The following is a 57,671-nucleotide window of genomic DNA, read 5'->3' as shown; positions in this document are numbered from 1 at the left end:
CGTCTGACTTCTGCTTAAAGTACTGCTTCATTTGTTCCTCTAGAACAAGGGCTTCAAACTCTTTGGGTGTAAGTACTAATGGATATTTTGTATTTACAGATCCTATTTTCTCGGTGTAAATGTAGCGGTCCAGAACAGGATCGTATTCGTATTTTGAAACGATACTCGAGGGGTTCGGCATGTCTATTGAACCCAATGATGGTCCTTGAGGTATAGAGTCTTGCTCCTCTTGAGCGTAAGTTCCTGAAAGGGAGAACAAGAAGATTACTGAAGCGAATAAAGTCTTATGGAATGAATTAAAATTCTTTAAGTAAAGATTCAAGAGTTTTATAGATTTTTTAAGGCGAGTTTGATTATCTCTTCAACGCTTGCATTTGGATTATTATTACAAATTTTGGATATTATTTTTCCAGATTGTTTTCTCGTATATCCTAAAGTTTCTAGAGCAGACAAGGCTTCCTCCTTATGAGCGTTGCTTGATGAGGATACGATCTCAGTTAGAGCTTCCGTTTTTTGAATCTTATCTTTTAGATCTAAAATGACACGCTGGGCTGTTTTTTTACCAATCCCTTTCACGCTTTGAATAGTGTCGGTATCTTCTATAGAAATCGCTTCAATAACCTGTTCTGGGGTTAATGAAGAGAGCATTATTCTAGCGGTGCTTGCCCCAATTCCAGAAACTGAAAGTAGTTGGCGGAACACTAGCCGTTCTTCCTTATCCTTAAATCCATATAAGGTATGAGAATCCTCTTTTACCTGAAGATGAGTAAAAACAGTAACAAGCTCCTCATCTTTTAAACGAGAAAAGGTATGAAGTGAAATGTTTACTTCATACCCTATCCCATTACAATCTATGACAATATGAGTTGGATTTTTTTCTAAAAGTCTTCCTCGAAGCTGAGTAATCATCTTAACTTAAATTTAGCAACCAAATGTAATAAAATTAAGTTAAGAATCTATTTCAAACCTTCTATTTATAAGCGTTTGATAATGAAGCTGTTTCAGAGTTTACGTTTGCTTTTTTGCTGTGCATCTACTACAGCTACTGCAGACATATTTACCATTTCATCCACGCTTGCTCCTAGCTGAAACACATGTGCGGGCTTGTTGAGTCCCATCAATATAGGACCAATCGATCCCGCACTGTTCATCTCCTTCATGAGTTTATAGGTGCTGTTGGCAGAATCTAGATTTGGATAAATGAGCGTATTGACTTTCTTACCATTCAATTTTGAAAACGGAAATTTATCCATTCGCATTTGTTTGTTGAGTGCAAAATCGATTTGCAATTCACCATCCACAGCTATATCAGGAAAATTCTTGTGAAGATAATCCACCGCATCCTTTACTTTGGAAGCATTAGGGTTTTTTGAAGATCCAAAATTGGAATAAGAGGCCATGGCCATAACAGGCTCTATACCGAACATCTTAACCGTCTTAGCCGTCATCTGTGCGATTTTAGCCAATACATCTGCATCTGGATTGATGTTTATTGACGTATCGCTAATAAAAATTGGGCCTCGCTTGGAATTCATCAAATTGGTAGCAGCCACGTTAGTAACACCGCTCTCTTTGCCAATCAACTCCAATATAGGCTTAAGCACTGCAGGATAAGCGCGTGAATACCCAGACAACATCGCATCCGCATCCCCATTTTCTACCATCATCGCTGCAAAATAATTTCGCTCTCGAATCATTTTTTTAGCATCGTAAAAGGTCACTCCTTTTCGGCTCCTTTTTTTCCAAAGGGCTTCTGCGTATTTATGCCTTTGCTCTTTTTCTTCATCCGATTTGGGATCGATGATCGTAATGTCTTCTACGTCAAATTCAATCTCAGACATCAATTCCAATATGACATCGCGTCTTCCCAGTAAAATTGGAGTCGCTATTTTTTCATCGTATACGATTTGTGCCGCTTTTAGCACATCCAAGTGATCAGCTTCAGCATATACGATTCGTTTGGGATCCTGTTTAGCTCGGTTCATGAGCAAGCGAGTGATTTTATCTTCGCTACCCATGCGCTCCAGTAATTCCTCTCTGTAAGCCTCCCAATCAGTTATTGGATTTTGAGCGACTCCTGAGTCCATGGCAGCTTTAGCTACAGCTGGTGGTATTTCAGAAATAAGTCTGGGATCAAAAGGTTTAGGAATAATATAATCTCTACCGTAATTTAGACGTGTTTCTGCATAAGCAATATTGACCTGTTCTGGAACTGGCTCTTTGGCTAATCTGGCTAAAGCCTTTACAGCCGCCATTTTCATTTCTTCGTTAATTTGGGTGGCCCTCACATCTAAGGAACCCCTAAAAATATAAGGAAAGCCTAGCACGTTATTAACCTGGTTGGGATAATCTGTTCTCCCCGTAGCCATAATAACGTCTTCACGTGTCTTTTTAGCGACATCGTAGTCAATTTCAGGATCTGGATTAGCCATCGCAAAGACTATTGGGTTATCTGCCATTTTAGACAGCATTTCTGGTTTCAGGACTCCTCCAACAGAAAGCCCAAGAAAGACATCTGCATTTTCTATGCCTTCATTCATGTCTTTGATTTTTCGGGAGGTGGCGAATTCGATCTGTTTGGTAGATAAGTCCTTTCTATTCACATCTACAACTCCTTCACTATCAAACATCAAAATGTTTTCTTTTTTCACCCCTAGCAAGACATATAACTTTGTGCAGGCTATGGCTGCTGAACCTGCGCCGGAAACTACAATCTGTACATCCTCAATGTTTTTTTCTGCCAGCTCGAGTGCATTCAATAAAGCTGCTGCTGAAATAATAGCTGTCCCATGCTGGTCATCATGCATCACAGGGATCGGCAATTCTACTTTTAGTCGCTCTTCAATTTCGAAAGCTTCTGGCGCCTTGATATCTTCAAGATTTATACCTCCAAAAGTAGGGGCAATATTTTTAACGGTTTCAATAAATTTATCGACATCCTTAGTATCCACTTCAATATCAAAGACATCTATATCTGCAAAGATTTTAAACAACAAGGCTTTACCTTCCATCACTGGCTTGGAGGCTTCTGCTCCAATGTCACCTAAACCCAAAACGGCAGTTCCATTAGAAATGACTGCGACAAGATTACCTTTATTGGTATACCTGTAGGCGTTTTGAACATCTTTTTCGATTTCCTTACAAGGTTCGGCTACTCCTGGAGAATAAGCTAATCCAAGATCTCGTTGTGAAGCGTGTTTTTTGGTAGGAACGACTTCAATTTTTCCTGGCCTTGGTTTAGCGTGATATACCAAAGCTTCTCTTCGTTTTCTTGATGTACTCATAAAATAATTACTAATGATTACGGCCTTAAACGTAATTTTCTGAATTTACAAATGTAATCCTTATTAATAGTTTGAAGAATGTTAAGCCTTATTATTGAGATTGTAAATCTATATAGATATTCAAAATAAATGTAATTGTATAATCAATATACCGTCCTCTAGCTCTCTTGAATATATTTCATATTGCGCTTTAAGCCTTCAAACTTGGTCCGTTTTACGGCAGACTTTCTAAAAATATCATTAAATACATCTTTGGTAATCTCTTCCCAGTCTCGTTTATCATAGCTAAGCAAATCTGGATGTGGATTAAAAAGGGGTTCATTGTGAGGTTTACTGAAGCGGTTCCAGGGACAGACGTCCTGGCAAATATCACAGCCAAACATCCAGTCCTCAAACTGATTTTCATAGCCTTTGGGAATTTCATTTTTGAGCTCAATCGTAAAATAGGATATGCATTTGCTACCATCGACTTTATAGGGCTCATAAATCGCATCGGTTGGGCAAGCGTCAATACATTTAGTACAGGAGCCACAATGGTCTGTGACGGGTGTATCGTACTCCAAATCGATATCTAAAATCAATTCTGCAATAAAGTAAAAGGACCCTGTTTGTTTGGACAGCAAGTTAGAATGTTTTCCTACCCAGCCTAAACCGCTTTTAGCAGCCCAGGCTTTTTCTAAAACTGGTGCAGAATCTACAAATGCTCTCCCGTGTAGGTCTCCAATTTGATCCTGAAGCGTGTACATCAGCTCTTTCAGTTTTCCTTTGATCACATGATGATAATCTCTCCCGTAGGCATATTTACTTACCTTATAAGTATTTTCTTTTTGTGTTTCTTCAGGATAATAATTATACAGTAACGAAATGACGCTCTTAGAGCCCTCTACCAATTTGGTGGGATCTAAACGCTTGTCAAAATGATTTTCCATATAGCGCATTTCTCCATGCGCATTTTCTTTTAACCAATTTTCCAAACGAGGAGCTTCTTCTTCAAGAAATTCAGCTTTAGAAATCCCACAGGATAAAAAACCAAGTCGGCTGGCTTCGTTTTTTATAATCTCAGAGTAAGTTGCTTTAGAAGAAATATTACTGTCGTTTTGAAAATTTCACAAAGGCGTTTTTAGGTTTTAGACTGATCAATGGCTGTATTTCAATCTCAGGTTTAGCCTCTTCAATCTTAAACTTCTTCAGCAATTGCTGTATGGCTAAAGTAATTTCATACACCGCAAAATTATTGCCAATACATTTACGCGGTCCAGCTCCAAAGGGAAAGTAAAAATCACTTACGCTTCTATCTTCAGCGAACCGATGAGGATTAAAAAGCGCTGGATCTTTCCAGTTTTTTTTATTTCTATGAATTTGATGAATTGAAAATAATAAGGTTGTATTTTCTGGAATTTCAAAGCCTTTAAATTCATCAGCTTTGATGTTCTGTCGATCGATAAAATACACCGGTGGAAATAGACGCATCGACTCTTCGATAACATGCTGAGTAAACTCACTCTCTTTAAGGACCTCAAAATACGATTTACCTTTAAGTTTTTGAATTTCAGAATACAAGTCATCCTGAACGTTTTGGTTTTGCCCTATTAATTGAACAGTGAAGGAGAGAGCATTCGAAGTTGTTTCATGACCCGCAATAAACAATATCAATATCTCATCTATTAACTGCTCTTCATTCATCTTGGACCCTTCCTTATCTGTAAGAGCCATCAACATATCTAAAAGGTCGTTTCCTTTAGATGTTGATTGTTGTCTTCTTTTTATAATTCCAGATAGAAGCTCTCTGGCATCCTGACTTAGTTGTAGATTTCGTTTGAGTTCTCCACTTAATAAAAACCACCATTTTTTGTAAGGCTGGCGAAGTTCTTTCACCAACATTTTTTGAGTTTCTTCTGTAATATGTTGTAATCTGGAAATCTCTTTAGAATTTATAGCATCTCCAAAAAGACTTTTTACAACGACCTTAAACGCCAAATCGTTAAAAATTGGAAAGATATCTATGGTCTTATCCACCTCAATGCGCTGCAGCTCTTTATCAATAGCTTCAACCATCAGGTTTAAAAGGGTGTACAAGTTTTTTCTGTGAAAAGCAGGCTGAATCAGTTTACGTTGAGCTTTCCAGCTATCTCCCTCTGAAGTCAATAATCCGTGACCAACATATTTAGCGAGATCTTTGGTCTGTATTTCGGTTTTCCTGAAGTTCTTCTGATTATCTCTAAGGGCATAAATAGCAAAGTCAGGATCTCTGGAAAAAACCACAGAATTTCCGAAGCCCAAGTTTAGGCGAAAAGTATCCCCGAGCTTCTCAAAGTTTTTCCTATGAAAAGGTAGTGGATTTTTTAAAATCCCTCCCGCATGAATAAAGAAATCTATGGAAGGAACTTCTGGAAATTGTTTTAAGCTAGGCATAAAATGTTTTTAAAATAAACCCCCTTGTTTACTTTCTCTAAGCTTACCAAGGTGTTTGTAAGCAGACTCTGTGACTTCTCTACCTCGAGGGGTACGATTGATAAAACCCTTCTGTATTAGAAAAGGTTCGTAAACCTCTTCGATGGTTTCAGCATTTTCACTAACTGCTGTAGCCAGAGTTGTTAACCCCACAGGACCTCCTTTAAATTTATCAATGATGGTTAGCAGTATTTTATTATCCATATCGTCTAATCCAAAGGCATCCACATTTAAGGCTTTAAGACTATACTTAGAAATTTCAATGTCAATTTTACCATTACCTTTGATTTGGGCAAAGTCTCTAACTCGTCTTAGAAGCGCATTAGCTATACGGGGAGTTCCTCGACTTCTTCCTGCGATTTCAATAGCAGCTTCATTCGTGATAGGAACGTCTAAAATTGATGCACTTCTTAGAATAATATCGCTCAACAACTCAGTAGTATAGTATTCCAATCGGCTGGAAATACCGAAACGGGCACGCATGGGAGCGGTTAATAAACCTGATCGGGTTGTTGCTCCAACAAGAGTAAAAGGATTAAGATTGATTTCCACACTTCTGGCATTTGGACCAGTCTCGATCATGATATCGATCTTAAAATCTTCCATGGCAGAATACAAGTATTCTTCGACAACTGAACTCAACCTATGGATTTCATCGATAAAAAGCACGTCTCTTGGTTCGAGATTCGTTAATAAGCCTGCCAGATCACCTGGTTTGTCGATGACAGGTCCAGAGGTAATTTTAATTCCCGTTTCCAATTCATTAGCAAGAATATGAGCCAATGTGGTTTTACCTAAACCAGGTGGACCATGAAATAAAGTATGGTCCAGGGCTTCTCCCCTTAAATTTGCTGCTTTCACAAAGACCTGTAGGTTCTCTAAAACATGAGACTGACCCGCAAAATCATCAAAAGATAAAGGCCTAAGCGCCCTCTCTACTTCTTGATCTTGATGAGATAACTGATCTCTGGAAGCATCTAAGTTTTCATTCATGATAACAAATATAAATAAAAAAGCCCCCAAGAAATCAATACATGGAGGCTTCTGGTATTAGAGTGACGAATTATTCATTCATCTCTTCTTCATTCTCTTGAATAGGTACGTTTTGTGGAACGTAATCCTGACCTGGAATAATATAATCTGTATCTTCTTTATTCATTTTACTGTAGTCATAAGACCATCTGTAAACTTTCGGAATCTCACCTGGCCAGTTACCATGAATATGCTCCACAGGTGTTGTCCATTCTAATGTTGTAGATCTCCATGGGTTTCTTTCAGCTTTCTTTCCGTAGAAAATCGAGTGAATAAAGTTATAGACAAAGAACAATTGGGCTCCTGCTGTGATGAAAGCGAATACGGAAATCAAAATGTTTGTATCTGCTAAGTCATCAAAATATGGAAATTCTGTAAACTTATAGTAACGTCTTGGCAAGCCTGCCATACCGATAAAGTGCATTGGGAAGAATATACCATAAGCACCAATAGCAGTAATCCAAAAGTGAACGTAACCAAGGTTCTTATTCATCATTCGTCCAAACATCTTAGGGAACCAGTGGTAAATACCTGCAAATAATCCGTATAAGGCTGAAATACCCATCACCAAGTGGAAGTGAGCAATAACAAAATATGTGTCATGAACATTAATATCTAATGTACTATCTCCTAATATAATCCCCGTTAGTCCACCAGTAACAAAAGTAGAGACTAATCCTATAGAAAATAACATCCCAGGGTTAAGCTGAAGATTACCTTTCCAAAGTGTGGTAATATAGTTAAATGCTTTTACGCCAGATGGTATTGCAATCAATAATGTTGTAAATGTAAACACAGAACCCAAGAATGGATTCATACCAGAGACAAACATATGGTGACCCCAAACTACTGTAGATAAGAAAGCAATAGCTAAAATAGAAGCGATCATCGCTCTATAACCAAAAATTGGTTTTCTGGAGTTCGTGGCAATGATTTCTGAAGTGATTCCCAGAGCAGGTAGTAATACAATATATACCTCTGGGTGACCTAGGAACCAGAATAAGTGTTCATATAAAACAGGAGACCCACCTTGGTAAGAAAGTACCTCTCCCTGAATGTAAATATCACTTAAGAAGAAAGAAGTTCCAAAACTTCTGTCCATCAATAATAACAAACCAGCTGCAAGCAATACTGGAAATGAAACCACTCCAATAATAGCAGTCACAAAAAATGCCCAAATGGTAAGTGGTAATCTAGTCATGGTCATTCCCTGAGTTCTAAGGTTAAGAACAGTTACAATATAGTTTAGGGAACCAAGAAGTGATGATGCAACAAAGATAGTTATGGCTACTAACCATAATGTCATTCCTAATCCAGAACCACCAATTGCTTGTGGAAGAGCACTCAATGGTGGATAAACCGTCCATCCTGAGGATGCAGGTCCTGCTTCAACAAAAAAGGATGAAACAATAACGACACATGAGATGGCGAACAACCAATATGAAAGCATGTTCATAAATCCGGATGCCATATCTCGCGCTCCAATTTGAAGCGGAATAAGCAGGTTACTGAAAGTACCACTCAATCCAGCTGTCAATACATAAAAGATCATAATGGTACCATGAATGGTAGAAAGTGCTAAGTAAATGCTTGGATCCATAACACCATCTTCTCCAAACTTACCTAAAAGAACTTCGTAAATCCAAAAGGTTTCATTAGGCCAAGCTAATTGAAGTCTCATAAGCATCGACATGGCAATACCTATAAAGCCCATAATAAGGCCTGTTATGAGGTACTGTTTAGCGATCATTTTATGATCTGTACTGAATATGTACTTCTCTATGAAAGTTGGCTCGTGGTGACCTTCCTCGTGTGCATGATCGTTAGCAAGTGGTTGTGCAGCTACTGACATATATATTTCTATTTATTTAATATTAATTTTGTGATTGAGCAGTTAATTCTCCAAAGGTTTGCTGCTCATTAATCCATTTTTGATATTCTTCTTCAGTTTCAACTACTATTTTCATTTGCATATTGTAGTGCGAAACTCCACATATCTTGTTACAAAGTAAATAATACTCAAACTCATAACTTTTCTCGTCAGGACCTAAATTATCGTTGTTTTTACGAATTTCGTTGATATTACGAACTTTTTCAACCATGTATTCGCTATTTCGGATTTCTTTAGAAGTTGTTGTAGGTGTGAACCCGAACTGAGTGGTCATACCTGGTACAACATTCATCTGAGACCTGAAAAATGGAAAATAAGCTGAATGAAGTACATCCTGAGATCTAAACTTGAATAACACAGGTCTATCTACAGGAAGATGTAACTCTGAGGTAATAATATCATCCTGAGCGTAAGGATCTGACTCGTTAAGGCCCAGTTGATTAACCCCTTCTATGAATCTAACATTAGCTTCTCCTAAAGTCTTATCTGAACCAGAATATCGTGCTCTCCAGTCAAACTGGTAAGCGTAAATTTCTACTACCAAAGTATCCTCCGTTTCTTCTACATTCATAATTTCAGACCAGCTAAATAATCCGTAAATGATTAAGGCGGCAAGGGTAATAACAGGAATAATTGTCCAAATGAATTCTAACTTATCATTATCGGCATAGAAAAGCGCCTTTTGACCTTCTTTTCCTCTGTATTTGTAAGCAAACCAGTGAATCAGGAATTGGATAATTACCTGAACAAACATGATTAAACCGAGGGAAATAAAGAACAATTGATCGTAATCTTCAGAATGAGCTGATGCTCCTGGTGCATAGAATTTACTAAGTTCCCAAAAGGAATAAATCATCAATCCATATAAAAAGACAGTGAAAACGAGAAACATTTTTCCCTGCTTTTGGTTGTCTTTATTGTTCGCAATTTGAGAATCATCACTTTCAATAGGCTGTGATAATTTGAAGATTTTTGAGATCTGCCAAATCGTGATTCCAAGTAGAGCTGCGACTAATATTATAAGTAATGCGGTCATCTTCTATCTTTCTTTTAAATATTTAGTAGTGAAAATGTTTGCTTTCTTCTAAGAAAGCGTTGTTTTTTACTGTCAATGGAGCTTTCGCTAGAGCATTGAACACTGTATATATAAACAAACCAGCGATTAACATAAGTGAACTTATTTCTGGTATTCCAATGAACCAGGACTCGCCAACTGTACCAGGCATAATCATAACAAAGAAATTGAGGTAATGTCCTAGTAAGATTATAATTCCTGCAAATACAACAATCCAGTTGATTCTTTTAAAATCTGAATTTATTAAAATCAACATTGGTAAAACCCAGTTTAGGATCACTGTTCCAAAAAATAACAATGGGTAGTCCTCCAGTCTTGAAGCATAATATGTGACCTCCTCTGGTATATTTGAATACCAAATCAATAGGAACTGAGAGAACCATAGGTAAGCCCAAAATATTGAGAATCCCATCATGAATTTTGCTAGATCATGAATGTGACTGTTATTGACGATTTCAAGGTAGCCTTTACCTTTAAGGTAAATAGTAACTAAAGCTATAGTAGTAACCGCAGACACAAGGATACTTGCCAATACAAACCATCCAAATAATGTACTAAACCAGTGTGTATCTATACTCATGATCCAGTCCCAAGACATCATAGATTCTGTAACGATGAAAAAGACCAAAAACATTGCGGACAACTTGAAATTACGCTTATGTAACTTTAAGTCAAAACCATCATCCATTTTACGAGAGTTCTTGATAATGAACTTTGAAAATAAAATCCACCCAACGATATAAATGGCTGCTCTAATTAAGAAAAACGGTGTATTGAGATAGGCTGTTTTATTCTGTATAATTTCATCATGTGCTACAACTTCAGGATCCATCCAAACAAAGAGGTGATTAAGGTGAAGACTAGAGAGTATTAAAAGTAAATACACAATAATTCCTCCTGGAACAAGGTAGGAGGCTATGCCTTCCATGACTCTGAACAATACAGGGGACCATCCAGCCTGAGCAGCATTCTGCAAAGCATAGAATACAAAAACACCTAATGAAATTAGGAATATAAACAGAGCTGGCACATAGATGGCAGCCCAAGGTTTATTGTGTAATTGATGATAAAGATGCTCAGCGTGTTCATCGCCGTGTGCTTCCTCAGAAGCGTGGCCTGACTCCATAGCTACGCTTTCTCCGCCGTGAGAGGCATGGTCATTATGAAGCATTTCTTTAACTTCTTCAACTGAAGATGGCGCATCTATAAATCCGTAAACCAAACCAATAGCCCCTACAATAATAAGGATTAAAGAGAATAATTTTATTTTACTTGACATTGTGTACATAATATCTCAGCTATGTATTATACTTGTTCTTACTCTGATTCTGTTCCTTTTTCTGACTCAAATGCTCTAGGCTCTTTACCTTCAAGCTCATCTTTAAGTTGCATCACGTAATGGTCTACCAGCCATAATTCTTCACTATTCATTTGTGATGCGTAAGAGCCCATGGTATTAATACCATGCCACATGACATGATAAACACTACCTTCTGTAATGGCTCTTCCTTGGTCATCGTAACTAGGAACCCCCAAAATTTTTTCACGCTCTACCAAATAACCCTTTCCATTACCTTTATCGCCATGACAAGTTGCACAGTAGATGGTGTACAATTGTCTTCCTTCTGCAAGATTGGCTTCTGTGTATGGAAGAGGATTTTTTAATTCTTCTTTAGCTTTATCATATCCTTCGGCGCTATCTTCATAGTCATACGGCATAAAGCCTCTTGGAATAGTTCCTTCGTCCACCTGAAGCGCTTCTTGCTCTTCAGGAAAAATTTCATATTCTCCATAAGTATCGTATGGAACAGACTCATACATATTAGGAAAATACTGATAGTTTCTTTGCGTCTCATCGTTACAGGAGATGAGCGTTAAAGCTATAAGTAATATGGTCAACAAACTTTTCATAAACTTATTTATTATCTATTAATTTGATTTCAGCTGCACCGTTCTCATGAAGTACTTCTGCAATAGCTTGAACATTGGCTTCATTGACTGAAATCTCCATTAAAAATTTATCATCGGTGGTTCTAACATCTGGATTTTCTGCTTTTTTAAAAGGCCATAGTTTACTTCTCATGTAGAAAGTAATCACCATAAGGTGGGCAGCAAAAAACACTGTCATCTCGAACATGATCGGGACAAATGCTGGCATATTTTCCAGATAACTGAAACTTGGCTTACCACCAATATTTTGTGGCCAGTCCTCAATCATGATAAAATTCATCATCCAGGTAGCGACAGCTAAACCAACCAATCCATAAAGAAAAGATGTAATAGCTAAACGCGTATGTGGCATACCCATAGCCTTGTCAAGACCGTGTACTGGGAATGGACAAAACACTTCGTTTATTGTATATTTTTTTTCTCGCAATGCTTTGACAGCCTGCATCAATATATCATCATCTGTAAAAATCGCATGTAAAACTTTTGATGCCATTATGAGTTTGATTTAGAATTAAACTGTGCTGAAAAATCTGGTAAAGGCTCTTGTTCAGGTTCATCGTACAACTTTGCATCATCGCCTTTTTCAGCTCTTATGTTCTTATATTTTTCACCTGATGATTTCAAGATAGACTTAACTTCAGCTTGAGCAATTACAGGGAAGGTTCTTGAATATAAAAGGAACAATACAAAGAAAAATCCTATAGTTCCTACAAATATCCCAATATCTACAAAAGTTGGTGAGAACATTGTCCAGGCAGATGGCATATAATCCCTATGCAGTGAGGTTACGATAATGACAAAACGTTCAAACCACATCCCAATGTTTACAACAATCGAAATAAAGAAGGAGAACATAATGCTTCGTCTCAGCTTAGGAAACCACATAAACTGTGGAGAGAATACATTACAAGTCATCATTGCCCAATAAGCCCAGGCATAAGGTCCTGTAGCTCTATTTAAAAAGGCATATTGTTCGTATTCAACACCAGAATACCAAGCCATGAATAACTCAGTGATATAAGCTACACCTACAATAGAACCTGTGATCATAATAACGATGTTCATCAATTCTATATGCTGTATTGTAATATAGTTTTCTAAATTAGAAACCTTTCTCATTACAATAAGGAGTGTATTTACCATGGCGAAACCAGAAAATACAGCACCTGCAACAAAATATGGTGGGAAAATTGTGGTGTGCCATCCTGGAATCACAGAAGTCGCAAAGTCAAAAGATACAATCGTGTGTACAGAAAGTACCAAAGGCGTCGCAAGTCCAGCTAAAACCAGAGAAACTTCTTCAAAACGTTGCCAGTCTTTTGCTCTTCCACTCCATCCAAAAGAAAGGATCCCATAGATATGCTTTTGAAAAGGCTTTACTGCTCTGTCTCTTATCATGGCAAAGTCAGGGAGTAGACCTGTCCACCAAAACACTAGAGAAACAGACAAATAAGTAGATATCGCAAAAACATCCCAGAGTAAAGGAGAGTTAAAATTGACCCACAAAGATCCGAATTGGTTTGGAATAGGCAAAACCCAATACGCTAACCATGGACGACCCATGTGAATGATTGGAAATAAACCTGCCTGAACGACCGAGAAAATGGTCATTGCTTCTGCAGAACGGTTGATGGCCATTCTCCATTTTTGTCTAAACAATAAAAGTACGGCAGAAATCAAAGTACCGGCGTGACCAATACCTACCCACCATACAAAGTTAGTAATATCCCAGGCCCAACCAATAGTTTTGTTAAGACCCCAGGTACCTATACCTTCAGAGACAGTATAGACAATACAGCCTAAACCCCATAAAAAGGCGATGAGTGCTATCGAAAAAACAACCCACCATGATTTATTTGCCTTTCCCTCTACAGGTCTTACCACATCCACAGTAACATCGTGATATGATTTATCTCCTGTAACTAAGGGTTTTCTAATAGGCGATTCGTAATGAGACATAATTTAGTATAAATTTATTCCTAGTTAGTTGATTATGCTTCTGTTGTATTTCGGATTTTGGTGTGATACATCACATTTGGCTTAGTCCCTAAGTACTCAAGCAAGTGATACATTCTATCCTCTTGTGTTTTCTCATATACAACGCTTTCTTTATCGTTGATGTCACCAAATACCATGGCACCGTTGTCACAGGCATTAGAACAGGCCGTTTGAAACTCACCATCTTCTATAACTCTGCCTTCACGTTTGGCATCAAGAATTGTTTTTTGTGTCATTTGGATACACATAGAACATTTTTCCATTACACCTCGAGATCTCACAGTCACATCTGGATTTAAGACCATTCTGCCTAAATCATTATTCATGTGATAATCGAATTCATCGTTTTGGTTGTATAAGAACCAGTTGAATCGTCTTACTTTATAAGGACAGTTGTTGGCACAGTAACGCGTTCCTACACAACGGTTGTACGTCATGTGGTTTTGTCCTTGACGTCCGTGAGCAGATGCCGCAACTGGACAAACAGTTTCACAAGGAGCGTGATTACAATGCTGACACATCACAGGCTGGAAAATAACCTGTACATCTTCTGCTGAAGCTACCTCTAGTTCGCCGTAGGTTCCAATAGCACTACCTAATCCAGAAATATCATTTTTCTTTTCGTAATCTTCTTCTATCGTATCTTCTGAAGAGTAATAACGGTCAATTCTCAACCAGTGCATATCCCTACTCTTACGAATCTCATTTTTTCCTACTACAGGCACGTTGTTTTCACTATGACAAGCAATAACACAAGCTCCACAACCTGTACAGGCGTTTAAATCTATAGATAAATTGAAGTGATGACCGATAGATCTGTCAAACTCATCCCATAAATCTACATCTGGATTGGTCACTTCAACCTCTTGGTGGTTTAAAGAGACTTCTGGTGTAGGGTTCCAGTGATGTTTGTCTTTTGTATTAAAGATTTCGAGAGAGGTTTCTTTTACGATATCTTTTCTCCCCATCATTGTGTGATGTAGTTGAACACAAGCAAACTCATGAACTCCATCAACAGCTTCTACACTAACCACTTGGTTAACATCAAAATTTTGATATAAAGGATAAGCATTAACTCCAACTTGCATTTCTGCCTGGATAGACTCCTTTTTACCGTAACCAAGGGCTAAACCAATGGATCCAGGGGCCTGACCAGGCTGTATGATGACCGGTAACTTTTCAAGCTTCTTATCTCCAAGTGAAACCACAACGTAGTTACCATTAAGAGCACCGTTAGCGACATTCGTGTTTTCTAGTCCAAGTGCTTCTGCATCTCTTCTGGACATCGTAACATAATTATCCCAGGAGGTTCTGGTAACCGGGTCTGGCATTTCCTGCAACCAAGGGTTATTGGCATGCTCACCATCACCAAGAGAGGTCTTAGTATATAAGGTAAGTTCTAAACCTTCTGCGTCTTTTCCAGACACAAGCTTTCTAGCTCCAGCAGAAATATTGATCGGAGTGGTCTCCACAGGGGCCGGCAAACTTAAATCATATTCAAAACTACCGTCATGTAAAGAAGTATTCCAAGACATACCTTCAAAAGTTGACTTAAAATTATCCTTCACATACTCATAATATTTAGTTGAATTACCATTCAGCTTTAATAAACAATCTTCAAATTGCTTTGTATTAAAGAGAGGCTTTATTGTAGGCTGAATGAGGCTGAAATCTTTTTTAGTAAATCTCACATCTCCCCATGACTCTAGATAATGAGGAGTGGCGGCTATGTATTTACAAAGTTTAGCCGTTTCATCTTTCTTCATTGAAAAGCTAACAGTTGTATTTACCTTCTCCATGGCAGACACAAAAGCATCAGCACTCGGGAGTGAATATGCAGGATTAGCGCCTGCAATCATCAAAGCTCCAACATTGCCAGCATTCATTTCAGAAATCAAAGTGTTGATCTTAGAATTCTGACCCTGACGAATAAGCCTAGGATTATCAGTATCTAAAACAGCACTTGAAAGTTTTTCATTGATTTCCAATGCCATGGCCTGAGCCTCGACAGATTGTAATCCTGTGACAAATACTGATCCTGTTGAATTCGATTTTAATTGAGCTACTGCTTTATCTACCTGAGCCTGTACAGCATCACTTAAATTTGTAGAAGCTACTCTTCCTACAATTTGGTTATAAAATTCAACTACAATTTGATTTTGTACCGAAGGTTTTACAGGAATTCTTTTATCGGAATTTGCTCCACTCAGAGTCATATTGGCTTCAAACTGAACGTGGCGAGACATTTTTCCATTTTTAGGAACTCTGCTCTTACTGTAGCCAGAATCAAATGCACCACCTTGCCAGTCTCCAAGAAAATCTGCGCCAACAGATACAATCATTTTTGACTTAGAAAAATCGTAGTTAGGAAGCGCTCTGAATCCATACTTAGCTTCAAAAGCGTCTAAAGCAGGCTCTTCTGAAATTGAATCATAAACCACGTGAACCACGTTAGGGTATTTTTCCTGAAACTCCTTAATCAGCTTATCTGTAGATGGAGAAGCGAAAGTCTGAGTTAACAAATAAGTTCTTTTATCCGAATTAGCTTTTAAGTCTGATTCTAGAGAAGAGAAAAACTCTGTCCAGGTGACATCTCTATTTTCAATCTGAGGGTTTTGAAGACGCTTAATATCGTATAAATCCAATACAGAAGCGTGAACTCTAGCTTTACCAGCAGACAATCCTTTAGATTCCTTATTAGTTTCAATTTTTATTGGACGTCCTTCTCTGGTTTTTACCAGAATACTAGCAAAATCAAAACCATTAGCAATGGTAGTTGCATAATAATCTGAAACTCCAGGAATAATACGTTCCGGCTGGACGACATAAGGAATGGATTTCACAACCGGACCTTCACAGGCCGCTAAAGAGGCTGCAGCAGTACTAAACCCAACGTATTTTAAGAAATCCCTACGGGTTGTCTGAGAGCTCTCCAATTTATCCTTATCACCTAAAAACTCATCTGCAGGAATATGTTCTGCAAATTCATTTTGTTCAAGTGCTTCAACTAAAGGACTATCATCCTTAAGTTGCTCAGCACTTTTCCAATATTTCTTTTCTGATGACATATTGAACTTTAATTTTCTGTATTAATATTAATAATGACACTTTCCACATTCCAATCCACCCATCTCAGCTGCAGTTAGCTCCTCGACATTGTATTTTTTGGAAAGTTCTTCATGTATTTTTTCGTAGTAAGCATTACCCTCAACCTTAATGTTGGTTTCACGGTGACAATTGATACACCATCCCATGGTTAAAGGAGCATATTGCTTCTGTATTTCATAAGTTTCAACAGGGCCGTGACAAGTTTGACAATCGATCCCACCGACAGTAACGTGTTGTGAGTGATTGAAGTAAGCAAAATCAGGCAAGTTGTGAATACGTATCCATTTTACAGGCTTGGTTTCACCAGTATAAGACTGCGTAGAAGTATCCCACCCTGTTGCTTCGTAAAGCTTTTGGATTTCAGCATTGTAATCAACACCGTATTCTTCCTGACCTTCTTTCTGAGTTTCTTCAGCCACCTCAGCAATTTGTTTATGACAATTCATACATACGTTTAGTGAAGGAATACCAGAATGTTTTGAGACTCTCGCCGAGGAGTGACAATATTTACATTCGATTTGGTTTTCACCAGCATGAATTCTGTGTGAGTAATGAATAGGTTGTATTGGTGCGTAACCTTGGTCAACTCCAACCTGCATTAGGAAGCCATATCCGCCCCAAGCCACAGCGAGAAGTAAAAAGACTACAGAAACCAAAACTAAGAATTGGTTTTCTGCAAAGGCTACCCAGATCGGTTTTCCTTTAGGTTTATCTGCTTTTACAGGAATGCCATTGGCTTCAGCAAATCTGTTCAAAGTTTTATTGACTAGATAAAGAATTACCGACAATACGAGCAATACAATAGCAAGCAGGCCTAATACGATTTCAGTAGAGATTCCACCACCACCTTGCGCTTCTGCTGGAGCTGCGGCTGCAACGTCTACTTTAGGCTCAGGCTTTGGCTGTTCTACATAAGCCAGGATGTTGTTCATATCTTCCTCGCTTAACTGAGGAAAAGCATTCATCGCGACCTTATTCCACTCTTCATATAATTGAACAGCTTGAGTATCTCCAGATTTGATTAACTCCTGACTGTTTACAATCCATTTGTAAAGCCAATCCATATCTCTACGCTTAGTAACTTCATGTAAAGAAGGACCTGTAGCATTTTTGTAACGCTTATGACAAGCAGCACAAAGAGAGTTGAACATCTCCTTACCTTTAGCAGGATCTGCGTTTGCCACCACATCGGGCACATAAGAACCAAATCCAGACTCACTCTCTTCTTGAGAACTTTCTTCCTTAGGAGCCTCAGCCTCACTTTCTTGTGAAAAAGTGGTTAAGGTGAAAAGCAATAAAAACACTAGGAAGAAATGTTTCAGAATAAATGGGCGTTCCATCGTCTTTTTCATATAATATTTATTAGTCTTTTTCAATGCGACACCCATAAATACATAGGTTTTAGGCGTCAAAAAATTGACTACAAAAGTAACACTTAAAGAGCGTTTCTGGAATACCTACATATGTTAAATGACAATTTATAATCTTTCTAAATTAGAATATGAATCTCTGACTATCGGTTTATCAGTACCTTTGTTTAAAAATTGAAAATATGTCGAAAATTTTTAACATTTTAGCCCCAATTATATTCTTTTTTGCAGCAACATTCAATCAGTTTGCCCAATCCAAATTAACCTCAACTGAACTCACAAAGGTTGATGAATTGATAAACAAAAAGCATGAATTAGAGTCTAATTACGAACTCAAAACCACCTACAAAATCCAAATCTTTTCTGGCGCATTGGAGAAAGCGAAAGAAAGCCAGCAAGTATTAGAGGCTATGGAACTTGATCTAACTTCTAAAATCGTATACCAAACTCCAAATTACAAGGTATGGATAGGAAGTTTCAGAAACAGAATTCAAGCCGATAGAGTAAAAGAACAAATCAAATCGGAATACCCTAATGCTTTGATTATTAAACCTGGTAAATAAACTTTTTAAAAAAGTAAGCATATTAGAAAACTGAGTCGACATAAAACTCGTAAATAGATCTAAAGGGTTTTAATGAGAAAAACTACAGCACTTTTAATTTTTGCAAGAACAGCTTCAGAAGAGAGTAAGCATAAACGATTTTTGGCTTCAAAAGCTTTTTTTGAGTACCAAAACAACAAGGTGCTGAATATAGCAAAAACCTCTGGATTAGACTACTACTGGATTCATGACCGACTTCAGGTTGGAAATTCTTTTGAAGAGCGTTTCCTTAATGCAATTCAAAACCTGTTTGAGTTGGGATATAATGAAGTTATCACCATAGGAAATGATTCTCCTGAGCTTCAAAAGCAACATATTAATAAAGCACTTACAGTTTTAAAGACTAATGACATGTGTTTTGGGCCCTCACACGATGGAGGCTTTTATCTTTGGGGCCTAAAGAAAAATGATTTTTTGAAAGAAAATTTCTTGAATTTTTCCTGGAATACGTCTACCCTTCTTAGTGAAATCCTTGAAGAATTAAAGAATAAATCTATATCCTGTTTGGAGGCCTTAGCAGAAATGGATCGGCAGGAAAATGCCATTTATTTTGTTTCTAAGCCTGGCTTCTTCTCAAAGTTGAAAATGATTTTAGAAAGCATCGTCTCTAATCAAAAGACAAATGTTTTAGATTCCCCTCTACACTTTACTTCAAACTACTCCTCGGTTTATTACAACAAGGGTTCCCCTTTATAAGCCTAATTTTGGCTTTTAAAAATTTAAAAACTTGTAATAATTTCCGGGTCAAATCTTATTCGAAATCTTTAATAAAGCGAAACTCGCATACCAGGTATAATCTTAATGTAGATTTTTCTAATCCTAGCGAAACCTGATTACGGACATAATTTAAAAAAATGAAACTAATTCTTATTGTCTCTTGGCAATTGGTCGCCATGACTATGTTTTCTCAATCCAGAGTATATGAATCCAAAGTTGTTGACAGCAATGGCCAGCCCATACCTTACGCAGCTGTATACGAGCAGGGCACTCAAAATTACGCCACTACTAATATTGACGGCATGTTTAGTTTGGAAACTGACTCTCAAGATTTTACTCTAGAAATTTCTTCTATAGGTTTTAAAACCCAAAGCTTAGAGGTTAGAAATGGGCAACTCCAAAAAGAAATTACCCTAGAGGTTTCTGAAGAACAACTCAACGAAGTAGTAGTAACTGCACTTGGGATAAAAAAAGAAAGACGCTCATTATCCTCGGCGGTCTCTACCATCAACTCTAAACAAATGGTTGACGTCCCGCAAACCAATATGGTTAATGGACTGGCTGGGCAAGTCGCGGGAGTCCAGATCACAAACGGCTCCAGTGGTGTAGGTTCTTCCTCACGAATTATTATTCGTGGTGAGAATTCATTGAGTGGCAGCAATCAACCCTTGTTTGTTGTTGATGGTGTACCCATCAGCAATCAGCAAATCACTAGTGACTTAGTGAATAATGGTGCCTTGCAAGAAGTAGATTATGGAAATGGCGCTTCAGAATTCAGCCCCGATGATATCGAATCTATTTCGATTTTGAAAGGTGCGGGTTCTGCTGCACTCTACGGTACGCGAGCCGCCAATGGAGTGGTTCTCATCACCACAAAACGCGGCAAAAAATCGGAAGGCCTTGGGGTAAGCATCAACAGTAATTTTACGATTGAAACTTTATTAACTTTACCAGATTATCAAAATGAATATGGCGTCGGTTCCAATGGGCAATACGCTTTTCAAGATGGTGTAGGAGCCGGAGTGAATGATGGAGCAATCAGTAGCTATGGACCACGGTTGGATGCTGGGCTTTTAATTCCTCAGTTCGATAGTCCATCGGTAGACATCAATGGCAACCCTGTGCGAGGAGGAGATGTGATTGCGAGAAGATTTCCAGACGGTTCGTTTACAGAAATTACGCCAACACCCTGGATATCCAGACCCGATAATGTTCGTGATTTCTTTAATACAGGAATCACTTATCAAAACAATATTGCCATTAGCAAGCGAGGAGATATTGGAGGAATGAGATTATCCTATAGCAACCTCCGTAACGAAGGCATAGTTCCCAATACCGATCTTAAACGCGATGGTATTTCGATAAGTCTGGATCAACAGCTCAGTGATAAACTTGAAGTCAACACCTTTCTAAATTTTATCAACACACGAAGCGGCAACAGGCCAAATTTAGGCTACGGTTATGAAAATGTGCTCTATGGCTTTAACTGGACTGGACGACAGACCAATATTGGAGCCTTGAGAGATTACTGGCAGGCTGGACAAACCGGCAGACAGCATTTTGATATCAATTACCTATGGCTAACCAACCCCTACCTCACCTTATTTGAAAACACCAATAGTTTTGATAAAAACAGGGTGTTAGGAAATGCCTATGCAGTTTACAACTTCTCCGAAAAATTATCGCTTAAGGTAAGAACCAGTATAGATACTTACGACGATAAACGCACATTTAGAAGGGCCGTGAGCACCAACGCCAATCCGTTTGGCTCTTACCGAGAAGATAATGTTCGTTTTACAGAGATGAATTCTGACCTGTTACTTACTTACCAGGATAAAATCAACGAAGACTGGAATTATACATTAACCGCAGGAGCTAACAGACTGGATCAGGAAATTGAATATTCCTTTTCTGAAGCTTCACAGCTAGCACTTCCTGAGATTTATACCTTAGCCAATTCACGTTCCCCTCTGCTTAGCAATAGCGAACGTTTTAAAAAACGAATCAATAGTGTGTACAGCACAGCTAATTTTGCTTATAAAGATGAACTTTATGCTGATTTCACCTTTAGAAACGATTGGAGCAGTACGCTACCTTCAGAAAATAATTCGTTTAGTTATTACTCGGCTGGACTAAGTTATATTGCTTCAGAACGCTTAAAGTTGCCGGAAGCAATTTCTTTCTTGAAATTCAGACTAAGTGCAGCTTCGGTAGGAAATGATACAGATCCCTTTCAAAACACACAAACCTTTGATTTAAATGGAAATTACGGCTCCAATTTCAGAGTGACGAACGCCACAGTCTTACAAAACACTAATCTTAGACCAGAGCGCCTGGATGCGTATGAAGCTGGATTGGAAGCCTGGTTTTTAAAAGGACGGCTTCAATTAGACGCCTCGGTTTATCAAAACGTCAGTAAAGATCAGATCATTTCGAGACCTATTTCTACTGCCAGTGGCTTTTCTAGCTTTAATGAAAATGGGGGCCAGATTAGGACCAGAGGTATAGAGTTAATGCTTTCAGCCACACCAATCAAAACGAGTGATTTCCAATGGAACACTAATATCAATTTTAGCAGTTTTAGAAGTGTTGTCACCGAACTTCCACAAGGTGTAGATCAATTTGTGACAGCTACGGCTAATGTGTTTGGCGGCAGTGGAGGTTCTAACACCGTATTTTATATCGCCAGAGAAGGCGGTCGCGTGGGCGATATGTTCGGAACTGGATTTGTAGAAATCGATGGACAAACTCTTTTCGATGCCAATGGTTTACCGGTCCAGGATCCTACTCTCCGTAAACTTGGAAATTACAATCCAGATTTCTCTGTTGGCTTCAACAATAGTTTTTCCTTTAGCCATTTCGATGTTAATATTTTATTCGACTGGCGCCAGGGCGGTACTATCGTTTCAAGAATAAAAGCATTAGGGAGCACCTCTGGTGTTTTGCAAGAAACTTTACTGGGAAGAGAAGGAGGTTCACCAAACACTCAATTTGCGGATGGGAACGGAATTATTGGCCAAGGTGTCACCAATGTAGGCACTGCAGAAAATCCTAATTATGTACCAAATACCACAGCTGTCGCCGCCAGCACTTACAACAATGCCTTTTACGACCGAGGGAATGAAGCTAGTGCGCTTTACGACGCTTCCTATGTCAAGTTGAGACAACTCAGCATTTATTATACGTTTTCTGATAAAATTGCGAAATCTTTAGGTACAGAAGATCTAAAGATTGGACTTATAGGCAGCAACTTACTGTTGTTTACAGAAAACCCACATTTTGATCCAGAGCTGAATGCCCTTCAGGAAAGAAATATCGTTCAAGGCGTTGAAGATTTTTCTTACCCCTCAACCCGAAGTTTCGGGATCAGTTTAAAAACTAATTTTTAAGATCTCAGTTATGAAACCTATACAAGTCTATTTACTTTTAATTATGTCTCTGTTGGCTTTAAGCTGCACAGAAGACTTCGAAGATATCAATGATAATCCTAATGCCCCCCAGGAGGTAAGTCCTGAGTTTTTACTCACCAATGTCATTTTTGAGCAAATCAACGAACATACTTATAATCAAGGCTTAAGGCTTAATAACTATTTAGCACAATTCAATGCTGATGTTGAGTTTGAGAGAATAGATCGTTATGAATTAGGAAGCAACAGTGGTTATTGGGATATGATTTACGGACTTCTAACCGATTTGGAGTCTATGAAAGAATTGCCAGGATACAATGAAGCCTATGATGGGGTTGCAGAGATTTACAAAGTGTATCTGTTTTCTCAACTGACGGATATGTGGGGAGATGTGCCTTACACGGAAGCCATTCAGTTTGATGAACTCAACTTTACACCGGTTTATGACACACAGGAAGAGATCTATACTAATTCAGATGATGGTTTATTAGCCCGGCTGGAAGCGGCAGCTTTTCAGCTTGAAAATACCAGCGAAAGTATAAGTGGAGATATAATGTTTGATAATGACCTTAACCAATGGATCCGTTTTGCCAACTCTCTTCAGGTTCGGTTTAGATTACGCATCAGCAATAGACTTACCGACTTTACCAAGCTACAGGAACTTGCTGATGGAGGGCAGCTTATGCAATCCAATGCCGACAATGCTGTAGTACCTTATTTAAGTGCAGCTCCAAATCAATTTCCTTTGTTCAATGCCTCTGAAGGTATTTACCAGGGTCTAAAAATGAGTGAAACGGTAGAGAATCAACTCAAAGAATGGGATGACCCTAGACTAGGTGTGTTTTTTAAACCTACCCCAAAAAGTGTTCTGGTTGGAGCTCCAGAATTTAAAGGTCTACAAAATGGACTAAGTACACAAAGTATTAGTGAAAACGGCGTAGATTTAAACGATCTTTCTATTTTATCAGACCGATTCAGAGCCATGCCCAATGGAGTTGATGCACAAATTATGTTGTATTCTGAAGTGCAATTTGCTTTGGCTGAAGCTACAGAACGCGGCTTTATTTCTGGCAACGCCAACACCTATTATCAAAATGCCATTGAAGCGCATTTTGACTATTATGGTGCGACGGTGCCTGACGATTATTTTATGAGAGAGGCCGTTGCTTTAAATGGTTCAACTGAAGATAATTTGGAAAAAATACTGACTCAAAAATGGTTAAGTCTATTTATGATAGGTCATGAAGCCTGGTTCAATGTAAGAAGAACAGGGATTCCAGAACTCACACCAGGACCCGATAACTTCAATAATGACAGATACCCTGTACGCTATTTATATCCGGAATCGGAACAGGCGGTCAACAAAGAAAATTATGAAACCGCTGTAGAACGCATCGGTGGAGATAACATCAACTCCACAAACTGGTGGGAAAATTAATCGAATTCAAAACTGAAAACTCATGAATAATCTTATAAAAATTAGCCTTTTGACTTGCTTTGCCATTGGTATGCTAAGCTGTCAAAAAAGTAAAACCGATTCTACTGAAAAGAATGACCAAGAGGCAGCATCAAGTCAAATGCAACAGAATCAGACACCAGAATCTAAAAAAAAGGTTTGGATTGATGCGGATGTTGCCGTTGGTATGGAACGTTATGGTCGTGAGGGCTACAGCGATGTGGATGACGGTTACGCCATATTACAGCTGTTCAAAGCTGAAAACATATCTATCAAAGGCATGAGTGCAGTCTTTGGCAACACCAGAATTGATGATGCTTTTAGGCTGTCCCAAAAAATGTCAACAGAATTTGCACCTTATGATATTCCTGTTTACAAAGGAGCTGGTAAAGCTATGAACCTGGACAGTATTCAAACTAATGATGCGGTAGAAGCGCTCGCAAAGCAATTGAAAAAAGAGCCTTTGCATATTTTAGCTATTGGCCCTGCTACCAACATTGCTACCCTAGTTTTACTTTATCCTGAGTTAAAGTCTCAAATCAAAGAAGTGGTTTTGGTCGCGGGTCGACGGAGTCCGACAGCTTATTTTGAGATTGGAAAACCTACTGTAAGACACGCCCCGGATCTGAACTTTGACCTTGATAATAATGCTTTTCGTATTCTTCTTGAGAACGAAATCCCTGTAGTGCTTTGTCCCTTTGAAATCTCCAATAAAGTCTGGATCACTCAAGACGATCTTGAAGCTCTGAGTGGAGGCAGTCCAGGAGCACAATGGATGGCTGAAAAATCTCAACCCTGGATCAACCAGTGGAAAGCGATGGGGGAAGAAGGCTTCAATCCATTTGATGTTCTGGCCAGTCATTATCTTATGGCTCCAGAGGATATTGTAAAAGAAGAACTCAAGGCTCATCTTGAAATACATCCTAACGATATGAAGCTAAAGGCTTCAGGTCATCATTTTAAAAATTACCTCCTTTGCAATACATCTGAAGGGGCGCCAATCACTTATTGTTATGATGTAAGTGAAGATTATCATCAAAAGCTGATGCAAAGTCTTTTAAAATAAAATTCATATGAGTTTGAAACACGTACAAGAATTAACTGCCGATAAAGCCAGTCTAGAAAACTACCTTAAAGCCCAGACCTGGTTACAATTAAATGAACAGATTACCGCCGTAGAGGTCCCTGGTGATGGCAATATGAATTTTACCATTAGGGTCAAAACTAAAGAACGTAGTTTTATCATCAAGCAAAGCCGAAATTACGTTGAAAAATATCCTCAGGTACCCGCCCCAGAAGAGCGAGCACTTCGAGAAGCCGAGTTTTATCAGATGGTGGCAAAGCATGAGTCGCTAAGTCGACAGATGCCTCAGCTCAAAGGTGTAGATAAAGCAAATCATGTTCTCAATCTGGAAGATTTAGGTGACGGAGTGGATTACACTTTTCTATATCAGGAAGGCCAAATCATCGATGAAGCTGAGCTGGAACAAATTATGAGTTTTATCACGGACTTACACAATAGTATAAATACAAACACAACCAGAGCAAGTCTGCCAAATCTGGAAATGCGAAAGCTGAACCACGAACACATTTTTATCTATCCCTACCTAGAAAACAATGGCCTCAATCTAGACGACATTCTTCCAGGCTTAAAAGCTATTGGACAGCCTTTCAAAAAGGATGAGCATTTAAAACGTAAAGTGGAAGTGCTTGGTAAACGTTATTTACAAGATGGAACCACCTTACTTCATGGAGATTTTTTTCCGGGCAGCTGGTTAAAAACAGATGTTGGCATAAAATTCATCGATCCTGAATTTTGCTTTTTTGGAGAAGTCGAATTTGAGATTGGTGTGACTTTGGCCCATTTAAAAATGGCAAATCAAACTGAAGCAACCATAGAAAAAGCCCTAAAAACCTACAAGAACTTGAATCCTATTGACGAAAGCTTATGTCAACAATTTATGGCTGTAGAAATCTTAAGACGTATTTTAGGCTTAGCTCAGCTTCCACTTAGTCTGGATCTCGCCCAGCGTGAGTCTTTGTTGAAAGAGGCTAGAACACTATTGCTTAGCGATGATTAAAAAAGAAAGATAGTATCTTTACAAGATTAGAAACCCAGGATAAAACAAAATCAAATGAATATTCGGTTGTTATGGTTAGCCTTCATGCTACTGGGACTTTCTTTCACAAGCTGGTCTCAAAGTCAAATCGAAAAGGCTTTAGAGCGCTACAACAGCAATTCTGTAGAATACATCAGCGTTGAAGATTTGATTCAGCTAAGAAAATCAAATCCTAAAGTCAAACTTTTAGATGCGCGGGAGCCCTCAGAATATAGCATTAGCCACATCCAAGATGCTATTTATGCTGGCTATGATGATTTTACATTAGAAGCGATTCAGGATAAGATTTCAAAAAATGATACTATTGTGGTTTACTGTTCGATTGGGGTTCGATCTGAAAATATAGGTGAAGAACTACAAGACGCTGGTTACTCACATGTCTATAACCTCTACGGCGGTATCTTTGACTGGTTCAATAAAGGACACAAGGTGTTTGACCAAAGCGAAAAACCAACCGAGAGAATCCATAGTTATAACCGTTTTTGGGGAAAGTATTTAGAACGAGGACAAAAGGTATATTGATGCATAAATTAGTGATAGTGTTTGCCAAAAACCCTGAATTGGGAAAGTGTAAAACACGTTTAGCCAAAAGTATTGGAGACGAAAAAGCCTTAGAGGTTTATAAAACATTATTGAAGCACACTGCCGAAACCTTAGCACAGGTAGAAGCCGATCGGGTAGTGTTTTATTCTGAAACCATTCAACACCATGATCTTTGGGGCGAGGATGTTTTTCAAAAACAAGTCCAAATCCAAGGTCATTTAGGTGAAAAGATGCAAGCCGCTTTTGAATGGGGGTTTGCACAGGGGTATTCCGAAATTTGCATCGTTGGCAGTGACCTGATGGAACTAAAAGTGACAGACCTGGACCAGGCCTTTATGGAATTGGAAGCTCACGATCTCGTATTTGGACCCGCCCAGGATGGCGGATTTTACCTCATGGGCATGACCCAGCTTTATAAACGTGCATTTCTGGACAAAGCCTGGAGTACCGAGACCGTCCTCAAGGATACACTTAAGGATTTAAAAGGCTTGAAGTATGCCTTACTAGAGACCAAAACCGATATCGACTATGTAGAGAATGCGCTACAACATCAGGACCTAAAAGCGATTATTGAAGGAAAGATAGTAGAGTGAATTATACCTTTTCTCTCAACAAACCTTTGTAAATTTTTCTCAGCTTTTGTGGCTCAGTCCCTAGTTTGTAGAGCAAGAACACATAACCATTGATCAAATTGACTTTCAGCCAGGACCCCTTATCGTATTTTCTGGCGCTTACTGTTGCTCTGCTTTGAATGATCGTGTATGGTAGTTTGTGTTGACGCACGGTATCCGTCAACTTAAAATCTTCCATAATGCAATAGTTTTCATCAAAGCCTCCCAGCCTATCAAAAGCAGACTTAGTAATGAATTGGGCCTGGTCTCCTGCACCAGCAAACACCCCGTCATTTTTGGTAAAATAACTGTTGATATTCAGCATCAAAGAACGGCGATCGAACCTGTAGGCAAAAAATCCAAATTGGTTGCCTGCATCTATAGCGCCTGTGATCTGTTCGTAAAAATCATCGGGCAACTGAATATCCGCATGGAGAAATAATAGGATGTCACCTTTGGCTTTAGAAGCCCCAAAATTCATTTGTATGGCTCGGCCACTGCGTTCGCATTCCAAAAACTGAACCTTAGTATAGGACTTGCAAATCTCTGGGCTGGCGTCTGTGGTTTCCGGAGAATTGGAGACTATGATTTCTATGGGAAACTGCTCCGATTTAGCCTGTAAAAACGTTAATTGGTTGGGCAGGTTTTTCTCTTCGTTGTAATTTGGTATGATGATACTAAGCATACCTCAAAAATACGTTTTATGATGAAGATTTTAGTCCTTTTAACGGCATTTATGTGCCTTAATAGCAGCATGGCACAAGAGCAAACCGACTATATCGAATGTTCTCGAGAGTTGCTCTCCAACATCAAAAACGGCAAAGAGACCAAAGCTCAGATCGAGATTTTATCTACTACAAATTTGGAGGATTTGACTGGTCAATTAAAAACTGACAATCAAAAAAAAGCCTTTTGGATCAACGTTTATAACGCTTACATACAAAAAATCCTGTCAGAGCAACCTGAGTTGTTCAATGCGGATACGAGAGGTCAGTTTTTTAGTGAACCCCGCATCAAAATTGCAGGAGAGCTTTTATCCTTTGATGATATTGAACACGGGATCATCAGGAAATCCAGAATTAAATGGTCTTTGGGTTATCTCAAAAAATGGTTTAATCCTAAATGGGAGCGAAAACTAAGAGTAAATGAAGTAGACTGGCGTATACATTTTGCCCTCAACTGTGGGGCCATCAGTTGTCCGCCGATAGCCATTTACTCAGCAGAAAGACTTGATGAAGAGCTAGACCTCATGGCAACCGCTTACCTCACAGAGCATAGCACCTACGACGACGCTACACAAACCGTGAAGACAACGGCTTTAATGTCCTGGTTTAGAGGAGATTTTGGAGGTAAAAGCGGCGCCAAAGAGATTTTACATTCCTATGGCATAACACCAGAAGTCGCGGAAACCATCGAATTTAAATCCTATGACTGGACCCTAAGCTTAGGCAATTACAGAGCACTTTAAGACCTTTAATTAATAGAATTTTTAGCGAAATGAAAAACAGACTTGATAAAACCGTAGCCTTTCTAAAGGAGAAGGGCTTCGAGAAGCCTGAAATTGGTATTATTCTAGGGACTGGCCTAGGCCAGCTTATCGAACACATTGACATCGAAAAAGAAATCAGTTACAACCACATTCCGCATTTTCCCACCGCCACGGTAGAGTTTCATCAGGGTAAATTTATTTATGGTGAGCTTTCGGGCAAGAAAGTCGTAGTGATGCAGGGGCGTTTTCACTTTTACGAAGGCTATTCGCTTCAAGACATCACATACCCTGTTCGGATTATGAAGCAACTGGGCATCCAAAAACTTTTGGTGTCTAATGCCGCAGGCGCTATCAACAAAAACTTCAAAAAAGGAGACTTGATGCTAATTGACGATCACATCAATCTACAGGGAGGATCGCCACTGGCTTTTAAGGGCGTGTCTCAATTTGGCGAACGCTTTGTGGATATGCTGGCCCCTTACGATAAGGAGATGAATACAACTTTTAAACACATCGCTAAACAAGAGGATATCACTTTACATCAAGGCGTTTACGCCTCGGTGGTGGGCCCTCAGCTGGAAACCCGTGCCGAGTACCGTTACCTGGGCATCATTGGCGCCGATGCTGTAGGGATGAGTACCGTGCCTGAGGTGATTGTCGCTAATCATTTACAACTGCCAGTCGCCGCCATATCGGTGTTAACCGACGAATGTGATCCCGACAACTTACAACCGGTAAATGTAGAAGAAATTATTGCGGTAGCAAAGCAAGCAGAGCCAAAGCTGGTGACTTTGTTTAAAGGGCTTATAGAAAGTATTTAGGGTGTTGACGGTCCTGTCTGCCGACAAAGGCAGGCTTTCCGCTACAAGCCATATGAGCAAAAAGCAACCTCTACAAGTCTGGAAAGAGCTTCCGCCGGTCGCTTTGCCAGACTTTATCGTTTAAAAATGCTTTTTGCACCAATGGGCTTTTCACTTCAATCCTTAGCGCTTCACTCACCTGAACATAAAAGACCCGTGAGGTCTTGAAAACCTCACGTGGCTAAAACTTTTTAAAAATCTAATCATACATTAAATAAATTACTATTCCACAATGATCTGATGAGTTTCAATGGTATTATCATAATAAACTTTCAAAATATATACGCCCCTTTTCAATCCGTAAGTATCTATTATTGATTTATCATTATAAAATTTCACTGAGCGTACTTCTTTTCCATTTAAATTATAAAGGCCACCACTTACAGAGGTATAAATGCCATTACTTTTAGATGTATCTATAGCATTAATGTTTAGTAAATTTTTAGAAGGATTAGGGTAAGCAATAAATTTATATTCTTCATCATCACCAGGAGGGGCTACAGGAATTTCTCCACCTCCGCCACCGTGATTAACACTTAATATTCTAGCACCTCCAATCCCACAACTATTTCTACCCATCACTTGAATATTTCCACTAGTACCAGCATAACCCGTAAAGACTTGAATAGATGGAGAGGAGCTTGCTCCAGATAATTTTTGCCAGTTTTGCCCAAAATAGTCGAATGTAGTTACAGTTTCGTATGGAAATGGTAGCCACCATTCGTAAGAAGTGGCTCCAGAAGAGCCTCCACTTTGATAATTCACCAGAGCACCAGTATTGACAGAGCTTGGACCAACAATTGGATTTGGAGTAGAGGGTTTACCAGTCCAAATCACAAGTGGATTTGATAATACATTTCCACAATCCCCTGATATTAAATTGGCTGTTATTGTAACTTGTCCAGAATAACCTCCTGTTAAAGTTAGAGTAGCCTCGTTGGTACCTTGCCCGGAGCTTATGGCTACACCACTGTTTGAAGGCGATACAGACCATATCACCGAATCTGCGCCCGCTGTAACACTAAAGGTGCCTGAAGTACAAAGCAGTGATGGGGCTGTAATGTTGATATCGCTACAAACAAAACTACAGTCGAAAACTTCATTATTCTCATCAAGCTCCGCAGCCAGCCAATCACCATTTCTTCTATTAAACGAAATGTGTGTTTCATTAAGTCCCGAAGAGTCAAATGACGTGGTGAAATTGTCAAATGGAATTTCTTTATTTCCAATTGGTGGATTAGCTGCCGTATAGAATCTTGTATAATCATTGTTATTTAAAGTCGTAGAACCACCACCAACATCTAACGCTGAGATAGTAGGAATAAAATTAAAGCTGTTTGCGGTACGAGCCGTTACATTTAGATTAATAAGAAAATCTATATCACCACCAACGATTTCGTTAAGTTCAGTTAAATCAAAAGGTGTATTAAATGCTCCTCCAGGATAAGAATCTAAAGGGAGCTGAACTTCCGTTGGATTAGGCAAGTTACGATCTGTTATATTTATATTATAAGTCAATGTCGCTAAAATAAAATTTATCTTTTTAGTAATTCTAATACGACCTTTGTAAATAGTCCCAATTTGCCCAACTGCAGGTAGCGATTTTGCTTGGAACATGGCGTTTAGGTTTGTTCTGTCCGGCAACAAACCAGCTAAGTAAGCTGGATCTTCAAGAACAATAGCTAAACCGACATAGCCTAAACCTTCGACAAAAGATAATAAGGGAAAGTAATTAATAATAGTATCTAAAAGAATGGTAGGTTCTATATCTCCGCTCAAATACAACAATTCTTGTAATGCTTGAATTTCTTGGTCATTAGCACAATGGCTACCATTACTTATAGCTATGTTGCGTGTTTGCTGCGGATACCCTTTTGTTTGTAAATCGGATTGAAAACTATCAAAAGCATTATTGTCTAATTCAAAAATAGCATTAATATTATTTGCCAATAACTGCCGTGTACCAATACTATTAAACACATTATTTATATCACTGATGGTTACAGATCCACCACCTGCGGCTGGCAGATTAAAATCGCCTACTGGTGTGCTGACAAATTCATTGGCTAAATGCCTTGCCAAATACTAAATACTAATAGGAATATTTGCGCCTTGATGTGGTGCATCATGGCTAACATATAAACGAGTATCATGGTCTTGGTTTGGGTCTTGCTCCATATCTGCAAGGGCATAGCGCGCTATAAGCCCTCCCATGCTTTGACCTAACACTACATTCTGCTCGGTACTGCCTGCATCAACTTTTTCTTAGTTTACCCAATTAATAACCTCTTGTAATACATAGGCATTACGCCGTAAATCATCTCTTCCATTATCCCAGTTAACGTAAATAATGTCGTAATCTTGGTCACCTGTAGTATTTACTGTACCTCCTGTTAGAAAAAATTCAAGATTATTTGATTGACCTAGATTTACACCTCTTGAAAAGCTTCTGATATCATTTTCTCCAAAAGGATTCTCAGCTCCAAGTAAACCACTTTCAAAGCCTTCGGCAACAATAAGTGGTCTTGTAATCATACCATCATTTCCTGCATCATCTATTTGCAAAGTAGCAGAACCAAAAACACCATCAAAGGCCCTACTTGCGGTAATATCTTGCGTAAATATCTGAGCATTTATTTGAAATATACAAATGCAAAGTATCATTAGTGTTATATAGTTTTTCATGATTATTAGTTTGTAAATGTTAAATCGAATCTTCCATTAGTAATATTGACAACTTCTCCCGTTGTAATCTCTTCTGCTTGAAATTCGAATGTACCGGACATTATCTGATTTTCAGTGTCAAAACGAGTAAAAGTAATCGAGCCGAGATAAACTTGATTAGTTTCAAACTCACCTGAATCAGTATCATTTGAAAAAACATAGCCAGCAGAACCTCCTGTGAAATCATTTTGAATAGAATTCATATTTAGAATATATGTTTCACCTTCAAATACTTCTATCCTTCTAATGCTTATACTTGCATCTTCGAAATCATTTGAAAATCCTCTTTGCATATTAATTGCGAGAAAATATTCTCCATTTACAAACTGGTAGAAATTATTCATTAATCCGCTGTCTGTAAAAGGTTCGCCGTTAACTAAACAACCTATGGTGTTTTCGCCTGTGGTTGTCATTGGTGGTAATTGGTCTAAGGGATTACTTGTACTATTATCATCATCATTATCACAGCTTGTGAATAATAATGCAATGAATATGTATATTATATAGTTTTTCATCTCAGTTTAGTTTTTACGTTTATGACTACTCCAAGAGGCTGTAGTTGCTTGTGCACCTCCAATTGGCGCAATTTGGCTACCTACAATAAGTTTGCTATGACTGTATAGTATTTGCCCATTGGTTAGTGTTAGTTTATAATCCCAAGTATAAGTCCCTTCATTATTATAGCTAACATAGATAATTTGACCCATTGTAATAGCTTGATAGCCATTACCATCATTAAAATTTACGGCAATACTTTGTACTTGACTATCTTGATTGCTATACCATAGATTAGTTGGCAATACTACATTCATATTTTTATAGTTGTATTTTAATATGGGTGCAGTTATCATAAATACATTATCGGTCTCATAAGGATTTTGCCAAATGTCATTGGTATATTTATCATAGAGCTTGTTGTTACTTACTGTTATGGCATTAGGATGGGCATTTTCTCTAATGCGAGAGTACTTATAATACAAACCAGATAATGCAATGGTATAAGGTACTCTTGCTGTTTTCCAGTTGTTTTCAAATAGATTAGGGTTTACTAAATCTGGCACATTGGTTTTGGTACGTGCCATGAGTAATGTATTATATGCCGATGTATAGATGCCTTTATGCACATAATTATTCGCAGTATTAACGCCATTATAAGAGCGTATATCTACAAATTCCATAGCATAATCGGTTAATAAATGGTGTGGTACACGGTTTAAATCTACACCTGCAAAAACATCATTCATGGTGTTGGCAAAGTTGTTAGATACCGTTTGAGCATTTAGATATGAGCTAAAGCTAATTAAAGCCAATAGCAACATCTTAAAAAGAATTGTTGTGTTTTCATAATTTTTATGTTTTTGATTGATTATATTATTCAGTGTATTGCATATCAAAACGTCCCTCACGGATTTCTAAAACTTCTCCAGTGGTTGGATGTTCAACGTCGAACCAAAAGGTTCCTGAAACGATTTGATTATCAGTATCAAGTTTAGTTATTGTTAATTGACCTGTATTTGTTGCATTGGTTGTAGAAAATATTCCGAACTCTGTTCAATTTGTAGATTATTTGTGCTTAAACCAATTAATCGCCCATTGTTTTCACTATCTCTGTTATTACCTTGTAATGAAAAGTAGTACTCTCCATTAATCAGTTGATAAACACAATCTAATGGGTTTGTTCCGCCACTTGGTATAAAAGGTTCTCCATCTAATAAAGCTCCAAATGTGTTTTCGCCAGTTTGAGTTGCAGGAGGTAATTGGTTAATTGGGTTTTGAGAATTATTGTCATCATCGTTGTTGCAGGAAATACTCACTAATCCAGCTATGGTAAAGAATAGTATCAGAAGAATAAATTGTTTTCTTTTCATATCGATTTAATTTTTAAAAAACTGAAATTCAATTATTTAAAGATAACTTAAATATCTATTTCTGTACTACGGTTTGACCATAAACTTGATGCGGTTTTTGGGAGAAAAATGTTAAAAAGACCTGTGAGGTTTCAAAAACCTCACAGGTCATAACAAAAGGGACTTACAAAACTTAAATTCACTTCATTAAAAAGTTTTAAGTTTGCTACGACCAATTTAGCTTAAATGATTCCTAAAGCCATTCTCCGCTTAAGTCTATGTTTTTTTGCGACCACAGGCTTTGCACAAGAAAAGAGCAGCTCAGATATATTCCATGTCGATTACCTCTACGGTAAAATCATGCGGCATAGTCCGCAGATCTTACATCTCATTCAAGGACCTACCAATGGAATCCTTTTCTCCTGGGAGCGTGAAACCTTTGGAGACAAAGACTGGCAACAGCTTTACAACTACCCGAGTTACGGCGCCTCTCTTTTAGTTCAGAATATGGGCTCGCCAGAACTAGGTCGGGTCTATAGCCTCCATGGAGAGTACCGTTTTTATTTTCTGGACAGAAAACTCAGCCTCAAAGCTGGACTTGGCGCTGGATATATCCCCAACACTTATGATCCTGTTGACAATCCAAGAAACACGGCCTACGGTTCTAAGTTTACGGCCTCCATCTTGTTTGGCTTAGAATATCGTTTTCAGCAAATTTTTAATTTACCTATTGATTTTAAGGTCGGAAGCTTTCTGGTACACTATTCCAACGGTAAAACCAAATCGCCTAACACCAGTACCAATAATTATGGTCTCCAGGCTGGGTTAAGCTATAACCTATCTGATGCTGAAAAGAAATACGATACTTCAATTTTGGAGCCTGTCTCTAAAAATTGGTCCTTGGATATTTTAGCAGCAACGGGAGCTAACGATAGCGGCATCTGGGGAGAATCCAATGAAGCTTTTTTGACTTTAACCACATCCATCAACAAACGATTATCACACCGGAGTGGGTTACGCCTTGGTGTTGATGTTTTTTTCACACCCTCTGTCAAATCCTTTATTCAATATCGCGCGGCTGCTTTCCCTGAGGAAAACCAGTTTCAGGGCGATGAAGACTGGAGGCGAGTTGGTTTGTTTTTTGGGCATGAGTTATTTTTGGGACAGTGGAGTGTAATGAGTCAGGTAGGCTATTATGTGTATTACCCTATCGATTATCTGGATAGAGAGTATGTAAAAGTAGGACTAAGACGCTATTTTACCGAACATTTTTATGCTTCATTAATGCTTAAATCTCATTATTCTAAAGCAGAAGCTATAGAATATGGTGTAGGCCTGCGTTTTTAATTTGAATTGAATTCAATGAAAAAAATTATAGTTTTAATACTTTTTGTTCTCACGCAGTTAAGCTGCGATACTGAAGCTACCTTAGACTGTTTACAAAGTAGCGATCAAACAGAACTGAGAGACTTAAACATCTCCAACTTAGAACAGATTACAATTCGAGAAAATATTCGCCTTGAAATCACCTTCAGCGAAGTGGATGAGGTTAAAGTTGAAGGAGGTGATAAGCATTTGGATAAGCTTGAGGTTATTCAAAATGATAGTGCATACGAATTCAAAACAAACGGGCTTTGCAAAACTGGATTTTCTGAAGCTCCTATTGTTATTAGATTGAAAAGCTCTAAGTTGAATCGGGTGAGAAACTCCTCTCAATTTGAAGTCATAAGTACCAATGTTTTAGAATTCCCTGAACTCAGCCTGATCTCAGAAGATTCTAATCAATCTGAGGCCCTCAACCTTGGAAATTTTACTATTGAAGTTGATAATGAAAGGCTTAATGTTGTAGGGAACGGCATCTCAGACTTCAGAATAAGTGGTAAGACTCAGCTCTTTAATTTTGGCACTTTTTCTGGCTCTGGGACTGTCCTTGCGCGCGAGCTTGAAGTTGAAACCATTACCTTTTTCCATCGATCCTTCCGAGATGCTGTTGTGAACCCCAGTCAACGCCTTGAAGGAGAACTTCGATCTTCTGGGAATCTCATCAGCATAAAAAAACCTCCACAAGTGGAGGTTGAAGAATTTTATACGGGCAAACTTATTTTCGAATAAAGCTTTTAATCACGTGTCACTTCTAAAATTTCAAAAGTAATCTTTCCGTTAGGCACGTCTATTTCGGCTGTATCTCCTGCTTCTTTCCCTAAAAGTCCTTTACCTATGGGAGAGTCCACAGAAATTTTACCTGCTTTGAGATCAGCTTCACTTTGAGCGACCAATTTATAGGTCATTTCTTGCTTCATCTTGGTATTCTTTAACCTAACTTTACTATGGATTAACACCTTGGAGGTATCCAATTGGGACTCGTCTATCACTCGTGCATTAGCGACGACTTCTTCCAGTTTAGCTATGCGCATTTCCAACATACCTTGTGCCTCTTTGGCCGCATCATATTCAGCATTTTCACTTAAATCTCCCTTGTCTCTGGCGTCTGCAATATCTTGTGACGCCTTAGGACGTTCTACATCGCGCATGTGGTCTAATTCAGCCTTTAGCTTTTTTAGACCTTCCTCTGTGTAATAAGATACTTTACTCATAATCTCGACGTTTATATATAACAAAAAAGAATCCCGGTAGTTTTCGAGATTCTATACACAAATATAATAGTTTTGCATTACATAGGTCTTAAACACCTTAACTTTAATATGAGAGCTGTTTACCTCTTTATCGGAATATGTATTGTCTTAGGTTGTGAAAAAGATGACAACGTAAGAAGAAATCCCAATTTGCTCAATATTAATGTAGATTATGAAGTCAACTTAAATTTGCCACAATTTAATAATCTCAACTTTAGTGGAAATTCTGTTTATATTCCCGGACAGGGCAATTTAGGTCTCATAGTTGTTAACTCTGGAAGCAGTTATTTAGCCTGGGACGCTGCGGACCCTAACCTAACCCCGAGAGACTGCTCAAGATTGATCATAGACGGTCTTAATGCTGAATCTAATTGCGACGGAGAACCTAATAGTTATAGCTTAATCACTGGACAACCTTTGGAAGAGGATTTGCGCTTTCCATTGTTTGCATACCGCGTTACAGAAAGCGGCGGCGTCCTAAGAATTTTTAATTGAATCGCTGCTTTATTTTTTTAAAATTCGGCTCAAAATTGACTTGACTTCCTTCTTCAAAAGGAGATTGAGATTGTGCAAATATGGTTTGAGAGTTATAATCCAGTTCAAGCAAATAATGTGAGCCTTTGAAATAACAATGTTTTAGCCTACCCGTAAATTGAGCACTTTCTTCAACATCTACTTCATGGGGATATATCAATATTTGACTTTGATCTGATTCAAATTGGAATGCTTTGGAGTCTATCAAATTCACATCTCCAAATAAAGATGCAGAATACTTATCAACTGGGCTATTGTAAACGCTTTTTGTAGAACGAAGATCTATGACTTTCCCCTGTTTTAAAATCATTGTCCAGTCTGAGAAAGATAAGACATCGTCGGCATCATGGGTCGCAAAAATGCAGGTAATGTGTTCACTTTTTAGAAATTGAAATAAACGCCGCCTTAAGCGATGTTTTAAAAACTGATCAATATGACTAAACGGCTCATCTAGCAGAATCAGTTCTGGAGGATTGGCTAAGGCCTGAGCCAGTGCAACCCGCTGTTTTTGACCACCACTCAGAGTTTTCACTTTTTGATCCTTGACATCTTCAAGCTCAAAAAGAGAAATCAATTCATCGCTTCGCCTTTGATTGTCTTCTGGAGTTTCGCGGGATAAGAACTTTTGGATGTTTTCCTCTGCTGTTGTAAAAGGCATCAAATCAAATTCCTGGGACAAGTGCTTGAATTTACTATAACCTGGAACTAAATTATACGCTGGTCCAAGAACTTTATCGCCTTTCCAAAGTATGCTCCCTTGATCGAGGTCCATCAATCCGTAAAGACACTTAATGAGCGTGCTTTTGCCGCAGCCGCTTTCACCTATAAAGGCCAAATGATCTCCCTTTTCAAGTTTGAAAGAAATATGGGTTATTCCTTCGCCGTTTGGATAATGGTAAGAAAGGTCTTTTACATTAAGCATTCTATATTTTTTTCAAAGTTAATCAAAGCAAAAAGACCGAAGTCAAATGACTTCGGTCTTTCAAATTATTTTAGGATCCAACTTTATCTTACGATAAGTTTTTTCGTGTAGGTTTTGCTTCCAGACTCTACCAGAACAATATACATTCCAGAGTTGAGAGTTTGAATATTGACCTGTTGATTATTATCAGAGGTTTGAGAAAGAATCAATTTACCATTCATATCGTAAATATCAACTTTTGAATTGGCCAAATCACTGTTGGTTAAGCTTAACTTAAAGCTTTCTTTAGCAGGGTTTGGGTAAATACCAAAACTATCTAATCCAAATCCATCATTAGATAAAGAGCAATTTAAAACATCTGTAGGAGGAAGATCAAAAGCCTCTTCCTGGTCACTTCTGCTAAATGAGCTTCCTTGGTCTGCACTCCAGCCTAATCCTCTACTAGCAAAAACTTCCCAAATCAAACATTGATTAGCTCCATCATTTGCTAACCTATCGGCTTCTAAAATCGCATCTCTTCCATCAATAAAACCTGGAGAACAAGCTTGTAATTTCATACCATCGATGACCAGTTGCATATTGATATTATTACCACCAGTTCCAGTGTAAAGGTCAGAATCAAAGCCATAACGATCGATTAAGGCCCAGTTAAGATCCCACAAAACAGTAGCCCAAACAAATCCAATACCGTGAGGTTGACTTAATCCAGGATTGTTGGTAAGATCGTATGTTGCCGGGTTCAAGCTTGTGTCTGTAGTATATTGAAATGGTCGTATTCCATTACCATTTGTTGGTTGTGATACAGCAAAGGTACCAATACCTCTACCTTGAGTAGCAAGGTCTTCTTGCTTTATAGTCATCATAAGACCTACCCAATCACTCCATCCTTCTCCCATTTGTTCATCATTAGTCAAACAAGATGCTGCAGCTGCACCACCTGTTAAACGATTGGATATACCATGCCCGTACTCATGGGCGATAATACCGTTGTCAAAATCTCCATCAATTTGGAAAGGACCGTTATTGACTAAGGTTCCAGAAACAACTTCGTTATTTTGAAGCGCTGCAATAATAGCTTCTCCGTCGGCTTGACTCAACATAATAGATGGAATTGAAATTCCTGTATCATCACCACCCATAGTTATAGCTTCTCCAGGTACGTTATTAACCATAATCACTGCTATCGCTCCGGCAGCTTCTGCCTTCTCTATTTTACTAACAAATGAGCAAGATCCTCTTCTGATAATTGCTATTTTTTGGTCTAGCTCACCAGCATTCGCAAGATCTTCGCAAATATCGTTTTCATCTGGGTCAGGTTCCACATCGACTGCTAAAGCAAAGTCTGCGGTTATAGGATCTGTACCAAGAATTGGCCCAAAGGCGGCAGGGACACCAGCGTAAGAGCCGGCTAAAGTTTCTGGAGCAGCAATAGTTAAATTTTCTGCTGGTGGGCCTTCTGGATTCCATAAGAACATTGTCATTCTAGGGCGAACTCCATCTGGAGGAGTTCCAAATGTAGCATTGTTTATACCACCACCATCCTGAGCTTCAGCTCTTACATAGTCATTGCCGTTTCCCTCTCCTGTGTAATTAAATTGCTGGAAATTTCCTGCAGCCTCGTCAAATCCGTAGTGAGCCCACATGTCATGTATGATATTATTCCAATAAAACAAGTTCGTTATCGCTGCATCTTCATACAATGCTGGTGGCTGATTAAAATCCAAAGGATAATCAAAAACCAAAGATTCACCAGCATCTGGAGAATAGCCAGGAACATTGGCTGCAGATCTATCTTCATAAGCATTAACATTATTTCCTCTCGTAATAGTGAACTCTGGGCCTTCAACGCCATCGGTATCATGCCATCCAAAAGGTGAAAATTCTAAGTCAGCGGGATTGCTAATCAACTCTCTCGACCCATGGTTTGGAGATTCTACCGGATAAGGAAAAACATTGTATGAGGATCCATCTACAGCGGTAGAAGCAGTTACATAATTATTAGACTTTAAGTTTTTAGAAGGAGTCCTTAATTTTCGATCTGCCAAAGGCGAATGATCAAAATTACAGTTAACAATCCAATCCTGTTGATCTAAAATTCTTCCATTTAGCGCGTCTACTCGAACACTCCACCAATGAGACCCATCTACCATATGGATAGATAAATCCCAGGCTAAATTGAAAGTACCGTTATCAGATTTAAAATAAACCAACTTAACCGGGATATCGTCTATGGAAATGCCTGAATCTGATAATAAATAGTCCGTAGTTGATTTAGACTCTAACACTGAAGGACCATTTGGCTGTCCAGCTCCAAGGTGAGTAGCAGCAGAATTTAAAGCTTCTTCTGGAGTTAAGGAAGGGGTTTGATTTACAATTCTAGAGCTAAGGTTTTCCTCAAAATTATAAGTAGCATATTTAACTTGATTATTTTTAATAACAAAACTTCCTATAGAATTAAATACAGGCACTCCAGAATATGCCTGCTGTATGTAAATGAATTCTGCGTCGGTACTTTTTGAAAAGTGTTTTGAATTAAGTCTAAGGTCTGAGAAATCCTCATTAGATAGCGCATGCTCCGTTTTATTTTGATCCAGATAATCTTTCACCAGTTCAACTTGAGATTGAGCAAAAGCATTTGGTATTAGACCAAACACTAGTAGAAATAGAAGTAATTTTAATTTCATGTTATATAATTATTAATTTTTAAGCAACATAATCATAAAAAAACTTAATCTAGACTAACACTTGTTAATTTTTAAAAATTAAAAAAACCACTTTAAAAAAAGTGGTTTTGATATTGATATGGATAAGCTATATTATTTAGCTTCAGCCCACATAGAGGTTTCGTAATCTGCAACTTTACCCTGTAAAATAGCCATGTTCTGCTCTTTAGAAGCAGATGGATCCATTTGAATCGCTTTTCCTTCTGGTGTATATACCATATAGAAACCATCTTGCATAGAAGCTAATTTGGTCAATTCTCCATCTTCACCAATAGCATTCCAAGTTTTATTTTCTGGGGTATAAACCATTTCTAAAGTTTTACCTTCATTTTCTCCTGAAAGTACTTCTACTGTGAAATGATTTTTTGTTGCTGTCATTTTTACATCCTGACCTTCAATGTTAGCATATTGGATGTCTTCTTCACCTTCTGCCATAGCGATAGGATTATCACCCGTCCAAAATTCTAAAAAATTGAAGAATAGAACATCACCTGCGATGAATAATCCATAAACAGGCACGATATTCAAAGCCCAAAAAATTAGGTTATCTAAAAATTTATTGTCAGTTAATCCGTCATTCCAGTCTCTTAAAGAATTAAAAGCACTAAAAGAACCTAAGCAGCTTGTGCTTAAAAGGGTCATTGATAAGGCTCCGCAAATAAAAATTTTCTTTTTCATGATGTTAGGTTTTTATGTTGATTTATCAATATAAAAGGAAATCTCCGATCTCACTTTTGACTAAAGAGAAATTTAACATTAGACTGCCTCACTAAGATGCTTAGCGCATAGGTAAGCACTAGTCCAGGCTGCCTGAAAATTAAACCCACCAGTAACTGCGTCTATGTTAAGAACCTCTCCTACAAAAAACAAGTCATTATGCCTTTTGCTTTGAAAGGTCTTAAAGTCAATTTCTTTTAAATCCACTCCGCCAGCGGTAACAAACTCATCCTTAAATGTACTCTTACCATTGACATGAAAAACTCCAGAGCAAATTTCTTCAGAGAGTAACTGAATTTGGGATTTACTTATATTTGACCAATTCATTTCTCTATCGATTGAGAGATAATTCAACAAACTTTGCCATAGTCGTTTGGGAATACCTTCTGTCGGATTAGGATAAAGAAAAGTCTTAGGCTGGGAGTCTTTTAAATCTTCCAATAAAGATTTTACAGATTCAACATTATGCTGTGGCAACCAATTGATACGCATCTGAAACTGATGGTTGAGCCCATAGAAGGTTCTAGCCCCCCAGGCCGATAACTTAAGTATGCATGGCCCGCTCAACCCCCAATGCGTAATTAATAAAGGACCTGAAGATTGTAAACTTTTCATCTGTTGCTTTGAAACTCCTCTGTCTTTCGTCGTGAAGACCTCAACAGCTGCATTAAGGCTGATTCCTGCAAGGTCCTTTATCCGATCGTCTTTTATATTGAAAGTAAAAAGTGATGGAACAGGTTCTATAATTTTATGACCCAAAGTTTGAACAAGACGCCACATTTTAGGACTACTTCCAGAAGCAATAATTAAGGTCTTCGCTTTTACACGACTCCCTTTTCCTAGTAGCTCCCATGAAAACTCTGACTCGTTTAAGCGAATAATTTCATCAATACCCGTGTTGGTTATGACGTTTACATCTAACCTATCGGCTTCACTTTTAAAACAGTCTATAATAGTTTGAGAGGAATCTGACACTGGGAAGACTCGACCGTCTTCTTCAATCTTAAGCTCAACGCCTCTTTCTTCCAGCCAGGCGAACATATCCCCCGTCATGAATTGATGAAATGGACCCAGCATTTCTTTTTGACCTCGAGGATAATTAGTGGACAACGTTTTAGGATCGAATTCAGCATGGGTGACATTGCAACGTCCTCCACCCGAGATTTTAACTTTACTCAACACCTGCTTCCCTTTTTCAAGAATGGTTACTTTGATTGCTGAGTTAAAATTAGCCAGATTAATTCCCGCAAAAAAACCCGCAGCTCCACCACCGATGATGGCTACATCTGTTTCCGTCGTTTTCATAATGCAAAAGTAATGGAATAGATCCTTCTAATGCCAAAATACATCTTGAAGATGTTCCCGAAAGTTCTGTTCTTTAAGCGTGGATTCTAAATACTGAATAGCATCTGGAGTTAGTTTCGATTGTAGTTCTTCAAATAAAATTCGTTCTTCTAGTCTTACATGAGATACAATAACCTTTTCGAATTGTTTTAAAGAATTTTCAGAAGTAGTTAATGTCTTCAGGCTTCCCTTTACTTTTTGATGGTTGGCGGCCAAGCGTGCAATCAGATCTGAATTGCCGGAAACTACTTTTGAAAGAATTTGGACTTCCTTCTCAAAATGAACTTTTAAATAAGCTTTATAAAACCAGAGGCAGTAATTGACAATGCGTTCGGGTTCAATTTCTTTTTTTAGTCCCTGTCTTATTTTGAAGCCAAGCAGTAAAATTTGATGGTGCTCTCTACTAAATGGCTGAAGCGCAGGATGTCTTTTAAGGGGACGTGACAAATTTTTAATCTAGAGAAGAAGCGATCTGCTTAGCCAGGAATTTCTGACCAAAATCAGAGTTGAGGTACTTCATATCCTCAGAATTGGATAAAAAGCCAAGCTCAACCGTAACTGCTGGACATTTCAAATTCTTAAGTAGAAAAAAATTAGCTGACTTCAAAGCGGAGGTTTTAAAGTCTTTGCGTTTGAAGGATTCTAAAATTTTAGTTCCAAAATAAGAAGATTTCATCGTAAAATCGTTTTCGGCTACATAAACTTCTACACCATTTCGTTCTCTGTCATTAGAATAATTAGCATGTAAAGAAATAACAAGATCTGGTGAAAGGGCTTCAATTTTTTTAACGCGGTCTTGAAGAGATATAAATTGGTCTTCAGTTCTCAACAGAATAATCTCAATGTTTTTATCGGTACACAATTCCTTAAGATGAGACGACACATCGGCAACTATTTGCTTTTCTAGAACGGAATTGTTCTTTGCTCCGGTATCTATCCCCCCGTGTCCAGCATCGATCACCACTTTAATCTTACTAGGATTGGTAGGGTCTGCAGCGGTCAGGTTTAGGCTAAAACAAGCCATCAGTAAAAAACAAAATAATCTCATATTACTCTTAATTTGAATTTCTAATTTAAAAAAAATCTTCGAAAAATTAAGGTTTTGTTATGAAAAATAGATTTTTTAACACAGAGCTGAGATTGGATAAATTAATCATTCCTTTCTCTTTACTAATTGCTATCGAGATCTTGAGTGAAAGACGTGTTATTAAACTCCTTACTACATTTATAAAGTTCATCTATTAAATCAAGTTTATAAGACGGTTGCAGATAGACATACTCCAATTGTTGCAAAGCCAAAAACTCATAAAACAATTTGTACTTACCTTCTGGAATATTGAGTTCTCCCGTTAGAAACTCAGCATTGAAAAAATCATCACTGAGAAATAGGACTTCAAAATCTTTAAAACTTAAGAACTTAGGAGTGGCGATTTCAGGCTTGGAGTCTTTTTTAAACAAGTCAAAAATGGATTGAATGATATTACCGATGTTCCCTTTGGAGGGTCTGTATAAGTTTGGACGTCTTTTAATGTCTTTTTGGATTTGCTTTCTAGCTGATTGTCCAGGTCTTCAATAGCTGTATTTCTTGCTCTATAACCCGTAATTCGCACTTCATCTAAAGTGGATATACTTAATTCCACTACTATCTTTTTTTCAAGATGTTTTTTCTCGACAATTAAGTCATATAAATCGTAGGCAACAGATGTAAAATGAACAGTATCTCCCACAGCTGCTTCAACTCTGAAATAACCGTTGGGATTGGAAACCTCAACCCTGTCTTGAGTTAAATTACTTATACGTACCCCTGGAACCCTCCCTGAATCATCGTAGGTGTAACCTTCAATCTCCTGTCCGTAAGCATAGACACAACTGAAAATGAAAACATAAAATAAAGCTTTTTTCAAAATCTGGTCAATAGATTAAACCTACAATATAATAGATTCAAATCCTTTTAAGCAACAGGCACAAAAATTAAATAAATTTAATTTTTAATACGTAAAGTACTTAGCAGTTGAAATTTTACTTAGTGGAATTCAAAAAAGCTATTTCAAATTACGGGCATTTCAGCAATGAACAGGGTAAACTCCGAGATTAGACTAAAAATAAGAAACACAAAAAATTATAATAAAAAAAGCCTCTCATTAAATGAGAAGCTTTTTAAAGTACGGGCGGAGAGACTCGAACTCTCACACCTCGCGGCACTAGATCCTAAGTCTAGCGTGTCTACCAATTCCACCACGCCCGCATACTTATACTATTCTAAATAAACTCTTCGTGGCACTAGATCCTAAGTCTAGCTTTTTACCAACCTGCCTGCTTACAATAGGTAGGCAGGTTCCACCACGCCCGCGTTAATTTTGCGATTGCAAATATAGAGAATAAATGGAACTTTCAAATCCTATTTCAAGAAAATATTTTATATTGTAAAAACACAAATATAGACCATGAATACTAGACCTTACATCGATAAACACCAGCAACGCTTCATCGACGAACTCGTTGAATTACTCAAAATTCCATCTGTTAGTGCAGACCCCAACTTTAAGAAAGAAGTTCTAATGACAGCGGGGGCGGTAAAAATCAATCTGGAAGCCGCTGGTTGCGAGAACGTTGAGATTTGTGAAACGTCTGGTTTTCCAATTGTTTACGGTGAAAAAATTATAGACAAATCTCTTCCTACTGTGCTGGTCTACGGTCATTATGACGTGCAACCACCAGACCCTATGGAGTTGTGGAACAGTCCACCCTTTAAGCCTGTTATTAAAGAAACAGACATCCACCCCGAAGGAGCCATTTTCGCTAGAGGGGCTTGTGATGACAAAGGGCAAATGTATATGCACGTGAAAGCCATGGAAGTGATGATGCAAACCGATGAGCTGCCGTGTAATATCAAGTTTATGATAGAAGGTGAGGAAGAAGTAGGCAGCGTAAGTTTGGAAGCGTTTTTAGAACATAACCGAGAAAAATTATCCAACGATGTGATCCTGATCTCGGATACAGGCATGATTAGTAAAGAAGTCCCGTCGATCACCACAGGGCTAAGAGGGCTGAGTTATGTCGAAGTAGAAGTCGAAAGTCCTAATAGGGATTTACACTCTGGACTTTACGGTGGAGCGGTCGCCAACCCCATCAACATTTTATCTAAAATGATTGCTTCGCTACATGATGAAAACAATCACATTACCATTCCTGGATTCTATGACAAAGTAGAGGAGTTAAGCAGCGAAGAGCGAGCAAAAATGGCCGAAGCTCCTTTTAATTTAAAAGACTATAAAGATCACATTGGCATTAACGATGTACACGGCGAAAAAGGCTTTACCACTAACGAGCGCAACTCCATACGACCTACGCTAGACGTCAACGGCATTTGGGGAGGTTATACTGGCGAGGGAGCCAAAACCGTGATTCCTAGTAAGGCGTTTGCCAAAATTTCGATGCGATTAGTTCCCAACCAGGATTGGAGAGAAATCACCGAGCTGTTTAAAACCCACTTCGAGAGCATCGCACCCAAAAGTGTAAAAGTCAAGGTAAAACCACATCATGGCGGACAAGGTTACGTCACACCGATAGATGGTATAGAATATCAGGCGGCAGATCTGGCGTTTCAGGATGCCTTTGGCAAGCCAGCTGTTCCTCAGCGAAGTGGTGGCAGTATTCCTATCGTTTCGATGTTTGAGAAATACCTCGGCAGCAAAACAGTCTTAATGGGCTTTGGTTTAAATTCTGATGCTATCCACTCCCCCAACGAACATTTTGGAGTTTGGAATTACCTCAAAGGCATAGAAACTATCCCTTACTTTTATAAGCATTTTACTGAACTGTATCAAAAAGAAAATCAATAGCATTTGGGCGTTACTCCTCCCCTCCCCAAAGCATTGGGGATGGAGAGGGGTCGGGCTATCCGTTTCAAGCTATGTCAGTTCACTCCACAACCTAAAGCCTGGCAAGAGCTTCCTCTGGTCGCTTCACCAGGCCTAAGTTTGTAGAGGAGTTCACCTCATAGGCCTTCCACTGCTATCCCTAACGCAAAGCTTTTGGCTAACTTTAATTTTATAGATATCAAATAAACACAAAACTAATTTCAGCTCCACTATTAAAGCTGTTTAATCAATTCTTTTTGATGATTTTATATGATAGATTAAACGTGATTTTAAATACATTCGAGCTTAAAAAGTAATTTTTAAAACAAATAAACAGAATTGGATCTATCTATTTTAATATATTTGTTATAATAAGACATAATTAAACGATGGCTAACCTTATACCTACCGAAAAAATTATTGAGCGGCTTCGTTATGAAAATCCGTGGTGGATCACAAAAGCGATTCCAGAGACCTATAGCTCAATGTCAAAGAGGTTATACTTTGATTTATTTTATCCTTTTGTAATAGAAAGGAGTGTAAAAAGAGCATTGGTTCTAATGGGGCCGCGAAGAGTTGGAAAAACAGTTATGCTATTTCATTGCATAGGAAACTTAATAAAAGAAGGTACGAACCCTCATAAGTTATTTTTTATTGGAATTGATAACCCTATTTACGTCAATCTAAGCTTGGAAGATGTTTTAACTTTATGTAAAAAGTCTTTGAGTCTTGAAAATTTAAATGGATGTTATGTTTTTTTTGATGAAATACAATATTTGAAAGATTGGGAAAGACACTTAAAAGTATTAGTTGACAATTATCCTGAAACAAAATTTATTGTTTCAGGTTCAGCTGCAGCTGCTTTAAAATGGCATAGTACCGAAAGCGGAGCAGGTAGATTTACTGATTTCCTTCTACCTCCTTTAACTTTTCAAGAATATATTCATTTGAAAAAATTGGATCATTTGATATATGAAGATGTTATTCAATATGATGAAAAGAATGTAAAGTATTGCTTAACTCATGATATCAAAGTATTGAATAAAGAATTTATAAATTATTTAAATTTTGGAGGATACCCAGAAGTTGTTTTGAATGAAACAATGCAAAACGACATGGGTAGATACGTCAAAAATGATATTGTAGATAAAGTATTACTCAGGGACTTGCCAAGTCTCTACGGTATAAAAGACGTGCAGGAGTTAAATAGATTTTTTACATACATTGCATATAATACGGGAAATGAATTTTCTTATGAAACAATGTCTAGAGAAAGTGGTATCCAAAAAGATACTTTAAAAAAATATTTAGAATATTTAGAATCAGCTTTTCTTGTTAAAGTACTAAACAAGATTGGCATAAATGCAAAGCGATTAAAACGAGTTACAAGTTTCAAAGTTTACCTTACAAATCCATCACTTCGTACAGCTTTGTTTTCTCCAATAAGCGAGATAGATCAAGAAATGGGAAATATGGTGGAAACAGCTATTCTTTCTCAGTGGATGCACAGAGAGCAGCTTGATTTAACCTACGCTAGATGGAAATATGGAAGAAAAGAAGGTGAAGTAGATCTTGTTTTAGTAGATGACAAGAACTATAAGCCTGTCTGGGGAGTAGAAATAAAATGGAGTAATCGATATTTTGATAAGCCACAAGAATTAAAAAGTCTAATTCGTTTTTGTAATGAAAATGAATTAAAATCAGCCTTAGTCACTTCAGTCGATCAAATTGGAGCTAAAGGAATACAAGGATTAAAATTTACATTTGTTCCTGCTTCCATATATGCTTACAATATCGGAAACATCACTCTAAAAATGAAGGCTAACAGTTAATACACTAACTGATTTTAGTTAAACATCCTCACCCAAGACGCTACATCAAGATATACGTCGCATTAATCTGGATATCAAAATAGTTGTAAGTTAGAATAGGTAAAATCAAAAGAAACACCGTCGCAATACAAAAGGCCTTTGAGGTTTTTAAAACCTCAAAGGCCTTTTGTATTCAATTGAATTTAATTTTTAGTAAGCTGCTCTAATACTTCTAGCTAGGATTGTTCCAACCTCCTATAAATTGACCTATTGCATAACCTAAAAAATATAAGGTAGCTACAACTAAAATTACGATTCCTATTATTTTAAGCAGTTTTGTAGTTTTCATAGTATTTGGCGAACAAACCAGTGAAGTTTAGAAAACCTCACGGGTCTTATTAAAGCTTGAATCTAAAGCAATTTATTTATACTCCTTAACTGCCTCCACGAAAGCTTTTGCGTTTTCTACTGGAATATTGGGCAAGATGCCGTGGCCTAAGTTAACGATGTAGCGATCTTTACCAAATTCATCGATCATCTGGTGCACCATCTTTTTGATGTCTTTTGGAGGCGAAAAGAGTCGAGAAGGGTCAAAATTCCCTTGCAAGGTGATGTTTCCTCCAGATAGATATCTGGCGTTTCGAGCCGAACACGTCCAGTCTACCCCTAAAGCAGAAGCCCCGGATTTAGCCATCACATCCAACGCAAACCAGCATCCTTTTCCAAAGGCAATCACTGGAATATCTTCTTTTAAGGCATCGATGATCTGCTGAATGTAAGGCCAGGAAAATTCCTGATAGTCCACAGGAGAGAGCATGCCTCCCCAGGAATCGAAGACCTGAACAGCATCTACTCCTGCCTCCACCTTACCTTTAAGATAAGCGATGGTCGTATCAGTGATTTTTTGTAATAGCTCGTGAGCCATTTCAGGTTCTGTAAAGCAAAATTCTTTGGCTTTATCGAAGTTTTTGGAGCCTTGTCCTTGTACACAATAGCAAAAGATGGTCCATGGCGAACCTGCAAAACCAATGAGAGGCACCTCATTATTGAGTTCTTGTTTGGTCATTTTAATGGCATCGTAGACGTATCCCAACTCTTCGTATACGTTTGGTACAACGACTTGGTCCAGAGTTTTCCGATCGCGAATTGGTGTTGGTAACCAGGGTCCAACGCCAGGCTTCATCTCTACTTCTATGTTCATCGCCTGTGGAACCACCAAAATATCACTAAATAAAATGGCAGCATCTGTCCCAACTTGATGTATTGGCATGACAGTGATTTCAGTGGCGAGTTCTGGAGTTCGGCAACGGGTAAAGAAATCGTATTTAGCTTTTAATTTCATGAAGTCAGGCAGATATCTGCCGGCTTGTCTCATCATCCACACTGGTGGGCGTTCCACCGTTTCTCCACGTAAAGCCTTTAAAAATAAATCGTTTTTAATCATGTATTCTGAATTGAAAATTCAATTGTTTTTTAAAAGCGCAAAATTAGTGACTTACAATAATTTTGCAGCGTCTTTTGCAAAATAACTCGCAATCATGCTAGCTCCTGCTCTTTTGATAGCGGTTAACTGTTCCAACATCACGGCATCGTGATCTAACCAGCTTTTTTCTGAAGCTGCTTTGATCATGGCATACTCACCGCTCACCTGGTAAACTGCCACAGGAACCTCCACCTCATTCGACAGGTCTCTCACAATGTCCAGATAACATAAGCCTGGTTTTACCATCACGATATCAGCGCCTTCGTCAATATCTGCAAAGGTTTCTTTTAACGCCTCATTTCTATTTGCAGGATCCATTTGATAAGTTTTCTTATCTTTAGGAATATCTTTCACATCGACAGGTGCAGAGTCCAGAGCATCACGAAATGGTCCATAAAAGGCTGAGGCAAACTTAGCCGAGTAACTCATAATGCCAACATCGGTAAAGTGAGCATCTTCCAGCACACTGCGTATTTCCAAAATACGCCCATCCATCATATCGCTAGGGGCAACAAAATCTGCACCAGCCTGAGCATGGCTCAATGCCATCTGAGCCAAAAATGAGTTAGTTCTGTCGTTCACAATCTTTCCTTGATCCACGATACCGTCGTGTCCGTAAATTGAATAGGGATCCAAAGCCACATCGGTCATCACCAGCATTTCTGGCACTGCCTCTTTAACGGTTTTGATCGCTCTTTGCATCAATCCGTTGGGATTCACCGCTTCCTCCCCTCTGTTATCTTTCAGTTTTTCATCTACTTTGACGAACAGCAGGACTGACTTTAAACCCAGCTGCCAAAGCTCTTTTACTTCCTTTGCTAAAAGGTCCAGGCTAAATCTATAATAATTGGGCATAGAAGCGATTTCATCTTTAACGCCTTTGCCTTCTACGACAAAAAGCGGAACAATAAAATCATTAGGGCTTAAATGAGTTTCACGAATTAAAGCTCGTATAGATTCATTTTGCCTTAAACGGCGGTGTCTTTGTAAAGGAAACATATTACTTAAAATTTGCTTTTCGTTTGTTCAAAAAGGCCTGAGTGCCTTCTTTAAAATCATCGGTTCCAAAAGATTTTCCGAAATTCTCGATTTCCGTTTCAAATCCATTGACTCCGTCTTTATAATTATCGTTTACGGCTTCGATTGCTACTGAAATGGCTTGCATGGAGTTGTTTAATATTTTATTAGCTAATTTCTCTGCAAGCGGAATTAATTCTTCGAGGCTTGTGGTATGGTTTACAAGGCCGTAATCTTTTGCGGTTTCTGCATCTATCATTCCAGCGGTCATGATCATTTCCATTGCTCGTCCTTTTCCCACCAACTGTGGCAAGCGCTGTGTACCACCATAACCAGGGATAACCCCTAAAGAAGTTTCTGGAAGGCCTAGCCTAGCATTATCACTAGCTATTCTGAAATGTGCAGACATGGCCAGTTCTAATCCGCCACCAAGCGCAAATCCATTGACAGCTGCAATCACAGGTTTTGGAAAATTAGCGATGTAGTCGAAAACGGTTTCCTGACCTTGAGCAGCCAAATCCTTACCCTCTTCGACAGAGTAATCTGCAAATTCTGAAATATCTGCTCCGGCGACAAAGGCCTTTTCTCCGCTACCCGTTAAAATAATTACAGAAGCGTCTTCATTGTTCAGAAGCGTTTTGAATGCCTCGTGGAGTTCCTTAATCGTAGCTCTATTCAGAGCATTTAATTTTTTAGGCCTATCGATATAAACCGTAGCGATACGGTCTTGAATGTTGACTTTTAAGTTTTCAAATGTCATTAGAATTAGATTTTTGGGAGTTTTATGGTAAATATAGTGCCTTGATCAGGTTTTGAGGTGAGTTTTATATCTCCTTTATAAGTTTCAACAATATTTTTAACCATACCCAGACCCAACCCCATCCCACTGGTTTTGGTTGTAAATCTAGGTTCAAAAATTCGCTCCTGTGTTTCTTGTGGGATACCGCTTCCATTGTCTTCTACCGTAATAACAGCCAGGTCCTTTTCTGTGGAGATACTAACTGCTATGAAAGGTTGGTCTAAATGTTCAGTTGCCTGAATTGAATTTTTAACCAGATTGGTAATGATACGAATCAACTGACTTCTGTCGAATTTAATTAAAATAGTATCCTGCTCTGAATTGAATTGAATTTTATTATCGTTGAAGATGTCTGTCGCCAACCTGATGATTTCAACTGCATTTAAACTTTCATTTTGCTGGGCGGGCATTTTGGCAAAATCTGAAAATGCTCCTGCAATGGCACTGAGGTTATCGATCTGCTGAATGATCGTCTTAGAAAATTCTTTAACCCGTTCGTGAACTTCTGGATCGTTTGGATCGAATTTTCTTTCAAAACTCTGCATGCTCAGTCGCATAGGGGTGAGTGGGTTCTTAATCTCATGCGCAACTTGTCTAGCCATTTGCCTCCAGGCTTCTTCGCGTTCTGTTTTAGCTAGCTTTTGAGCGCTTTCTTCCAGCTCATCGATCATTTGGTTGTAAGCGACCACCAAAGGTTTGATCTCATAGCTTATTTCTTCATAGGAAATTTTTGGATTAGACTGGTCGAAGCGCGTCTTGGTGATCTTTTTGCTGATGGTTTGTAAGGATCTGGTGATATATTTGGAGAGGAAATAAGCTAAAACAATGGCTGAGATGAGCATGAATAGATACACCTGAGATAGGAGGATGAGGAAGTCATTTAATTCTCTATCTAAAAAGCCGTCATCCTCAATGTAGGGGAGATTTAAAATCCCGATGGGTTTGAAATAATTATCAAGTATATAAGTATAGGAGGATTGGTAATTTTGGCTTTCTAATTTAAAGTTCTCTATATATTTTTTTTGAGCAGAATTTTTTAATGCCTCTACTTTTTCCTCGTTCATTCGAGTCTGCACAGAATCCATATAAAACTTAGCTGAAGAAGATTTCAAAAGGTACCCATCTAAATCATAAATATTGATCTCTGTATTATGAATATCCTGGATTTCATAGATTTTCTCTTTAAAGATGAGAGGTAAATTCTCAGTATCTACTGGATAAGTAGTAGTTCTTAAGACGTAATTAATATTCGCTTTAATAGCGTTTTCCTTACGATTGAGTTTTTCACGATGTAGCTCTTTAGCTTCTTCCTTAAATTGATAGATGGTGACTCCAGCGATCAAAATAGAAGCTCCAACTACCAAAGCGATCATGGAGAAAAAAATACGAGTCCTTAAAGATCGTCTATAGCTAAACATCAGGCTGAAGGATTACGATTTCTAATTCTTTTATAAAGTTTGATACCAAGCATCAAAACCACACCAAGGCCAATTAGTCCCACTAACCCCCAAACCCAGCTGAGGGCACTTTTCACGATGACCAAAAACACAATCGCAAATAAGATAAGCGTCGCCCCTTCATTCCACAGACGCATTCCGTTGGAAGTCCAGCGGATATCATCGTTTTGAAATTGCTTAAAAATCAAATGATTTTTGATGTGATAAGCAAAAAGCAAAGCGACAAAAGTGAGCTTGACGTGCATCCAGCTTTGCTCCAGCCAGCCGGGAACTAAGATCAAAAGCCAGATGGCAAAACCAGTAGCAAGAACAGCAGAGGGCCAGGTGATGATGTACCATAGGCGCTTCGACATGAGTTTAAGTTGTTCACTCAAAATATCAGCATCGGGTTGTGGTTTTTCCCGGGCTTCGATATGGTAGATAAAAAGTCGAGGGATATAAAACAAACCCGCAAACCAGGTAATCACAAAAATGAGGTGAAGGGATTTGATATAATTGTATTCCACTCGTAGCAGTTATGTTTATAAATCAAAGATAATCATTACTGGAAGATTTATTAGTCCTATGCGACTTCTTAAAGAACATAGACTTTTTTTTTACTCATAAACTCAAAGACTAACCAACTCAAAGACTATTTGACTAAGTCGCTTCCACTTCAGCCTCATTCTTAATAATTAAATTCGATTTCACTTCGCGTCTAAGGAAATAACCAGTAATAATAGTAGACAAAAGATCGGCTAGAGGAAAGGATATCCACACTCCGAGCTCACCGTAATAATTCGGTAAAATTAAAATTAGAGGAATAAAGACAAAACCCTGTCTGGATAATGTGAGTAAAAGGGCTGGAATGGCTTTACCAATAGCTTGAAAGTAGGCACTCCCTATAAGCTGTAAAGCGATTATAGGAATGGCAGCAAACACCCAACGCATCGCTGAGGGCGTTTCTTGAATTACTTGCTCATTGTTGGTAAACACAGACACGATAGCTTCTGGAAAAATCATGATTAAAGCAAATACCAAAAAAGCCACAGCTGAAGCGTAGCCTATAGCTTTGTTGATGCTTTCTCTCACTCTTGAATACTGCTCTGCTCCATAATTGTATCCTGCGATGGGCAGAAATCCTTGAGTCACGCCTAGTACAGGAAATAAGGCAAACATAAGCATTCGGGCAATGATCGCATAAGAGGCTACTGAAGATTCACCTCCAAGTTCGAATAAAATGTTATTGAGCAGCAAATAGGTTACACTGACGACAGCTTGCCTGGATAGGGTTACAAATCCTAAAGCACCTATTTCTTTGAGAATACTGAAATCAAATCCAAAATCTGAAAATCGAATCTTAAGTTCTGAATGTTTAGAGAGGAAGAACCATAAAATATAACCCATACAAAGTATGTATGAGCCTGTAGTTGCCCAGGCAGCACCTAGCATGCCATAGTCCATCACATGGATAAACACGTAGTCCATAATTAGGTTTCCCACGGAAGGGATAATCATCGCTACCATTGCAAATTTAGGCTTGCCTTCGGCTCTGATGACGCTATTCCCCATCATCGCTAAAGCCAATATGGGCACACCATAAAGAACAACTCTGTAATATATTTTAGCAGGGTCAAAAATATCGCCTTTGCCCCCAAATGCGGGAATCAATTCATTGATGAAAGTTAAGCCAATAATGACCATGGTGACGGTCACCAGCAGGGTGATGGTAATTTGGTTACCAAAGGTTTTGAGTGCCTTTTTGTCATTATCTGCTCCTAAAGCTCTGGAGATAATAGAGGATCCTCCAATTCCTATCGCCATCCCTAAAGCTGCAATAAAGAAGGAAACAGGCAAAACTACATTGATCGCTGCGATCCCGATGGAGCCGATCCAGTTTCCTACAAAAATAGTGTCCACCAAAATATTGATGGACATCACTAAAATTCCTATAGACGCTGGTACCGCTTGTTTTATAAGCAGTGGCCCGATGGGTTTGTTTCCTAATTCTTCAGAGTTGACTTTAGCCATTTATGAGGTTTTTACCGCTTCTTCCTGATGCGCCCATTCATCTACCCAACGGCTTAGTGTTTTGATCCAGTCTTCCCTATCGTTAAGGCAGGGAATAAACATAAAATCATCTCCACCAGATTCTTCAAAAATTTCTCTGGCTTCCATATTGATTTCTTCCAGAGTTTCCAAACAGTCGGAAACAAAGGCTGGAGAGACTACTGCTAGTTTCTTGGTCCCTTCCAAACCTAATTTCTCAACGGTTCTATCGGTGTAGGGCTTCAACCATGGGTCAAATCCTAAGCGTGACTGAAACGAAGTACTGTAAGTACCTTCTTTCAACCCAAGTGTTTTGGCAACACCACGAGTCGTTTCAAAACACTGATGTCTATAGCAAAATTGATGCGCTTTGGAAGGCGTTTGACAACAGGAGCCGTCGACTTTACAATGGGAGTTGGTGATATCGCTTTTTCTGATGTGACGTTCTGGAACACCATGATAACTAAACAAAAGATGATCGTAATCGAATTCATCTAGCTTTTCTCCTATACTACGCGAAAGGACAGTCACGTAATCTGGGTGATTATAAAATGGCGGTACGGTAGTAAAAGACATGTTAGGAAAATGCTCTCTTCTCAATTCCTCTGCCAGCACCAGAATAGTTTCGGTAGTCGCCATGGCAAATTGAGGATATAAGGGCATCAACAACACTTCATCTACGCCTTGATCATGCAGCTCTTGTAGTCCAGATTTGATATCAGGCTGTCCGTAGCGCATGGCTAATGAAACTGGAACACTAGTTTTTTCGTCCACGCCAGTTCTAAGGCGTTTGGATAATACGATAAGCGGTGAGCCTTCATCCCACCAGATTTTAGAATAAGCCTCAGCTGATTTTTTAGGTCGTGTGTTTAAGACAATTCCTTTGACCAGTAAGGTTCTGAAAAATTTAGGAACGTCTATCACCCTTTCATCCATGAGGAATTCGCCCAAGTAGGTTTTTACATCTTTGGGATCGGTAGACTTTGGGGATCCCAAGTTGACCATTAATACTCCTTTCATAGTTTCGTTTTAATGCTTAGGTAAATAGATATTGGATCTGAACTTTTTAAAAAGATAGATTCAAATTAACTTCTTCAAAATTAAGCCGAATGATTTTAACAAAAGCTAATTTTGATAGAATCTTGTGATAGGTCTAAAGCTAAGGGTTATAAAAAAAGCAAGTAACGACAGAATCTTATTTTATGTCGTTTAAAAAGAGAAGAATTTCTGCCTCTCCTTCATAAGCCTTAATCAATTTACCATTACTATCATACAAAAAGGAAGTAGGAAAGGAAACGACGTTCATTAAGTCGGCAAATCTGAAACCCTCATCTCTAGTCACAAAAACATTTTCTAAATCAAAGATTTTAGAGGCATGCTTATCAAAGAAATTTAGGGTGAGCTCTTTCGTATTGGTAGAAACAGGATACACCTGAACATTAGCCTTTTCAACTTGAGTTGCTTTTAGATTTAGAAATTTAAAAGCATCTATGCAATGACCACAAGTTGGACTAAAGTAAATAAAATAAGAATAGTCATTCTCCTTAACTTCTTCTCGAGTGAATGCATCTTCCTCTAAGGTTATAAGATTGAAGTCTGGCAAGGTTTCAGGATACTCCTGAGCAAGATTGATCTGAAAACTCAAGAAAGTGATTAAGAGGAAGCAATATCTCATAAGTCTTTAAAATAATTTAGGTCACAAAGTTAATTCTAATTTTCAAGATCTCTTTAACTATCAATGAATATGATTCTGAATTTTGGTAAAGTTGAAGGAATAGTTGAAGTAGAAATATACTTATGTTTGTACA

At 38.3% G+C, this 57,671-nt stretch carries 51 protein-coding genes, 1 tRNA gene and 1 pseudogene (1 of these 53 cut by a window edge); 15 read left to right on the top strand and 38 right to left on the bottom strand.

Going from position 1 to position 57,671, the window contains the following annotated elements; genetic code table 11:
* The 14 genes from sov to F598_RS0103040 form a co-directional block, all read right to left on the bottom strand.
* Positions 1-265: the beginning of a T9SS outer membrane translocon Sov/SprA gene (gene sov, locus F598_RS0103105; RefSeq protein ID WP_483826375.1), read on the bottom strand. Its footprint begins 6,923 nt before the window's first position; only the first 265 of its 7,188 coding nucleotides appear in the window; its start codon is at positions 263-265; its stop codon lies off the left edge, out of view.
* 62 nt (positions 266-327) lie between these two features.
* On the bottom strand, positions 328-909 hold the full coding sequence (gene ruvA, locus F598_RS0103100; protein WP_019037561.1) for a Holliday junction branch migration protein RuvA: 582 nt from the start codon (positions 907-909) through the stop codon (positions 328-330).
* A 92-nt stretch (positions 910-1,001) separates the two neighbouring features.
* A complete protein-coding gene (locus F598_RS0103095; RefSeq protein WP_019037560.1) occupies positions 1,002-3,284 on the bottom strand; it encodes an NADP-dependent malic enzyme in 2,283 nt (760 codons plus the stop codon).
* 158 nt (positions 3,285-3,442) lie between these two features.
* On the bottom strand, positions 3,443-4,369 hold the full coding sequence (queG, locus tag F598_RS0103090; protein WP_026302488.1) for a tRNA epoxyqueuosine(34) reductase QueG: 927 nt from the start codon (positions 4,367-4,369) through the stop codon (positions 3,443-3,445).
* Between the two features lies 1 nt (position 4,370).
* Positions 4,371-5,696 (bottom strand): cytochrome P450, encoded by a 1,326-nt coding sequence (locus tag F598_RS0103085; RefSeq protein ID WP_019037558.1) that lies wholly within the window; start codon positions 5,694-5,696, stop codon positions 4,371-4,373.
* Positions 5,697-5,705: 9 nt separating this feature from the next.
* The gene (gene ruvB, locus F598_RS0103080) at positions 5,706-6,728 is read right to left on the bottom strand and encodes a Holliday junction branch migration DNA helicase RuvB (protein ID WP_019037557.1); all 1,023 of its coding nucleotides are present in this window, start codon (positions 6,726-6,728) and stop codon (positions 5,706-5,708) included.
* A gap of 70 nt (positions 6,729-6,798) precedes the next feature.
* Positions 6,799-8,619 (bottom strand): cytochrome c oxidase subunit I, encoded by a 1,821-nt coding sequence (locus F598_RS0103075; protein ID WP_019037556.1) that lies wholly within the window; start codon positions 8,617-8,619, stop codon positions 6,799-6,801.
* 22 nt (positions 8,620-8,641) lie between these two features.
* Positions 8,642-9,694, bottom strand: coding sequence for a cytochrome c oxidase subunit II (locus F598_RS0103070; protein WP_019037555.1), 1,053 nt, complete (start codon positions 9,692-9,694; stop codon positions 8,642-8,644).
* Positions 9,695-9,716: 22 nt separating this feature from the next.
* On the bottom strand, positions 9,717-11,021 hold the full coding sequence (locus F598_RS0103065; protein ID WP_026302487.1) for a hypothetical protein: 1,305 nt from the start codon (positions 11,019-11,021) through the stop codon (positions 9,717-9,719).
* A 29-nt stretch (positions 11,022-11,050) separates the two neighbouring features.
* A complete protein-coding gene (locus F598_RS0103060; RefSeq protein WP_026302486.1) occupies positions 11,051-11,644 on the bottom strand; it encodes a c-type cytochrome in 594 nt (197 codons plus the stop codon).
* A gap of 4 nt (positions 11,645-11,648) precedes the next feature.
* Entirely contained in the window at positions 11,649-12,176 is a 528-nt protein-coding gene (locus F598_RS0103055) for a DUF3341 domain-containing protein (protein ID WP_019037552.1), read from the bottom strand.
* Entirely contained in the window at positions 12,176-13,642 is a 1,467-nt protein-coding gene (gene nrfD, locus F598_RS0103050; RefSeq protein WP_019037551.1) for an NrfD/PsrC family molybdoenzyme membrane anchor subunit, read from the bottom strand. Before nrfD ends, F598_RS0103055 begins: the two co-directional genes overlap by 1 nt.
* 32 nt (positions 13,643-13,674) lie before the next feature.
* Positions 13,675-16,749 (bottom strand): TAT-variant-translocated molybdopterin oxidoreductase, encoded by a 3,075-nt coding sequence (locus F598_RS0103045; protein WP_019037550.1) that lies wholly within the window; start codon positions 16,747-16,749, stop codon positions 13,675-13,677.
* Between the two features lie 27 nt (positions 16,750-16,776).
* Positions 16,777-18,141 (bottom strand): c-type cytochrome, encoded by a 1,365-nt coding sequence (locus F598_RS0103040; RefSeq protein WP_026302485.1) that lies wholly within the window; start codon positions 18,139-18,141, stop codon positions 16,777-16,779.
* A gap of 200 nt (positions 18,142-18,341) precedes the next feature.
* On the opposite strand from F598_RS0103040, the gene F598_RS0103035 reads away from it, so the two are divergent.
* From F598_RS0103035 to F598_RS0103000, 8 genes are all read left to right on the top strand, one after another.
* A complete protein-coding gene (locus F598_RS0103035; protein WP_019037548.1) occupies positions 18,342-18,722 on the top strand; it encodes an SPOR domain-containing protein in 381 nt (126 codons plus the stop codon).
* 72 nt (positions 18,723-18,794) lie between these two features.
* Positions 18,795-19,457 carry a DUF2064 domain-containing protein gene (locus F598_RS0103030; RefSeq protein ID WP_019037547.1) on the top strand — a complete coding sequence of 221 codons (663 nt, stop codon included), beginning with the start codon at positions 18,795-18,797 and terminating at the stop codon, positions 19,455-19,457.
* Positions 19,458-19,615: 158 nt separating this feature from the next.
* Positions 19,616-22,867, top strand: a complete 3,252-nt coding sequence (locus F598_RS0103025) for a SusC/RagA family TonB-linked outer membrane protein (RefSeq protein ID WP_019037546.1) — start codon at positions 19,616-19,618, stop codon at positions 22,865-22,867.
* A gap of 10 nt (positions 22,868-22,877) precedes the next feature.
* Positions 22,878-24,323 carry a SusD/RagB family nutrient-binding outer membrane lipoprotein gene (locus tag F598_RS0103020; RefSeq protein ID WP_026302484.1) on the top strand — a complete coding sequence of 482 codons (1,446 nt, stop codon included), beginning with the start codon at positions 22,878-22,880 and terminating at the stop codon, positions 24,321-24,323.
* 22 nt (positions 24,324-24,345) lie between these two features.
* Positions 24,346-25,407 (top strand): nucleoside hydrolase, encoded by a 1,062-nt coding sequence (locus F598_RS0103015; RefSeq protein WP_245539741.1) that lies wholly within the window; start codon positions 24,346-24,348, stop codon positions 25,405-25,407.
* 7 nt (positions 25,408-25,414) lie between these two features.
* Positions 25,415-26,422: a phosphotransferase gene (locus F598_RS0103010; RefSeq protein ID WP_019037543.1), complete on the top strand. Its 1,008-nt coding sequence runs from the start codon at positions 25,415-25,417 to the stop codon at positions 26,420-26,422.
* Between the two features lie 54 nt (positions 26,423-26,476).
* Positions 26,477-26,983 carry a rhodanese-like domain-containing protein gene (locus F598_RS0103005; protein ID WP_019037542.1) on the top strand — a complete coding sequence of 169 codons (507 nt, stop codon included), beginning with the start codon at positions 26,477-26,479 and terminating at the stop codon, positions 26,981-26,983.
* On the top strand, positions 26,983-27,597 hold the full coding sequence (locus tag F598_RS0103000; RefSeq protein ID WP_019037541.1) for a TIGR04282 family arsenosugar biosynthesis glycosyltransferase: 615 nt from the start codon (positions 26,983-26,985) through the stop codon (positions 27,595-27,597). Before F598_RS0103005 ends, F598_RS0103000 begins: the two co-directional genes overlap by 1 nt.
* Position 27,598: 1 nt before the next feature.
* Here the strand turns inward: F598_RS0103000 and F598_RS0102995 are convergent, their stop codons facing one another.
* Positions 27,599-28,300 (bottom strand): TIGR04283 family arsenosugar biosynthesis glycosyltransferase, encoded by a 702-nt coding sequence (locus F598_RS0102995; protein ID WP_019037540.1) that lies wholly within the window; start codon positions 28,298-28,300, stop codon positions 27,599-27,601.
* A gap of 18 nt (positions 28,301-28,318) precedes the next feature.
* On the opposite strand from F598_RS0102995, the gene F598_RS0102990 reads away from it, so the two are divergent.
* Together F598_RS0102990 and F598_RS0102985 are read left to right on the top strand one after the other, a co-directional pair.
* A complete protein-coding gene (locus F598_RS0102990) occupies positions 28,319-29,083 on the top strand; it encodes a DUF547 domain-containing protein (RefSeq protein WP_245539740.1) in 765 nt (254 codons plus the stop codon).
* 29 nt (positions 29,084-29,112) lie between these two features.
* Complete coding sequence (locus F598_RS0102985) at positions 29,113-29,925, top strand: purine-nucleoside phosphorylase (RefSeq protein ID WP_019037538.1); 813 nt, start codon at positions 29,113-29,115, stop codon at positions 29,923-29,925.
* A gap of 261 nt (positions 29,926-30,186) precedes the next feature.
* On the opposite strand, the gene F598_RS0102980 is transcribed toward F598_RS0102985, so the two are convergent.
* The 5 genes and pseudogenes from F598_RS0102980 to F598_RS0102960 all read right to left on the bottom strand — a co-directional run bounded on the left by F598_RS0102980 (position 30,187) and on the right by F598_RS0102960 (position 34,556).
* Positions 30,187-32,046, bottom strand: a complete 1,860-nt coding sequence (locus F598_RS0102980; protein WP_019037537.1) for a T9SS type A sorting domain-containing protein — start codon at positions 32,044-32,046, stop codon at positions 30,187-30,189.
* A 183-nt stretch (positions 32,047-32,229) separates the two neighbouring features.
* Positions 32,230-32,649, bottom strand: coding sequence for a hypothetical protein (locus F598_RS0102975; protein ID WP_019037536.1), 420 nt, complete (start codon positions 32,647-32,649; stop codon positions 32,230-32,232).
* A 5-nt stretch (positions 32,650-32,654) separates the two neighbouring features.
* Positions 32,655-33,203 carry a Riean_0653 family protein gene (locus F598_RS0102970; RefSeq protein WP_019037535.1) on the bottom strand — a complete coding sequence of 183 codons (549 nt, stop codon included), beginning with the start codon at positions 33,201-33,203 and terminating at the stop codon, positions 32,655-32,657.
* A gap of 6 nt (positions 33,204-33,209) precedes the next feature.
* Positions 33,210-34,007, bottom strand: coding sequence for a hypothetical protein (locus tag F598_RS0102965; RefSeq protein ID WP_019037534.1), 798 nt, complete (start codon positions 34,005-34,007; stop codon positions 33,210-33,212).
* A gap of 52 nt (positions 34,008-34,059) precedes the next feature.
* Positions 34,060-34,556 (bottom strand): annotated as a pseudogene (locus F598_RS0102960) (Riean_0653 family protein).
* A 225-nt stretch (positions 34,557-34,781) separates the two neighbouring features.
* Between F598_RS0102960 and F598_RS0102955 the strand changes: the two are divergent.
* A complete protein-coding gene (locus F598_RS0102955) occupies positions 34,782-35,882 on the top strand; it encodes an acyloxyacyl hydrolase (RefSeq protein WP_019037532.1) in 1,101 nt (366 codons plus the stop codon).
* A gap of 15 nt (positions 35,883-35,897) precedes the next feature.
* Positions 35,898-36,647, top strand: coding sequence for a GIN domain-containing protein (locus F598_RS0102950; RefSeq protein ID WP_019037531.1), 750 nt, complete (start codon positions 35,898-35,900; stop codon positions 36,645-36,647).
* Between the two features lie 5 nt (positions 36,648-36,652).
* On the opposite strand, the gene greA is transcribed toward F598_RS0102950, so the two are convergent.
* The gene (gene greA, locus F598_RS0102945) at positions 36,653-37,129 is read right to left on the bottom strand and encodes a transcription elongation factor GreA (protein ID WP_019037530.1); all 477 of its coding nucleotides are present in this window, start codon (positions 37,127-37,129) and stop codon (positions 36,653-36,655) included.
* A gap of 72 nt (positions 37,130-37,201) precedes the next feature.
* Between greA and F598_RS0102940 the strand changes: the two genes are divergently transcribed.
* Positions 37,202-37,663 (top strand): Rieske (2Fe-2S) protein, encoded by a 462-nt coding sequence (locus F598_RS0102940; protein ID WP_245539739.1) that lies wholly within the window; start codon positions 37,202-37,204, stop codon positions 37,661-37,663.
* Here the strand turns inward: F598_RS0102940 and F598_RS0102935 are convergent.
* From F598_RS0102935 to F598_RS0102895, 9 genes are all read right to left on the bottom strand, one after another.
* Entirely contained in the window at positions 37,656-38,624 is a 969-nt protein-coding gene (locus F598_RS0102935) for an ABC transporter ATP-binding protein (protein WP_019037528.1), read from the bottom strand. The two genes, F598_RS0102940 and F598_RS0102935, sit on opposite strands and share 8 nt — an antisense overlap.
* Before the next feature lie 83 nt (positions 38,625-38,707).
* Entirely contained in the window at positions 38,708-41,308 is a 2,601-nt protein-coding gene (locus tag F598_RS0102930) for a T9SS-dependent M36 family metallopeptidase (RefSeq protein WP_019037527.1), read from the bottom strand.
* Between the two features lie 132 nt (positions 41,309-41,440).
* Entirely contained in the window at positions 41,441-42,025 is a 585-nt protein-coding gene (locus F598_RS0102925; protein ID WP_026302482.1) for a DUF3332 domain-containing protein, read from the bottom strand.
* A gap of 78 nt (positions 42,026-42,103) precedes the next feature.
* A complete protein-coding gene (locus F598_RS0102920; RefSeq protein ID WP_019037525.1) occupies positions 42,104-43,369 on the bottom strand; it encodes a BaiN/RdsA family NAD(P)/FAD-dependent oxidoreductase in 1,266 nt (421 codons plus the stop codon).
* Positions 43,370-43,396: 27 nt separating this feature from the next.
* Positions 43,397-43,855, bottom strand: coding sequence for a hemerythrin domain-containing protein (locus tag F598_RS0102915; RefSeq protein WP_019037524.1), 459 nt, complete (start codon positions 43,853-43,855; stop codon positions 43,397-43,399).
* A gap of 4 nt (positions 43,856-43,859) precedes the next feature.
* Positions 43,860-44,456, bottom strand: coding sequence for an N-acetylmuramoyl-L-alanine amidase family protein (locus tag F598_RS0102910; protein WP_019037523.1), 597 nt, complete (start codon positions 44,454-44,456; stop codon positions 43,860-43,862).
* A 122-nt stretch (positions 44,457-44,578) separates the two neighbouring features.
* Positions 44,579-44,866: a hypothetical protein gene (locus F598_RS0102905; RefSeq protein WP_019037522.1), complete on the bottom strand. Its 288-nt coding sequence runs from the start codon at positions 44,864-44,866 to the stop codon at positions 44,579-44,581.
* On the bottom strand, positions 44,818-45,312 hold the full coding sequence (locus F598_RS0102900; RefSeq protein WP_019037521.1) for a hypothetical protein: 495 nt from the start codon (positions 45,310-45,312) through the stop codon (positions 44,818-44,820). Before F598_RS0102900 ends, F598_RS0102905 begins: the two co-directional genes overlap by 49 nt.
* A 259-nt stretch (positions 45,313-45,571) precedes the next feature.
* Positions 45,572-45,653, bottom strand: a tRNA-Leu gene (locus F598_RS0102895).
* Between the two features lie 199 nt (positions 45,654-45,852).
* Between F598_RS0102895 and F598_RS0102890 the strand changes: the two genes are divergently transcribed.
* Both F598_RS0102890 and F598_RS0102885 read left to right on the top strand, forming a co-directional pair.
* Entirely contained in the window at positions 45,853-47,250 is a 1,398-nt protein-coding gene (locus tag F598_RS0102890; protein WP_019037520.1) for a dipeptidase, read from the top strand.
* Positions 47,251-47,657: 407 nt separating this feature from the next.
* A complete protein-coding gene (locus tag F598_RS0102885; protein ID WP_019037519.1) occupies positions 47,658-49,100 on the top strand; it encodes an ATP-binding protein in 1,443 nt (480 codons plus the stop codon).
* A gap of 400 nt (positions 49,101-49,500) precedes the next feature.
* Here F598_RS0102885 and hemE read toward each other — a convergent pair whose 3' ends face one another.
* The 8 genes from hemE to F598_RS0102840 all read right to left on the bottom strand — a co-directional run bounded on the left by hemE (position 49,501) and on the right by F598_RS0102840 (position 57,538).
* Positions 49,501-50,523 carry a uroporphyrinogen decarboxylase gene (gene hemE / locus F598_RS0102875; RefSeq protein WP_019037517.1) on the bottom strand — a complete coding sequence of 341 codons (1,023 nt, stop codon included), beginning with the start codon at positions 50,521-50,523 and terminating at the stop codon, positions 49,501-49,503.
* Between the two features lie 51 nt (positions 50,524-50,574).
* Positions 50,575-51,561 carry a porphobilinogen synthase gene (gene hemB / locus F598_RS0102870; protein ID WP_019037516.1) on the bottom strand — a complete coding sequence of 329 codons (987 nt, stop codon included), beginning with the start codon at positions 51,559-51,561 and terminating at the stop codon, positions 50,575-50,577.
* Position 51,562: 1 nt separating this feature from the next.
* On the bottom strand, positions 51,563-52,339 hold the full coding sequence (locus F598_RS0102865) for an enoyl-CoA hydratase/isomerase family protein (RefSeq protein ID WP_019037515.1): 777 nt from the start codon (positions 52,337-52,339) through the stop codon (positions 51,563-51,565).
* A gap of 5 nt (positions 52,340-52,344) precedes the next feature.
* Positions 52,345-53,796 (bottom strand): sensor histidine kinase, encoded by a 1,452-nt coding sequence (locus F598_RS14725; protein ID WP_157594933.1) that lies wholly within the window; start codon positions 53,794-53,796, stop codon positions 52,345-52,347.
* On the bottom strand, positions 53,796-54,341 hold the full coding sequence (locus F598_RS0102855) for a CopD family protein (protein ID WP_019037513.1): 546 nt from the start codon (positions 54,339-54,341) through the stop codon (positions 53,796-53,798). The genes F598_RS14725 and F598_RS0102855 overlap by 1 nt, the downstream gene beginning before the upstream one ends.
* A gap of 133 nt (positions 54,342-54,474) precedes the next feature.
* A complete protein-coding gene (locus F598_RS0102850; RefSeq protein WP_019037512.1) occupies positions 54,475-55,845 on the bottom strand; it encodes an MATE family efflux transporter in 1,371 nt (456 codons plus the stop codon).
* The gene (gene hemH / locus F598_RS0102845; protein WP_019037511.1) at positions 55,846-56,883 is read right to left on the bottom strand and encodes a ferrochelatase; all 1,038 of its coding nucleotides are present in this window, start codon (positions 56,881-56,883) and stop codon (positions 55,846-55,848) included.
* Positions 56,884-57,058: 175 nt separating this feature from the next.
* On the bottom strand, positions 57,059-57,538 hold the full coding sequence (locus tag F598_RS0102840; protein WP_019037510.1) for a TlpA family protein disulfide reductase: 480 nt from the start codon (positions 57,536-57,538) through the stop codon (positions 57,059-57,061).
* Between the last annotated feature and the right edge of the window lie 133 nt (positions 57,539-57,671).

Origin of the sequence: Psychroflexus tropicus DSM 15496 (assembly GCF_000378765.1) — a bacterium.
Lineage (GTDB): Bacteria > Bacteroidota > Bacteroidia > Flavobacteriales > Flavobacteriaceae > Psychroflexus > Psychroflexus tropicus.
The sequence above is the reverse complement of the archived record's forward strand: the minus strand, read 5'-3'. Positions and strand labels throughout refer to the sequence as shown.

Bases quoted from the DNA above. Each gene is read 5' to 3' on its own strand.
- ruvA (WP_019037561.1), bottom strand. From the start codon at position 909: ATGATTACTCAGCTTCGAGGAAGACTTTTAGAAAAAAATCCAACTCAT.
- F598_RS0103095 (WP_019037560.1), bottom strand. From the start codon at position 3,284: ATGAGTACATCAAGAAAACGAAGAGAAGCTTTGGTATATCACGCTAAA.
- F598_RS0103085 (WP_019037558.1), bottom strand. From the start codon at position 5,696: ATGCCTAGCTTAAAACAATTTCCAGAAGTTCCTTCCATAGATTTCTTT.
- ruvB (WP_019037557.1), bottom strand. From the start codon at position 6,728: ATGAATGAAAACTTAGATGCTTCCAGAGATCAGTTATCTCATCAAGAT.
- F598_RS0103075 (WP_019037556.1), bottom strand. From the start codon at position 8,619: ATGTCAGTAGCTGCACAACCACTTGCTAACGATCATGCACACGAGGAA.
- F598_RS0103070 (WP_019037555.1), bottom strand. From the start codon at position 9,694: ATGACCGCATTACTTATAATATTAGTCGCAGCTCTACTTGGAATCACG.
- F598_RS0103065 (WP_026302487.1), bottom strand. From the start codon at position 11,021: ATGTACACAATGTCAAGTAAAATAAAATTATTCTCTTTAATCCTTATT.
- F598_RS0103060 (WP_026302486.1), bottom strand. From the start codon at position 11,644: ATGAAAAGTTTGTTGACCATATTACTTATAGCTTTAACGCTCATCTCC.
- F598_RS0103055 (WP_019037552.1), bottom strand. From the start codon at position 12,176: ATGGCATCAAAAGTTTTACATGCGATTTTTACAGATGATGATATATTG.
- nrfD (WP_019037551.1), bottom strand. From the start codon at position 13,642: ATGTCTCATTACGAATCGCCTATTAGAAAACCCTTAGTTACAGGAGAT.
- F598_RS0103045 (WP_019037550.1), bottom strand. From the start codon at position 16,749: ATGTCATCAGAAAAGAAATATTGGAAAAGTGCTGAGCAACTTAAGGAT.
- F598_RS0103040 (WP_026302485.1), bottom strand. From the start codon at position 18,141: ATGAAAAAGACGATGGAACGCCCATTTATTCTGAAACATTTCTTCCTA.
- F598_RS0103035 (WP_019037548.1), top strand. From the start codon at position 18,342: ATGTCGAAAATTTTTAACATTTTAGCCCCAATTATATTCTTTTTTGCA.
- F598_RS0103030 (WP_019037547.1), top strand. From the start codon at position 18,795: ATGAGAAAAACTACAGCACTTTTAATTTTTGCAAGAACAGCTTCAGAA.
- F598_RS0103025 (WP_019037546.1), top strand. From the start codon at position 19,616: ATGAAACTAATTCTTATTGTCTCTTGGCAATTGGTCGCCATGACTATG.
- F598_RS0103020 (WP_026302484.1), top strand. From the start codon at position 22,878: ATGAAACCTATACAAGTCTATTTACTTTTAATTATGTCTCTGTTGGCT.
- F598_RS0103015 (WP_245539741.1), top strand. From the start codon at position 24,346: ATGAATAATCTTATAAAAATTAGCCTTTTGACTTGCTTTGCCATTGGT.
- F598_RS0103010 (WP_019037543.1), top strand. From the start codon at position 25,415: ATGAGTTTGAAACACGTACAAGAATTAACTGCCGATAAAGCCAGTCTA.
- F598_RS0103005 (WP_019037542.1), top strand. From the start codon at position 26,477: ATGAATATTCGGTTGTTATGGTTAGCCTTCATGCTACTGGGACTTTCT.
- F598_RS0103000 (WP_019037541.1), top strand. From the start codon at position 26,983: ATGCATAAATTAGTGATAGTGTTTGCCAAAAACCCTGAATTGGGAAAG.
- F598_RS0102995 (WP_019037540.1), bottom strand. From the start codon at position 28,300: ATGCTTAGTATCATCATACCAAATTACAACGAAGAGAAAAACCTGCCC.
- F598_RS0102990 (WP_245539740.1), top strand. From the start codon at position 28,319: ATGATGAAGATTTTAGTCCTTTTAACGGCATTTATGTGCCTTAATAGC.
- F598_RS0102985 (WP_019037538.1), top strand. From the start codon at position 29,113: ATGAAAAACAGACTTGATAAAACCGTAGCCTTTCTAAAGGAGAAGGGC.
- F598_RS0102975 (WP_019037536.1), bottom strand. From the start codon at position 32,649: ATGAAAAACTATATAACACTAATGATACTTTGCATTTGTATATTTCAA.
- F598_RS0102970 (WP_019037535.1), bottom strand. From the start codon at position 33,203: ATGAAAAACTATATAATATACATATTCATTGCATTATTATTCACAAGC.
- F598_RS0102965 (WP_019037534.1), bottom strand. From the start codon at position 34,007: ATGTTGCTATTGGCTTTAATTAGCTTTAGCTCATATCTAAATGCTCAA.
- F598_RS0102955 (WP_019037532.1), top strand. From the start codon at position 34,782: ATGATTCCTAAAGCCATTCTCCGCTTAAGTCTATGTTTTTTTGCGACC.
- F598_RS0102950 (WP_019037531.1), top strand. From the start codon at position 35,898: ATGAAAAAAATTATAGTTTTAATACTTTTTGTTCTCACGCAGTTAAGC.
- greA (WP_019037530.1), bottom strand. From the start codon at position 37,129: ATGAGTAAAGTATCTTATTACACAGAGGAAGGTCTAAAAAAGCTAAAG.
- F598_RS0102935 (WP_019037528.1), bottom strand. From the start codon at position 38,624: ATGCTTAATGTAAAAGACCTTTCTTACCATTATCCAAACGGCGAAGGA.
- F598_RS0102930 (WP_019037527.1), bottom strand. From the start codon at position 41,308: ATGAAATTAAAATTACTTCTATTTCTACTAGTGTTTGGTCTAATACCA.
- F598_RS0102925 (WP_026302482.1), bottom strand. From the start codon at position 42,025: ATGAAAAAGAAAATTTTTATTTGCGGAGCCTTATCAATGACCCTTTTA.
- F598_RS0102920 (WP_019037525.1), bottom strand. From the start codon at position 43,369: ATGAAAACGACGGAAACAGATGTAGCCATCATCGGTGGTGGAGCTGCG.
- F598_RS0102910 (WP_019037523.1), bottom strand. From the start codon at position 44,456: ATGAGATTATTTTGTTTTTTACTGATGGCTTGTTTTAGCCTAAACCTG.
- F598_RS0102890 (WP_019037520.1), top strand. From the start codon at position 45,853: ATGAATACTAGACCTTACATCGATAAACACCAGCAACGCTTCATCGAC.
- F598_RS0102885 (WP_019037519.1), top strand. From the start codon at position 47,658: ATGGCTAACCTTATACCTACCGAAAAAATTATTGAGCGGCTTCGTTAT.
- hemE (WP_019037517.1), bottom strand. From the start codon at position 50,523: ATGATTAAAAACGATTTATTTTTAAAGGCTTTACGTGGAGAAACGGTG.
- hemB (WP_019037516.1), bottom strand. From the start codon at position 51,561: ATGTTTCCTTTACAAAGACACCGCCGTTTAAGGCAAAATGAATCTATA.
- F598_RS0102865 (WP_019037515.1), bottom strand. From the start codon at position 52,339: ATGACATTTGAAAACTTAAAAGTCAACATTCAAGACCGTATCGCTACG.
- F598_RS14725 (WP_157594933.1), bottom strand. From the start codon at position 53,796: ATGTTTAGCTATAGACGATCTTTAAGGACTCGTATTTTTTTCTCCATG.
- F598_RS0102850 (WP_019037512.1), bottom strand. From the start codon at position 55,845: ATGGCTAAAGTCAACTCTGAAGAATTAGGAAACAAACCCATCGGGCCA.
- hemH (WP_019037511.1), bottom strand. From the start codon at position 56,883: ATGAAAGGAGTATTAATGGTCAACTTGGGATCCCCAAAGTCTACCGAT.
- F598_RS0102840 (WP_019037510.1), bottom strand. From the start codon at position 57,538: ATGAGATATTGCTTCCTCTTAATCACTTTCTTGAGTTTTCAGATCAAT.